The sequence below is a fragment of the Streptomonospora nanhaiensis genome (assembly GCF_013410565.1).
GTDB classification, from domain to species: domain Bacteria; phylum Actinomycetota; class Actinomycetes; order Streptosporangiales; family Streptosporangiaceae; genus Streptomonospora; species Streptomonospora nanhaiensis.
In genome coordinates this window covers 5,352,677-5,409,097 of the sequence record NZ_JACCFO010000001.1, presented here as the reverse complement: position 1 = coordinate 5,409,097, position 56,421 = coordinate 5,352,677, and the positions used below count along the sequence as shown (strand labels likewise).

Annotated in this window: 55 protein-coding genes, 3 tRNA genes and 4 pseudogenes (1 of these 62 running past the window's edge); 32 read left to right on the top strand and 30 right to left on the bottom strand. The window is 71.3% G+C overall.

What is annotated here, in order from left to right; genetic code table 11:
- Positions 1–483 precede the first annotated feature (483 nt).
- Entirely contained in the window at positions 484–1,338 is an 855-nt protein-coding gene (locus tag HNR12_RS24050) for a TatD family hydrolase (RefSeq protein WP_179769685.1), read from the bottom strand.
- 65 nt (positions 1,339–1,403) lie between these two features.
- Here HNR12_RS24050 and HNR12_RS24045 point away from each other — a divergent pair, with 65 nt between their 5' ends.
- Positions 1,404–2,384 (top strand): arsenic resistance protein, encoded by a 981-nt coding sequence (locus HNR12_RS24045; RefSeq protein ID WP_179769684.1) that lies wholly within the window; start codon positions 1,404–1,406, stop codon positions 2,382–2,384.
- Positions 2,385–2,418: 34 nt separating this feature from the next.
- Here the strand turns inward: HNR12_RS24045 and HNR12_RS24040 are convergent, their stop codons facing one another.
- A complete protein-coding gene (locus tag HNR12_RS24040; protein WP_179769683.1) occupies positions 2,419–3,420 on the bottom strand; it encodes a hypothetical protein in 1,002 nt (333 codons plus the stop codon).
- A gap of 64 nt (positions 3,421–3,484) precedes the next feature.
- Complete coding sequence (locus HNR12_RS24035) at positions 3,485–3,652, bottom strand: hypothetical protein (RefSeq protein ID WP_179769682.1); 168 nt, start codon at positions 3,650–3,652, stop codon at positions 3,485–3,487.
- Positions 3,653–3,806: 154 nt separating this feature from the next.
- On the opposite strand from HNR12_RS24035, the pseudogene HNR12_RS29845 reads away from it, so the two are divergent.
- Positions 3,807–3,941: pseudogene (locus HNR12_RS29845) on the top strand (hypothetical protein); the annotation flags it as partial.
- 192 nt (positions 3,942–4,133) lie between these two features.
- Here HNR12_RS29845 and HNR12_RS29840 read toward each other — a convergent pair.
- From HNR12_RS29840 to HNR12_RS24020, 3 genes and pseudogenes are all read right to left on the bottom strand, one after another.
- Positions 4,134–4,250: pseudogene (locus tag HNR12_RS29840) on the bottom strand (nitroreductase family protein); the annotation flags it as partial.
- A gap of 98 nt (positions 4,251–4,348) precedes the next feature.
- Complete coding sequence (locus HNR12_RS24025) at positions 4,349–5,137, bottom strand: nucleotidyltransferase domain-containing protein (protein WP_179769681.1); 789 nt, start codon at positions 5,135–5,137, stop codon at positions 4,349–4,351.
- 40 nt (positions 5,138–5,177) lie between these two features.
- A complete protein-coding gene (locus HNR12_RS24020; protein WP_308251253.1) occupies positions 5,178–6,653 on the bottom strand; it encodes an MFS transporter in 1,476 nt (491 codons plus the stop codon).
- A 110-nt stretch (positions 6,654–6,763) separates the two neighbouring features.
- On the opposite strand from HNR12_RS24020, the gene HNR12_RS24015 reads away from it, so the two are divergent.
- The 3 genes from HNR12_RS24015 to HNR12_RS29835 all read left to right on the top strand — a co-directional run bounded on the left by HNR12_RS24015 (position 6,764) and on the right by HNR12_RS29835 (position 8,351).
- Complete coding sequence (locus tag HNR12_RS24015) at positions 6,764–7,342, top strand: TetR/AcrR family transcriptional regulator (protein WP_179769679.1); 579 nt, start codon at positions 6,764–6,766, stop codon at positions 7,340–7,342.
- Positions 7,343–7,383: 41 nt separating this feature from the next.
- Positions 7,384–7,899 (top strand): dihydrofolate reductase family protein, encoded by a 516-nt coding sequence (locus HNR12_RS24010; protein WP_217781744.1) that lies wholly within the window; start codon positions 7,384–7,386, stop codon positions 7,897–7,899.
- A gap of 203 nt (positions 7,900–8,102) precedes the next feature.
- On the top strand, positions 8,103–8,351 hold the full coding sequence (locus HNR12_RS29835) for a helix-turn-helix domain-containing protein (RefSeq protein WP_217781761.1): 249 nt from the start codon (positions 8,103–8,105) through the stop codon (positions 8,349–8,351).
- A 54-nt stretch (positions 8,352–8,405) separates the two neighbouring features.
- Here HNR12_RS29835 and HNR12_RS29615 read toward each other — a convergent pair.
- Positions 8,406–9,517: pseudogene (locus HNR12_RS29615) on the bottom strand (MFS transporter).
- A gap of 68 nt (positions 9,518–9,585) precedes the next feature.
- Complete coding sequence (locus HNR12_RS23995; protein ID WP_179769677.1) at positions 9,586–9,921, bottom strand: ArsR/SmtB family transcription factor; 336 nt, start codon at positions 9,919–9,921, stop codon at positions 9,586–9,588.
- 388 nt (positions 9,922–10,309) lie between these two features.
- Here HNR12_RS23995 and HNR12_RS27970 point away from each other — a divergent pair, with 388 nt between their 5' ends.
- The 24 genes and pseudogenes from HNR12_RS27970 to HNR12_RS29830 all read left to right on the top strand — a co-directional run.
- Positions 10,310–10,564, top strand: a complete 255-nt coding sequence (locus tag HNR12_RS27970) for a DNA cytosine methyltransferase (RefSeq protein ID WP_217781742.1) — start codon at positions 10,310–10,312, stop codon at positions 10,562–10,564.
- Complete coding sequence (locus HNR12_RS27965) at positions 10,561–10,776, top strand: DNA cytosine methyltransferase (protein ID WP_217781741.1); 216 nt, start codon at positions 10,561–10,563, stop codon at positions 10,774–10,776. Before HNR12_RS27970 ends, HNR12_RS27965 begins: the two co-directional genes overlap by 4 nt.
- Before the next feature lie 178 nt (positions 10,777–10,954).
- Positions 10,955–12,094, top strand: a complete 1,140-nt coding sequence (locus HNR12_RS23985; protein WP_246425165.1) for an acyltransferase family protein — start codon at positions 10,955–10,957, stop codon at positions 12,092–12,094.
- Between the two features lie 237 nt (positions 12,095–12,331).
- Entirely contained in the window at positions 12,332–12,979 is a 648-nt protein-coding gene (locus HNR12_RS23980) for a TetR/AcrR family transcriptional regulator (RefSeq protein ID WP_179769675.1), read from the top strand.
- Positions 12,969–13,550, top strand: coding sequence for a hypothetical protein (locus HNR12_RS23975; RefSeq protein ID WP_179769674.1), 582 nt, complete (start codon positions 12,969–12,971; stop codon positions 13,548–13,550). Before HNR12_RS23980 ends, HNR12_RS23975 begins: the two co-directional genes overlap by 11 nt.
- Positions 13,551–13,765: 215 nt before the next feature.
- Positions 13,766–14,632, top strand: a complete 867-nt coding sequence (locus HNR12_RS23970; RefSeq protein WP_179769673.1) for a helix-turn-helix domain-containing protein — start codon at positions 13,766–13,768, stop codon at positions 14,630–14,632.
- 234 nt (positions 14,633–14,866) lie between these two features.
- Positions 14,867–15,946: an ArdC-like ssDNA-binding domain-containing protein gene (locus HNR12_RS23965; protein WP_179769672.1), complete on the top strand. Its 1,080-nt coding sequence runs from the start codon at positions 14,867–14,869 to the stop codon at positions 15,944–15,946.
- On the top strand, positions 15,946–16,878 hold the full coding sequence (locus tag HNR12_RS23960) for a bifunctional DNA primase/polymerase (RefSeq protein WP_179769671.1): 933 nt from the start codon (positions 15,946–15,948) through the stop codon (positions 16,876–16,878). The genes HNR12_RS23965 and HNR12_RS23960 overlap by 1 nt, the downstream gene beginning before the upstream one ends.
- Positions 16,878–17,657, top strand: a complete 780-nt coding sequence (locus tag HNR12_RS23955; protein WP_179769670.1) for a DUF2637 domain-containing protein — start codon at positions 16,878–16,880, stop codon at positions 17,655–17,657. The genes HNR12_RS23960 and HNR12_RS23955 overlap by 1 nt, the downstream gene beginning before the upstream one ends.
- Complete coding sequence (locus HNR12_RS23950; RefSeq protein WP_179769669.1) at positions 17,654–18,064, top strand: hypothetical protein; 411 nt, start codon at positions 17,654–17,656, stop codon at positions 18,062–18,064. Before HNR12_RS23955 ends, HNR12_RS23950 begins: the two co-directional genes overlap by 4 nt.
- 99 nt (positions 18,065–18,163) lie before the next feature.
- The gene (locus HNR12_RS23945) at positions 18,164–19,054 is read left to right on the top strand and encodes a hypothetical protein (protein WP_179769668.1); all 891 of its coding nucleotides are present in this window, start codon (positions 18,164–18,166) and stop codon (positions 19,052–19,054) included.
- On the top strand, positions 19,051–19,839 hold the full coding sequence (locus HNR12_RS23940) for a ParB N-terminal domain-containing protein (protein ID WP_218902035.1): 789 nt from the start codon (positions 19,051–19,053) through the stop codon (positions 19,837–19,839). Before HNR12_RS23945 ends, HNR12_RS23940 begins: the two co-directional genes overlap by 4 nt.
- Before the next feature lie 67 nt (positions 19,840–19,906).
- Complete coding sequence (locus HNR12_RS27960; RefSeq protein ID WP_218902034.1) at positions 19,907–20,074, top strand: hypothetical protein; 168 nt, start codon at positions 19,907–19,909, stop codon at positions 20,072–20,074.
- 119 nt (positions 20,075–20,193) lie between these two features.
- On the top strand, positions 20,194–20,823 hold the full coding sequence (locus HNR12_RS23935; protein WP_338119822.1) for a hypothetical protein: 630 nt from the start codon (positions 20,194–20,196) through the stop codon (positions 20,821–20,823).
- 19 nt (positions 20,824–20,842) lie between these two features.
- Positions 20,843–22,321 (top strand): M23 family metallopeptidase, encoded by a 1,479-nt coding sequence (locus HNR12_RS23930; RefSeq protein ID WP_218902033.1) that lies wholly within the window; start codon positions 20,843–20,845, stop codon positions 22,319–22,321.
- A complete protein-coding gene (locus HNR12_RS23925) occupies positions 22,315–22,503 on the top strand; it encodes a DUF6112 family protein (protein WP_218902032.1) in 189 nt (62 codons plus the stop codon). Before HNR12_RS23930 ends, HNR12_RS23925 begins: the two co-directional genes overlap by 7 nt.
- A gap of 146 nt (positions 22,504–22,649) precedes the next feature.
- Positions 22,650–22,919, top strand: a complete 270-nt coding sequence (locus tag HNR12_RS23920) for a DUF6112 family protein (RefSeq protein ID WP_119296660.1) — start codon at positions 22,650–22,652, stop codon at positions 22,917–22,919.
- 31 nt (positions 22,920–22,950) lie between these two features.
- Positions 22,951–24,294 (top strand): conjugal transfer protein TrbL, encoded by a 1,344-nt coding sequence (locus HNR12_RS23915; protein WP_179769665.1) that lies wholly within the window; start codon positions 22,951–22,953, stop codon positions 24,292–24,294.
- Positions 24,295–24,297: 3 nt separating this feature from the next.
- A complete protein-coding gene (locus HNR12_RS23910; protein WP_246425164.1) occupies positions 24,298–25,749 on the top strand; it encodes an SCO6880 family protein in 1,452 nt (483 codons plus the stop codon).
- Positions 25,746–27,266: a type IV secretory system conjugative DNA transfer family protein gene (locus HNR12_RS23905; protein ID WP_218902031.1), complete on the top strand. Its 1,521-nt coding sequence runs from the start codon at positions 25,746–25,748 to the stop codon at positions 27,264–27,266. The genes HNR12_RS23910 and HNR12_RS23905 overlap by 4 nt, the downstream gene beginning before the upstream one ends.
- Positions 27,267–27,359: 93 nt before the next feature.
- Positions 27,360–27,839, top strand: a complete 480-nt coding sequence (locus tag HNR12_RS23900; RefSeq protein WP_179769664.1) for a single-stranded DNA-binding protein — start codon at positions 27,360–27,362, stop codon at positions 27,837–27,839.
- A gap of 8 nt (positions 27,840–27,847) precedes the next feature.
- A complete protein-coding gene (locus HNR12_RS23895; RefSeq protein WP_179769663.1) occupies positions 27,848–28,492 on the top strand; it encodes a hypothetical protein in 645 nt (214 codons plus the stop codon).
- 3 nt (positions 28,493–28,495) lie between these two features.
- The gene (locus HNR12_RS23890; protein WP_218902030.1) at positions 28,496–28,699 is read left to right on the top strand and encodes a hypothetical protein; all 204 of its coding nucleotides are present in this window, start codon (positions 28,496–28,498) and stop codon (positions 28,697–28,699) included.
- A 166-nt stretch (positions 28,700–28,865) separates the two neighbouring features.
- Positions 28,866–29,738: pseudogene (locus tag HNR12_RS29830) on the top strand (recombinase family protein); the annotation flags it as partial.
- A 799-nt stretch (positions 29,739–30,537) separates the two neighbouring features.
- Here HNR12_RS29830 and HNR12_RS23880 read toward each other — a convergent pair.
- From HNR12_RS23880 to HNR12_RS23865, 4 genes are all read right to left on the bottom strand, one after another.
- A tRNA-Ala gene (locus HNR12_RS23880) sits at positions 30,538–30,610 on the bottom strand.
- A gap of 126 nt (positions 30,611–30,736) precedes the next feature.
- Complete coding sequence (locus tag HNR12_RS23875; protein ID WP_179769662.1) at positions 30,737–32,452, bottom strand: ABC transporter ATP-binding protein; 1,716 nt, start codon at positions 32,450–32,452, stop codon at positions 30,737–30,739.
- Positions 32,449–34,323: an ABC transporter ATP-binding protein gene (locus tag HNR12_RS23870; RefSeq protein ID WP_308118663.1), complete on the bottom strand. Its 1,875-nt coding sequence runs from the start codon at positions 34,321–34,323 to the stop codon at positions 32,449–32,451. Before HNR12_RS23870 ends, HNR12_RS23875 begins: the two co-directional genes overlap by 4 nt.
- Complete coding sequence (locus HNR12_RS23865; protein ID WP_179769661.1) at positions 34,320–35,351, bottom strand: alpha/beta hydrolase; 1,032 nt, start codon at positions 35,349–35,351, stop codon at positions 34,320–34,322. The genes HNR12_RS23870 and HNR12_RS23865 overlap by 4 nt, the downstream gene beginning before the upstream one ends.
- Positions 35,352–35,426: 75 nt before the next feature.
- On the opposite strand from HNR12_RS23865, the gene HNR12_RS23860 reads away from it, so the two are divergent.
- A complete protein-coding gene (locus tag HNR12_RS23860; RefSeq protein WP_179769660.1) occupies positions 35,427–36,002 on the top strand; it encodes a TetR/AcrR family transcriptional regulator in 576 nt (191 codons plus the stop codon).
- A 217-nt stretch (positions 36,003–36,219) separates the two neighbouring features.
- Here HNR12_RS23860 and HNR12_RS23855 read toward each other — a convergent pair.
- Positions 36,220–36,292 (bottom strand) — tRNA-Ala (locus HNR12_RS23855).
- Positions 36,293–36,420: 128 nt separating this feature from the next.
- Between HNR12_RS23855 and HNR12_RS23850 the strand changes: the two genes are divergently transcribed.
- Positions 36,421–36,714 carry a GroES family chaperonin gene (locus tag HNR12_RS23850; protein ID WP_179770865.1) on the top strand — a complete coding sequence of 98 codons (294 nt, stop codon included), beginning with the start codon at positions 36,421–36,423 and terminating at the stop codon, positions 36,712–36,714.
- Positions 36,715–36,926: 212 nt separating this feature from the next.
- Here HNR12_RS23850 and HNR12_RS23845 read toward each other — a convergent pair.
- The 4 genes from HNR12_RS23845 to nadD form a co-directional block, all read right to left on the bottom strand.
- A tRNA-Ala gene (locus tag HNR12_RS23845) sits at positions 36,927–36,999 on the bottom strand.
- A 124-nt stretch (positions 37,000–37,123) separates the two neighbouring features.
- Positions 37,124–37,756, bottom strand: a complete 633-nt coding sequence (locus HNR12_RS23840) for a histidine phosphatase family protein (RefSeq protein ID WP_308118664.1) — start codon at positions 37,754–37,756, stop codon at positions 37,124–37,126.
- 40 nt (positions 37,757–37,796) lie between these two features.
- On the bottom strand, positions 37,797–38,195 hold the full coding sequence (rsfS, locus tag HNR12_RS23835; RefSeq protein ID WP_179769659.1) for a ribosome silencing factor: 399 nt from the start codon (positions 38,193–38,195) through the stop codon (positions 37,797–37,799).
- A 27-nt stretch (positions 38,196–38,222) separates the two neighbouring features.
- A complete protein-coding gene (gene nadD / locus HNR12_RS23830; RefSeq protein ID WP_218903272.1) occupies positions 38,223–38,795 on the bottom strand; it encodes a nicotinate-nucleotide adenylyltransferase in 573 nt (190 codons plus the stop codon).
- A 341-nt stretch (positions 38,796–39,136) separates the two neighbouring features.
- On the opposite strand from nadD, the gene HNR12_RS23825 reads away from it, so the two are divergent.
- Positions 39,137–40,201, top strand: coding sequence for a M48 family metallopeptidase (locus HNR12_RS23825; protein ID WP_179769657.1), 1,065 nt, complete (start codon positions 39,137–39,139; stop codon positions 40,199–40,201).
- Between the two features lie 103 nt (positions 40,202–40,304).
- Here the strand turns inward: HNR12_RS23825 and HNR12_RS23820 are convergent, their stop codons facing one another.
- The 13 genes from HNR12_RS23820 to mreC form a co-directional block, all read right to left on the bottom strand.
- Positions 40,305–41,561 carry a glutamate-5-semialdehyde dehydrogenase gene (locus HNR12_RS23820; protein ID WP_179769656.1) on the bottom strand — a complete coding sequence of 419 codons (1,257 nt, stop codon included), beginning with the start codon at positions 41,559–41,561 and terminating at the stop codon, positions 40,305–40,307.
- Positions 41,562–41,925: 364 nt separating this feature from the next.
- Positions 41,926–42,195 (bottom strand): hypothetical protein, encoded by a 270-nt coding sequence (locus HNR12_RS23815; protein WP_179769655.1) that lies wholly within the window; start codon positions 42,193–42,195, stop codon positions 41,926–41,928.
- A gap of 113 nt (positions 42,196–42,308) precedes the next feature.
- Complete coding sequence (gene proB / locus HNR12_RS23810; RefSeq protein ID WP_246425741.1) at positions 42,309–43,505, bottom strand: glutamate 5-kinase; 1,197 nt, start codon at positions 43,503–43,505, stop codon at positions 42,309–42,311.
- Positions 43,506–43,574: 69 nt separating this feature from the next.
- On the bottom strand, positions 43,575–44,939 hold the full coding sequence (gene obgE / locus HNR12_RS23805) for a GTPase ObgE (protein WP_179769654.1): 1,365 nt from the start codon (positions 44,937–44,939) through the stop codon (positions 43,575–43,577).
- 157 nt (positions 44,940–45,096) lie between these two features.
- Positions 45,097–45,363: a 50S ribosomal protein L27 gene (gene rpmA / locus HNR12_RS23800; RefSeq protein WP_179769653.1), complete on the bottom strand. Its 267-nt coding sequence runs from the start codon at positions 45,361–45,363 to the stop codon at positions 45,097–45,099.
- A gap of 14 nt (positions 45,364–45,377) precedes the next feature.
- Positions 45,378–45,701 (bottom strand): 50S ribosomal protein L21, encoded by a 324-nt coding sequence (rplU, locus tag HNR12_RS23795; RefSeq protein ID WP_179769652.1) that lies wholly within the window; start codon positions 45,699–45,701, stop codon positions 45,378–45,380.
- 270 nt (positions 45,702–45,971) lie between these two features.
- On the bottom strand, positions 45,972–48,851 hold the full coding sequence (locus HNR12_RS23790) for an Rne/Rng family ribonuclease (RefSeq protein WP_179769651.1): 2,880 nt from the start codon (positions 48,849–48,851) through the stop codon (positions 45,972–45,974).
- A 152-nt stretch (positions 48,852–49,003) separates the two neighbouring features.
- Positions 49,004–49,744 carry a TIGR03936 family radical SAM-associated protein gene (locus tag HNR12_RS23785; protein ID WP_246425162.1) on the bottom strand — a complete coding sequence of 247 codons (741 nt, stop codon included), beginning with the start codon at positions 49,742–49,744 and terminating at the stop codon, positions 49,004–49,006.
- A 599-nt stretch (positions 49,745–50,343) separates the two neighbouring features.
- On the bottom strand, positions 50,344–52,278 hold the full coding sequence (locus tag HNR12_RS23780) for a TIGR03960 family B12-binding radical SAM protein (RefSeq protein WP_179769649.1): 1,935 nt from the start codon (positions 52,276–52,278) through the stop codon (positions 50,344–50,346).
- Positions 52,279–52,373: 95 nt separating this feature from the next.
- A complete protein-coding gene (gene rodA, locus HNR12_RS23775; RefSeq protein WP_179769648.1) occupies positions 52,374–53,558 on the bottom strand; it encodes a rod shape-determining protein RodA in 1,185 nt (394 codons plus the stop codon).
- Between the two features lie 53 nt (positions 53,559–53,611).
- Entirely contained in the window at positions 53,612–55,807 is a 2,196-nt protein-coding gene (mrdA, locus tag HNR12_RS23770; RefSeq protein ID WP_179769647.1) for a penicillin-binding protein 2, read from the bottom strand.
- Positions 55,804–56,349: a rod shape-determining protein MreD gene (mreD, locus tag HNR12_RS23765; protein ID WP_179769646.1), complete on the bottom strand. Its 546-nt coding sequence runs from the start codon at positions 56,347–56,349 to the stop codon at positions 55,804–55,806. The genes mrdA and mreD overlap by 4 nt, the downstream gene beginning before the upstream one ends.
- Positions 56,346–56,421 carry the final stretch of a rod shape-determining protein MreC gene (mreC, locus tag HNR12_RS23760; RefSeq protein WP_179769645.1) on the bottom strand. It continues 908 nt past the right edge of the window, so only the last 76 of its 984 coding nucleotides appear in the window; its start codon lies off the right edge, out of view; the stop codon is at positions 56,346–56,348. The genes mreD and mreC overlap by 4 nt, the downstream gene beginning before the upstream one ends.

Below are 56,421 nucleotides of genomic sequence, written 5' to 3'. Positions count from 1 at the left end.
GTCTTCGGTCTCTCGACGGTTGTGGAGGTAGCGCGACAGTGTTCGAACCTTGCCCCGGCGCTGACGCGGGCCGTGTCGTCGCATCACGCGATTCGGCGTCGGGACTCGTTGGTTCACCAGGAGTCTTTGCAGCAGTTGCCGCGTCGGGTGACGCGCTTGACGGAAACGATGCTGCTTGAGGCCGCGCGGAGGTATCGGGGTGGGGAGATCTTGCGGACCATCGCGAAGGATCTGGGCGTGAGTCGTGAACGCCTCTCAAGCCATTTGCGCGAGCGAGGGGTCCGGCTCCGTCGAGAGAAGCCCTCTCCTGCGCTGGTGCTTGAGATGTGCCGCCGTTACGAACAGGGTGAGTCGTTGGCGAGCGTGGGCGCGCGCCTTGGATTCAACCCCAGTTCCGTGCGTGTCGCGCTCCTCGCTGCGGGTGTGAAGCTTCGGGACACGCATGGGCGAGTGCGGTGAGTCTCGGCGCCCCTGTCGGGGGTGTTACTCAATAGCCCCGAGGATTGCTTCGACTCGGGGTGGCAGCAGAGGCTTCGTCCCAGTGGTGTTCACAAGCGTGGCGAGGTTGCGCCAGGCGTGGGCTCGGATCTGAGCGGTGGTGACTCCGCGCTGCTTGGCGAGAGCTGCTTCGACGTCGCTGACGTTGCCAGGTTGGTGCGGGCGGGCTCCGCTGCGGTTCCCATCGGGGTGGTCTGTTTCTAGGAGGAGACGGTCCGTGGGGATGAGGTCGATGGCGTCGCTTCGGCGCACGGTGGCGGTGTTGATCGAGAAGTAGGCTCCGAGTTCAACTGCGCGCCTTGTGGTGGATCGGTCGCCGAGCCACCAGTGCAGGATCGCGCCGGTGATCGGGGTGTGTTCGAGATGCTCCACGACTTGGTTGGTTGCCCGGTAGCTGTGGATCGACGTGAGGCGGGGCTTCGCTTGGAGTTGCGTGAGCAGCGCGGTCAACACGTCGTGCTGTTTGGCGAGGCGGGATGGGACTTTTGCGTCGAGTCCGATTTCGCCGACGTAGGGGGTGCGGGCGATGAGACGCTCGAACTCCTCGGGGTCGTAGCCGTCGAGTGCGGTCTTCACTCCTGGGTGAACGCCGACGCCCCAGATCGCGATGGCCGCGGTGAATGTGAATGCGAAGAACGAACAGCACGACGCCTCCCGCGCGGCCAGTTCGCGTGCGGTGTGTTCGGCGTCGGCGGCGAGCACGAAGTCGGCGCGCTCGGGGCTTGTCTGGGTGATGTCGCGCAGCGCGGTGCGGAACAGGTCGGTGAATTCGCGTTCCCGAACCGGGCGTTCGATGGTCGGGATAGTGCAAGTTTCGGGTGCCCATTGCAGATCGGTCATGACGGCGACGTTATGCGTTCAAGCCGCTTCAAGGTCAAGCCCGCGGATTCTCTAGGCTGGTGCGCATGCGCGTAGCGGTGGAGTGGTGGGATCGGCACCAGGTCGCGCTGTATGTCGCCGCGATTGCGGGGGGCAGCGCGGTCGGGCTGCTCTGGCCGGCGACGGCACCGGTGCTGTCCGGCGCGACCAACCCGGTGCTCGCGCTGCTGCTGTTCGCGACGTTCCTCGGCGTGCCGCTGGTCGAGGTCGGTCGGGCGTTCCGAGACATCCGATTCCTCGGGACCGTGCTGGTGGTCAACTTCGTGCTCGTCCCGCTGATCGCGTTCGGGCTGTCCCGGTTCGTCGCCGATGATCAGGGGCTGCTCGTCGGGGTGCTGCTGGTGCTGTTGACCCCGTGCGTGGATTACGTGATCGTGTTCACCGGTCTCGCCGGCGGTGCCCGCGCCCGTCTGCTCGCGGCGACCCCGCTGCTGATGCTGTTGCAGATCGTGCTGCTGCCCGGATACCTGTGGCTGTTCGCGGGCGGCGACGTCGTCGCCCATGTCGAGCTCGAGCCGTTCCTCGAGGCGTTCCTGATCCTTATCGTCATCCCGCTCACCGCGGCCGCAATCGTGCAGGCCATCGCCCGCCGTCACCGTGCCGGGCGGGCCATCGAGGACGTGTTCGCCGCAGCGATGGTGCCGCTGATGATGGCGACCCTCGCCGTCGTGGTCGGCTCGCAGATCGCCGGTGTCGGCAGCCAAGCGGTCACCCTGCTGCGGGTCGTGCCGCTGTATGCCGCGTTCCTCGGCATCATGCTGCTCGTCGGCCTCGGCGTAGGTCGAGCCGTCAGGCTGCCGGTTCCGGAGACTCGGGCCGTGATCTTCAGCGGCGCGACCCGCAACTCCCTCGTGGTGCTTCCGCTCGCTCTTGCCCTGCCGGCTCAGCTCGCGATCGCGCCGCTCGCAGTGGTCACCCAGACCCTCGTGGAACTGGTCGGCATGGTCGTGTTCATGCGGCTCGTCCCGGCCCTCACCCGCGCGCGGCAACCCGCGATCGACCGCTGAACCGACCACCGCAGGACGGGGCTTGGAGACCCGGCTAGTAGCTGGTCTTCTCCCAGAAGATGTATTCCTGGTCGTCGTCGGTGAGGCCCCAGTCGACGCCAACCGACCGCAGCCATGCGTTCATCAGCCGGCAGAGATCGGCCAGCACGGCGCCGAGCTCCTCGACGGTCATGGGCTCGTCGACGGGCCGCAGCCGGTGGAAGGTCAGACTCCAGGCGTCCCAGCTTTCTTCGACGTATTCGGTCCAGCCGGCAGGCAGCGGGTCGGGGCGACGGGGCTTGCCGCTCTCGTCGAGCCCGAGTTCGGGGGCAAGATAGGCCAGGACGCGGACCAGCCCGTTCGCGGCGTTGAGGGTCCGGTAGGCGGCCTCACCGATATCGGCGCGCCAGGTGCGCTTGGCCTCGTTGAGCTCGGCGCGCAAGTGCGCGATCGCATCCGTGAGGTTGTCGACATGGTGCAACGGCGAGGGCGCGTGGACGGTGGTGTATTGCTCGATGCGGTTGTCGTCGACGTGCGCGGCCAGCGGTTCGCGGCAAGCCGCGTCGCTGTTGCTCAGGCCTTCGACGTCCTGGTAAGCGTCCGCGTCCTCGCCACGCAGCCGCAGCGCGGCATGCCCGGCTTCGTGCCGGCTCAGGTGCTCGGCCGCGGCGATCACGTGCTCGATGAGCGCCTCGACGGACCCGACGTCTTCCCGGGTGGCGAACAGGACGTTCGCGGAGACCACGATGTCGTCGAACGTGCCGTCGTCGTGCGGGAGCGTGATCGCCCCGGCATGACCGGCGCCGCGGTCCGTGGTGTAGGGGTTGTCGTCGGTGCGTTCGGTGACCCGGTTCACGGTCGCGACCATGTCGCCGGTGAGCGTCAACCGCCAGAGCGACGTGTCCGGGAGCAGTTCGACGATCCCCGTCACCAGTGTCTGCAGCAGTCCCTGCTGCTCGATCATGAACGACAACGCGCCTGCGAGCTCCGGGTCGTCGTAGTCCTCGGAGAACCCGTCGAGCGAGATGCTGATCGGTGGGGTGGGAGTGTCGGCCATCACGGTCACCATAGACGACCCCGACGACACCACGGCCGGCGTGGCCCGGACGGGAGCTCGCGCGTCACTGCCCCCGCAGCGGATCGATGGTGCGTTCGATGAGGCCGTGGGAGGGGCAGAGCCAGACCAGCTGCAGCGAGTCGTCGATGTGACCGGGCTCGAGCGGCTCACCGCAGGCCGGGCAACTCCGGCCGGGTGGGACGCCGTCGACGTCGACGGGCTCGCCGGCCATCACAGCGATGCTGGCGGGTCCGCGGCGAGGGAGTCGGGCTCGTTGATGAACGCCAGGAACCGTCGCCCCTTCTCGGAGGTCCGCGGCGGCCTGGCCGACGGGACCGCGCCAGACGTTCTGCGGGACGCCGAGCGCGGTGCCCAATGGTCCGTCGATGCCGCCCAACAGGATCCTGCATCAGACGCAAAAGGGCGCGCTTATGACGATCACCGGTTCACTGGCCTCGACCAGTTACGGCGATCACGTCGCCGGCGAGCTCGCCCACGATGCGTCGCACGCGGAGCAGATCGTGGTCTCCGGCGGCGCGTACGGCATCGACGGTGCCGCCCAGGACGATCGTCTGCGTCACGCGCCCCACATCGAACTCCGTGTCGGCGAACCCGTTGTCCTCCGACGCGATCGCGAGGGCCACGGGCGCCCGCGCGAGGAACTGGGCGTAAGCGCCCAGATGCGACAGATGCTTAAGCATCCTCCGGTTGCGCACCTCGACGAAGCGCCACGGCTGCCGATTTCGCGCGGATCCGGTCCGACGGGCGATGTCGACGAGGTGCGCCACCGTCGACGAGGAGACGCTCCGCTGGGGATCGAATCGACGCACGGCCGGGCGGGCGACGAGCGCGGCCAGGCGCGCCGTGTCGCCATCAAGCGGCTCCTGACCGTCCCGCTCGGTCGGCGATCTTCGCTCGTCGCTCGCGGTCACGCAACGTCTATCCCGTCAGCGATGTGAGCCGTCGCGCTCTGCAGACGGGCGCGGGCAAGGGTGCCGGCCTGAGCCACGACATCTGCGAGTGTGCCATGGTCGGCCGCCGCTATCACCCCGTCGATCTCCTGCAGGCGGGCCGCATGCAGCAGCCTCTTGTCGTTCGTCGTCCACGTGCCCTCCGCGGCGAGGACGGCATGGGCGAACTGGCATGCGGCGACCGCTATCGACCCCACGCACTGGGTCACCATGCCGCGGGGGGCGTGATTGGCGGCGGCGTACGCCAAGGTGAGCTCCGCCATCTGAGACCACCGCGCCGACGCGGAACGGCGAAGCGCATCGGGGAACTCGTCGACGGCGGGCACCTCCCCACGCAGCGTCCGCCCCAGCGCCAGCTCCGCGACGACCAGGTAGGTCGGAATCCCGGCGAGGTGGAACATCAGGGGTTCGACATCGAACTCGCCGCGCCGAGCACGCGCAATCTCCGCTTCGACCACATCGAGGTCGCGGTAGTGCACGTCGACCCTGCGCCCCCCGATGGTGAGCCAGGCTCCCCCGTTGAACACACCTCCGCCCCACCCGCCGACGGCGGACACCTCGCCCTCCCATCCGACGGCGCGCAAATGCTCAGGATCGAACGCGCCACGGTAGTAGACCGCCAGATCCCAGTCACTGCCCTCTGCGGCGGTGCCCTGCGCGCGCGAGCCGCCGAGTGCGACGCCCTCCACGGTCGGCAGAGCCGCGAGAGCGTCGGCGATGCCGTTCAAGAATGTGTCGTCGGTCATCCTCATCTCCTTCCTCCGTTCGACCCGCTCGTCCTCTGTATCACGGCACAGCAGACGCTTTGGTGTCAGCCGAGGAGCCGGCGGAACGGTGCCGAAGGGCGACGGCCAGCACGACGCCAGCGAGCAGGCACACCCCGGCACCGATCAGCGAGGCGGTGACGACGCCGTCCCCATAGGCCGCGATCACCGCCTGCAACATCTCCGCGTCACCCCGGAAGACCTCCATGCCGCCGCCGACCGTCTCGAATGCTCGGGGCTCCGACGGCGCGAGCTCGTGCATGGCGCGGGTGTACACCGTGGCCGCCGCCGTCCCGAGAATCGCGATGCCCATCGCGCCGCCGAGTTCGGTGCTGCTCTCCGCCAGACCGGATGCGCTCCCCGTGCGCGCCGGCGGCGCCTCGGAGAGGATGAGCGCGCTCGCCGTCGGCGTGGCCAGACCGGCGCCCGTTGTGATCACGAGGTAGCCGAGCAGGAACGTCCACAGCGTGCCCGGCACACCCCACCACGCCACGACGCAGAACCCCGCTCCGGCGATCGCCACACCGATGACCAGGATCGCCGCGCGGGGGAAGCTGGCCGGGATGGCCGCGGCGACACCGGCACCCACGAGCGTGCCGGCGAATGCGGGCAGCGCCCACAGAGCCGCCTGCAGCGCGCTGAGCGCGTGGGTCGTCTGCACGAACGTGAAGGCGAGGGAGCCGAGGCCGGTGAGCGCCAATGCGACTGTCGCGTTGGCCGCCACCGCCGCGCTGAAGCGCCTGTTACGGAACAGCGATGCGTCGATCAGCGGGTAGGCGATGCGTCGATGGCGCAGGACGTACGCGGTGACCCCGATCGCAGCGAGCACGACCGCGACCGCGGATGCGGCATCGGGCCCCTCGGACACCGTATGCTTCACCGCGAACGCCGCCGCGATGATGCTCACGGTCACGAGCGCGGCTCCCGGAAGATCGTACGGATGCGGCGTGGTGCTGCGCGACTCCGGGAGCAACCAGGGTGCCGCCAGGACCAAGACCAGCATCACGGGAACGTTCACGAGGAAGACCGACCCCCACCAGAAGTGCTCCAGCAGCACCCCGCCCACGATGGGTCCCAGCACCGACCCACCGGCGAACGCCACCGTCCACGCCGACACCGCAACGCCTCGCTGTCGCTCCGACGCGAACATGTCTCGGATCAGGGCCAACGTGGAGGGGGCGAGCGTGGCTCCCCCGACAGCGAGGGCTGCTCTTGCCACGATCAGGATCTCCGCCGTCGGCGCGAAAGCCAGCAAGGCGGAGGCGATGCCGAACAAGACCGCGCCGATAATGAGCAGCCGCCGCCGACCGATCCGATCGCCGAGACCACCCATCGGCAGCAGCAGTCCCGCAATCACGAAGCCATAGATGTCCATCGCCCACACCATCTGCGAGGCGGTGGGCTCCAATGCGACGGAGATCTCCGGCGCGGCCACGAACAGGATTGAAATGTCCATGGAGACCAGAAGCGCTGGCAGAAGTAGCAGCAGGAGGCCCACCCACGTCCTAGCGGTGGCACGTGCGTGGGGCGGCGCTGTGGAGGACATGTTGTATGAGCCTTCCGTTCGTACGTACGTCAAATTATACGTACGTACGATAGCATGCCGTCGTGACTCAACGAGAAGATCTGCTCAAGGCTGCAAAGCGCTGCATCGTCGAGAAGGGGTACCACCGCACCACCGCGCGCGACATCGCAACGGCTGCGGGATCTCATCTCGCGTCGATTGGTTACCACTTCGGGTCCAAGGACGCCCTGATGAACCTCGCCGCACTCGAGGCCCAGAGCGAATGGGGTGACCTCATTACGGCTGCGGTGCAGAACGCGCAAGCGTCCAGCTCGTCGGAGCGGCTGACGATCGCTCTTCGTGCGCTGCTGTCGTCGATGCCGGAGCACCGGGAACTGCTAGTCGCGAGCGCCCAGGCCTTCGCACATGCCGCATTTGCCGAGGACATCCGAGAATCGCTCGCGTACGCGACGGGCGAGGCCCGGCGTGAGTTGGCCGGACTCGTACTGGACGACCCGCCAGCGGCAGGGGAACGAGGCGAAGCCGCGGGCAGCATTGTCCACGCGCTCATCGTCGGTCTCGCCATGCAGGCGCTCCTGGACCCGGATTCGCTTCCGTCCCCGGAGGAGATCACGGCGGCGCTCGTTGCTGTCGGCAACTCCACGACCCGAGAGGAGAGCTAATGACACTTGGTCGCACTTGGCGTGGTCGTTCTTTCCTCGCCATGAGCCTCGATGGCTTCATCGCCCGACCGGATGGTGACGTGCGGTGGCTCGAAAGTCTGCCGACGGACAGAGGCCACGTCACGACGAGCGCGGCGAACCCCGCCCTGGTATGGGAGACGTTCTTCCCGGACATGGACGCGCTGGTGATGGGGCGAAACACGTACGAGAAGGTGCTGACGTTCGGCGACTGGCCCTTCCCCGGTCTGACAACGCTGGTGCTCAGCAGTGCGCTCGACACCGACGACGACAACATCGAGCTGGTCCGCACCGTCGACGAGGCGGCCGAGCGGCTAGCCGCCCGTGGCGCCCGCGAGGTCTACGTCGACGGGGGCGTGACCATCCGCTCCTTCCTGCGTCGGGGACTGATCGACGAGCTGACGGTGTCGATCGCGCCGATGATCCTCGGTGAGGGCGTGCCGCTCTTCGGGGAGGGCACGCCAGAGCGCTCGCTGCGCGTGCGCGGATCGCACGTGACAGCCGAGGGCCTCGTCCGCATCACCTACGACCTAGTCTGAGACCGAGCGGGTTCGGGCGGAGTTGCCACGTCACCATCCAGCAGCTTCAGGCCGACGATGCCGAGGATCGTCGCGGCGAGACTCATCACGCGCTGCGGTGACGCCGGTTCGCCAGCGAGGATGCCCGCAACGGCGACTGCGACCGCACCGATGCCAGCCCAGACGCGGTACCTGGACGCTGATGGAACCGGCCAACCTCGTGCATCTCTCCCCGAACCAGCTCCCCTGCCTGTTCACGACCGCGTTTCGGTACGACCCCGACCGCCTACCTCGCAATGCTGCGAGTACAGGAAATGGCGCGTCTGCTCCGCGAAACACATCGCCGTTGCGGCAGCCGGGCGGCGGCTGGCTGGCGTAGCCGCTCGCGTGCGACTGAGGCCTTCCTCGCGCACACGGGGATCGCACCGAGCCGATATCGCGACATGCGACCCTTCGTAGCCGACGTGCCATGACGCATGGAACCGCGTGGTCGAGCGTAGCTGTTGTCTCTCCACATCACGTCGGGGTTATAGCGTGGCTGTGCGGTCCTCGCTCGTACTTGCTGAAGCCGTTGGGCGACGCGGTCCCGCGAAGGCGATCCAGGCGGTCAGCACCAATGCAAGCAGTGCCGGGAGGAGTGCCCAGGCTGCGAGGTCGGCAGCGCCGGCGCCGGCGGTAAGCAAGCTGCTGCCGATGGCCGCGCCGGCGGCGGAGCCGAGGTACATCGCGGCCATCTGGAGGGCGATGATCGGCATGGACTGTCGGCGCCGATCGGCGGTGAGCGCTTGTTGCAGGGTGGGCACGCTTGCCCAACCGGTCCCGCCCCAGACCGCGGCGGCGATCAGCCATACGATCGGCGAAGTGAATAGCCAGACTGCCGCGAAGCTCAACGCGAGCAGGACAGGGAGGAGGAGTAGGAGCGGTTTCGCACCGTAACGGTCCAGGGGCTTGCCGACGAGCGCGGAGCCGGTGACGCCTCCGATACCCCAGGCCCAGACGAGGGCGAAGCCCCAGTCGGCGAGTCCTCGCGCTTCGGCCATGGGCAGCAGGTAGGTGTAAAGGCCGAGACTCGCCACGCCGAGCAGGAACGCCGCGATGACCCCGACACTGGCCCTGCCCGACCGCAGTACACGGAACGCGGGTTCGCTCCCGGCAGCGGCGAGCCGCGGAAGGGTGTGCGCGCGGACGGCGAGGGCGGCCATGCTGAGCACACCGATGAGCACGACCAGACCCATAGTCCACCGCCACCCGGCGCTCTGCCCGATGAGCATCCGACCGGCACGCCAGCCACGGTCCCGGTGGAAAGACCGAACGTCACCATCGCCATCGCACGGCCGCGCTCCTCATCCGTGACAATCGCCGCAGCGGTTGCAGTCGCGACGGCGGTGAGAATGCCCGCACCGGCGCCCGCGACGATACGAGAGGCGAGGAAGACCTCGACGCTCGGTGCAATGGCGGTGATGAGGTTGCCGAGGTTGAACACACCGAGCGCAATCAGGAGTGCGCGAGCGGTGTTGCGGCGGGTCAGCGGCCCCGAGAGCAAAGGGCCGGCGATGGCGTAGGCGGCGGTGAATGCGGTGACGCCCAGACCGACCATCGCTACCGTGGTGGCGAGGGAGGTGGCGATCTGAGGGAGCACCCCGGCGAGCACGTAGGCGTCGATACCGAGTGCGATCGCTGCGACGACCAGCGGCCAGACCTTGCGGATCACGCACCCGCCTCGTCATTCCCGGCGCGCTCGTAGCCGATGAGCACGGTGCTCAGTAGCCCGGGGAACCGCTGTTCGAGATCGTCGTTGCGCAGCCGGATCATGCACTTGCGACCTTCGGCGCGCACGAACACCACCCCGGTCTCACGCAGCAAACTGGTGTGATGCGTGAGCGTGGAGCGCGGCAGGTCGGGGCCCAGCTCGATGCTGTCCACCTCGCCTCGATCGGCGAGCATCCGCACCATGTTCAACCGCAGCGGCTCACTCAACGCGAAGAGGACACGCGGGATTGCGATGTCACAGGTGTCGGGGTGCTCATAGGTGCGGGGAGGCATCCACCGCCTCCAATCGTTCGAGAAGAATCGCACACTTGATGGTGCGACAATTGTCGCACAGTTCGCAGATGGACTCCACCCGGCGCGTCGTCGTTCACCCGCTCGGGGGTCTCGCGGGCTCTAGCCTCTGGTGCGATTAAGCCGCTTTTACCTCTGTTGAAAGACGTGTGGCGGCTCGTTGGGGCGGCGAGAGCGACGGTCACGAAGGAGGTCGAGTCGCGCGCTGCCGCGGGTTCGAGGAGGCAGTCGGCCGAAGACGCTTCGGGTTGCGGTCATTCGATACGCGCCGGTCGTCTGGTGGCACACCTGGCAGGTGTTCAGCCCGGAGCGTCGGCGCCCGTTCAGTCGCGTCGAGATCCCGAGTTCACGAAGCCTGCGGAGCCACCTCATGCGCGACGACCATCCCCTTCGCGGCCGCCCTCTCCAGGTCGGGTCGCTGTCCTCCGGCTACGGCGGCCTCGACCTTGCCGTCAAGTACGCCACCGGCGGGGAGACGATCTGGTTCTCCGAGACCAACACCTCCATCCGCGTCTTCGCCCACCACTGGCCGGGCTTCCCAGACCTCGGCGACATCACATCCGTCGACTGGGCGACGGTGCTGCCGGTGGACGTGCTGATCGGACGGTTCCCTGCCAAGACGTGAGCACGGTCGGCAAAGGCGCCGGCCTCGCACCCGGCACGCGCTCCGGGCTCTGGTCGCACATGGCGGCCGCGATCGACGCGCTACAACCCGAGCTCGTCGTCATCGAGAACGTCCGCGGCCTGCTCTCCGCACCCGCAGTCCGCCCCACCCCGGAAGGAGCAACCCCCGATGCACGCAACCCCGACGATGCAACCATCGACTTCACACCCTGAACGATACAATTGTATCGTAGTGCTGTGACGCCCGGGGGTAAGCCCGCAGCCCCCAAACGGAGGTTAGGCCTCGGCGGGCAAAGCCCTGCAGGGTCTCTGCCCACGCCACAGCAATGCGAACCAACTCGGCTATGCCGCGACAGTTCACCGCCGAGAACAAAGACAGGATGCCAATCTGATGCATAGAGAGTCTCAACCGAACTTGCGGGGGCTGCACCGCGCCGAGGCCGCTGCTCGTCCTCGACTGCCGTGGATTGACACGGTCCGGGTGGCAGTTACCGTCCTGGTCATAGCGCACCACTGCGCGGTCACCTACGGGAACATCCCCGTCTGGTTCTACAACGAGCCCCCACAGGATCCGTCGGCCTATGCGCTAGACGCGCTGGTTGTGCTGAACCAGACCTGGTTCATGGGTTTATTCTTCCTCATCTCGGGCTACTTCGTTCCTGTGTCGGTCGACCGACACGGGCCGCGCACATTCGCCCAGGATCGGCTCATCCGTCTGGGTCTCCCATTGCTCAGCTTCGTGCTGATCGTGCGGCCACTTGCCAACTTCCACTCCTGGCTACTCGACTCGGACCGGCCGCCCTTCGCTCTGCACTACCTTCGCACTATCGATGCGGGACCGGCCTGGTTCCTCGAAGTGCTGCTGGTGTTCTCATTGATCTACGCCATCTACCGCACCGCACGCAGAACCCCTCCACCTGGCCGGGACACCGCCTCCGAACTTCGCCTCGGAGTTGCCGTCGTCCAACTCCTCGCGCTCATGGCCGTCATGGCGGCAACGGGGGCGGCCTGGCGGCTCATTGTTCCCGATGGCACTCATTGGCCGGTCGTGGGTCTGCCGACGCCGTCCTTTCTTCCGCAGTACGCGTTGATGTTTGCCGCTGGCGTGCTCGCGTCCCGGCATCGATGGCTGGAACGCGTGCCCACCTCAGTCGCCGCGATGACCGCAGCCCTGTCCGCAGTCACGCTTTCAGCGCTCGCGCCTGGGATGATGTCGCCCGACCCTCGCGTGTCTGCGGTCGCGGCGGGAGTTCTCACGGCCGCGCTCGGCGTCGGGCTCAGCGTGGTAGTGCTGGTGATATTCAGACGACTCGCGCCGGACACCGGACCGATCCGGAGGTTTCTGTCGGCGAACGCGTTCACCGTCTACGTCATTCATCCCGCAATCCTGGTCGGTCTTGCACTGATGCTTCGGGACGTCACGGCTCCGGCGATCGCGAAGTTCGGCGTCCTGCTCCTCCTGGCAGTACCGGCCTGCTGGCTGCTCGCTGCAGTCGTGCGCACGATCCCGGGAATCAAGAAGATTATGTGACAGCTTTCTCCGCTCCCCAATGCCCGGCACCCTTCGCGACCGGGGTTCAAGGCTCGGCCGTGGCCGAACCCTGACACCGCGCCTGGCGTCCGGTCGCTCCCACGGCTCTGAAATCGCCAAGTGACCGTAGAGCGCCAATGTCGGCCTGCCGCCGTCGCCCGCCTGCCAGAAGGGATGGACACCGCGTACTTACTTCGATACACTTGTATTACACTGCGGAAGGAAGGGAGATGGACTGTGGCGCGAGGGCGCGGACGCGATCACGATGTGGTCCGGCAAGCGATCATCGATGCAGCGGGCACCGCGGTCGAGCAGGGGGGCCTCGAGTCGCTGACGTTCCGTCGGGTCGCTGCTGCCGCGGATGTATCCCCGGGACGGGTCCAGCACTACTTCACCGACCGCGCCAGGCTGGTGCAGGCCTGCTTCGATGCTGTGCAGGATAGGGCGCGTTCTCGTGTGGAGGCGACGCTCGCGAAAGTCGAGCCGAGCCCTGCGGAGGTGGTCGCGGCGATTCTGCGCACGATGATCCCGCGGAGTCCCGAGGACTTCAGAGATCTCCGTGTGGTCACCATGTTTGAGACCTTGGCGCTCACCGAGCCGGCGTTGGGGCGGGCACTGCTGGAGGGTCACGCAGAGCTGCGCATGCTGCTGGTCGATCAGGTTGCGCTCGTCTTACGCAGACCCGGTTCCGCGCTGGAAGCAGCCGGCATCACGTCCCCGGAGATGATCTCTGATGGATTGCTTGCGACGGCCAGCGGGCTCGCGAGTGAAGTCCTGCACGGCCATCTCGGGGCCGACGAGGCACACCGGGTCCTAGACGCGGCGCTGGCCTGCGGGCTCGGCAAGAGCACGACTGACGACACGGAGGGCGGCCATGGCGAATGAGTCCGAGGTCCTGCGGCCGCTGCGGCGCGGGGAGGGGCTGGTCCGGGGCCGTTTCGAGACCGAGCACGACGGGGCGACCTACGTCGTCGACGCTCACTACCTCGACCTGGACGAGCGCATCCGCCTCTACCGGAACGGGCGACTCGTCGACACTGCTCGCGGGCGTGCCACGTTCCATCTCGGCGGTGGCGTACGGATCGAGGCCGCGGTCGCTAAGGCCGGCATGAAGTACGTTCGCCTGCGACAGGGCGAAACTGGCGGCACAGTGCAGCTTCCACCGGCCGAAGGAACGGCCGAGGCATGGCGGGCGCGGGTCGGTACCGCTCACCCTACCGCGAGCCGAGTCGTCGGTTGGGTCTCGCTCGTCGTCCTACTGGCTGTACTCGGGATCGAGCTTCCCCAGCTGATCAACCTCGCCGGGAACCTGACGCCGCTCGTCGGACTGCCGTCGTTCGAGGTCCCGGCACTGACGCTACCGGGCTGGACGAACGTGGCACTCATCATCCTGGCCGGAGCCGCCGGGCTCGAACGCAGCCTGAGTATGAAGTACAACCCTCTGCTCGACGACTGATCGGCTCGATGGGTCAGAACACTCATTCGCGGCGCTTCAAAGAAGATGATATCTGCGGCGTGGGCTCTGCTCTCCACGCCGAGCGCGGACAGCGTCGAGCCATTGCTCGCTCTGCGGATCAGCGCCGACCGGTGCGGATGGTAAAGGCCCCTGACCGCGGACGGTTTCTGCCAGTCCTGGCCCGCACCCGCTCAATCCGTCGTCCGGTCGGGCCGATGGTCTACGACTGTCTCAAGCTCGTGTTCGTCAGGTCGGGGTCGGCGATCGTGTTCAGCGAGTTCGGGCACCAGCCGGTCAGCTTCGGTGATGCGATCCTGATCGGCCCGAACGTGTTGTTCAGCGCCGAACCCGAAGACTACGTCACTCTCACCGCGATCCACGTCGATACCGACTTCGCACTCGATCAGTTCTTCTGGCAGCACTCGACCGTCCTGCACGATCGGCTCGACGCGCAAGGGTTTGCCGAGAAGGTCTACTCCGAGCCGGCACAGGTCCTGCGCCTGGGCAGGGACCGGGCGGGCATGGTGATGCCGTGGCTGGACGAGATGGTCGCCCTCAGTATTGAGGGCTGTTTCCCGCAGCGGTTCAACAGGTTGCAGGCGCTCTGGTTCGCGGTGATGGATGTCCTCGCCCCTCACATCCGTATCTCGCCGGTGCGGTTGACGCCGTTGCAGCGGGCGCGCTCGCGTCCCGTGTTGCCGCGTACCCGGCGGTTCGCGCCGCTGCGCCGTGAAGCGATGCTCGCGCGCGAAGCCCTCCACGAGAACGTCGCGCACCCGTGGACGCTCGGCGAACTGGCCGAGACCGTGCGGCTATCTCCGCAACAACTCACCCGGGTGTTCGCTGAGGCGTTCGGGAAGACCCCGATCGCCTACCTGACCATGCTGCGGGTGCAGGAGATGGCGCGGCTGCTGCGCGAGACCGACCTGCCCGTCGCTGCCGCTGGCCGACGCGTGGGCTGGTCGAGCCGATCGCGGGCGACGGAGGCGTTCATCGAGCACACCGGGCTCAGCCCGAGCCGCTACCGCGCCATGCACCCCGTCACCGCCGATCACCCCGAGAACGGCACCGTGGTCCGGTAAACCCTCACTTCGTCCGGCGTCCGACCGGACATCCCCGCTTCCCGCCCACCGTCGGCGGGAGCGCTGGTAGTCCGGTATGTCCTACGTCAGGCACGACCACAAGTTGTCCTGGCGGCCAACCTACCGATCCCGTAGTTCGCTGACCGTCTCGACTCGCCGGATGTGCCTGGCTCACCTCGCAGGTACAGGGCCAGCCGCCCCCCTGGTGGCTAGCCCTCCGGGAGGAGGGAGACGATGGCGACGAGGCAAGAGGAGGCCCGCCAGGCGCGGGAGGCGAAGCTCGACGAGCTCCACGACAAGCTCACCGGTGCGGTCGAGCGGCTCGTCACCGGGGATGACTGGGCCGACGCGCTCCGGTGCGCGGCCCGGTTCCGGTCGCGGTCGTTCAACAACGTCCTGTTGACCTGGGAGCAGCACCTGGCAGCGTTCGAGCAGGGCCGGGTCCCGGAGCCGTTCCCGACCTATGTCGCCGGGTACAAGCAGTGGCAGCAGCTCGGCCGCCAGGTCGGCAAAGGCCAGGCCGGATACCAGATCCTCGCCCCCGTGACCGGCAGGTTCGCATCGGCGAACCCGTCCGATCCGGCGTCGTGGCGGCGCCTGAACCGGGGCGAGAAGCCCAAGCCGGGCGAGACCGTGCGCTCGAAGATGGTCGGGGTGCGCCCGGCCTACGTCTGGGATGTCTCCCAGACCACCGGCGACCCGCTCCCGAAGAAGCCGGAGCCGCGGCTGCTGACCGGGGAGGCGCCGGAAGGCCTGCGCGAGGGACTGGCGAGGCGGATCGGGTCGGAGGGGTTCGAGCTGCTGTGGGTGCCGCACGAGGGCATGATCGGCGGCGCGATCGGGCTGACGAACTTCGAGACCCGCCAGGTCGCAGTGCGGGAGAACATGCCCGACGCCGCGCAGGTGAAGACCGAGGGCCACGAGCTCGCCCACGTCCTGATGCACGGGCCCGACCAGGAGGAAGCGAGGCAGCATCGCGGGATCGGGGAGGTCGAGGCCGAATCGGTGGCGCTGATGATCGGCGCCGCTCACGGGATGGACACCAGCGAGTACACGATCCCGTACGTGGCCGGGTGGGCGACGGCCGTGGATGGGAAGAACCCGGTCGAGGTGGTGCAGGCCGCCGGGGAGCGTATCCGCAAGACCGCGATCGACATCCTCGACCAGCTCGACACGATCCAGGTGAGCGACGGCACCCCGCCCGGCCTCGACCGCGACACCCAGCGTCAGCCGCCGGAACGTGGCGTCGCCCGGGCGGCGCCTGCCGTGGAGCCTGAGGAGGCGCGGCCCGAGCGAGCGGGGCGGGGGCTGTGATGACGGTCCGTGATCTGTCGGCGATCTTCCTCGACGCCACCGACCAGCCCCTCCCGCGGGCCGCGGCCAGGCTTGCGGCGTCGGGGGTGCCGGTGTTCCCGGTCGCGCCGCGCGACAAGGCACCGCTGATCCGCAACGGCCGCGGCTTCCGGGACGCAACAACTGACCTGCGGCAGGTCGAGGCGTGGTGGCGGCGCTTCCCACAGGCGAACATCGGCGTCCCCACCGGCGCTGCCTCCGGCCTGGTCGTGGTGGATGTGGACGTGCACGGCACGAACGGCTACGACGCCCTGAACCGCGCCGACCGCGCCGGCCTCGTCACAGGGTGGGAGTTCTTGGTGCGCTCGCCCACGGGCGGCCTGCACCTCTGCTACCCAGCCGCCGACGAGATGGAGCAGCGGTCGTGGCAGGCCGGGGATGCGGGGATCGACTTCCGCGGCGACGGCGGCTACATCGTCGCCCCACCCTCGCTCCGGGTGATCGACGGCGAGATGGTGCCCTACCGGATCACCGAGCTCGGCACCGCGCCCACACACCCGCTGGGCGCCGGCCGTCTGCGGCGTTTTCTCGACCCGCCCAGATCGCCGCGCCGATTCCCGCCCCGGATGCGCGGGCAGGGGCGGACTGATCCGCTGAAGCTCGCGAACTGGTTGGGCGGAGAGCGCATCGACCGGAACCGGAAGCTGTTCTGGGCCTCCTGCGTCCTCGCCGAGGAAGGCGTGCCCTATCGGGATGCGCTGGACGCGATGCTCGCGGTCGAGCAGCCCGACTTCGGGCAGCGGGAGATCACCCGGACCGTCGCCTCCGGTTACAAGCGCATCCACGGTGATCCGCCCTCAGTCCGTGGGAACAGAGCGCCCCTCGGAGGGCCTGCGCGCGCCACCGTCGGCGCATCTCAGGAGCAGCGGCTGACGCCGGCGAGGGGGCTGTGATGTCTCGGCGGCGTGGGTGGGCGGTGGTCACGGCCGCGTCGGGCACTGTGCTCATCGGTGCCGGCGCGTTCTGGTTGTCGTTCACGGCGCTGGCCGACCTCGCCGTGCGCTCCGGGATCGGGGGCGGGCAGGCGTGGATCTGGCCGCTGCTGGTCGATGGGCTGATCGTGGTCGCGACCGTCGCCGTGGTCGCTCTCGATGGGCACCGGGCGGCCTGGTATCCGTGGGCGCTGCTCATCGGCGGCGCACTTGTCTCGGTGATCGCGAACGCCGCGCACGCCCTGGTCACCGCCGAGGCGTCCGTGCCGGGCCTGCTCGCCGCGACCGTCGCCGCCGTCCCGCCCCTGGTGCTGCTGGCCTCCACCCATCTGACCGTCGTGCTCATCCGCTCCACCCGCACCACGACCACCCCGCCGCCGACCGAGGAGCCGCTGCCGGCTCTGCCGGCGGGCGGCACCGCACCCGAGACCCCAACCGAGAGCCCGGCGACGGAGCCCGACGATCCCTCACCGCAGCCCGAGGACGAGGGCGAAGTAGTCCCGTCCGTGCCCGAGGCCGGCGAGTCGGCTCCGACGGTGGTTGGTGCTGGTCGGCGGGAGTGGGCGGCGCGGCTGCGTGCGGAGGGTTGGTCGAACAAGCAGATCGCCCGCGAACTCGATGTGCACCCCTCGACCGTGGGCCGCTGGTTTCCCCGACGGCCCGAGGCCGAGGTGTCTGAGTCGTCCGGCCTGCAGGAGGCCGGCACCCCACCTGAACATTCCGAGGAGGAACTGTCATGAACACTGAACAGCACCCGCACGACCAGCAGTCGCCCGAGCAGCCGCCACCATCCGAGGCGGCAGGGCCGGAGCGGCCTGATCCGGCGGCGGGGATGGCGCCCGAGGCGATCCAGGCGGCCGACGTCGACCGCGAGCAGCAAAGCGCGGAGGGCGTGGACGTGGAGAGGCCGACCCGCGGGGTGGACTGGGTGCGCGCTTCCGACTTGCTCTCTCGTGGCAGCGGCTACGTGTCGCGGCGCGGCATCGACCTGGACGCCAGGCTCGCTCGTGGGACCCGGCACGGCATCGCGGTCAGCGCCAAGTATGCCGGTCGGCAGATCGCCGCGGGCGCGAGGCGGCTGCCGCCGGTCTCGGCGTTCGGCCGCGAGGAGCCCGCGCCGGAGGCGCCGGGTCTGGGCAGGAAGTGACCAGGGGTGAGCCGTCATGTCTACGATCCGACGTTCTTTCCCTGACCGCCCCGCTGCTCGTGGGAGCCGGTGTGCACCTGCTTGGCAGGAGGTGCCGAGATGATCCCGCACACGACGACTGCCGCCGGCCGGGGAGGCGGCGAGGACTACACGACTGGCGAGGGCCTGCGCGCTCTGCTGGCCCGGCTGCACGCGGAAGGGCCGGGCGCGTGGCGCACCGATCCGATCGCCGCGAAGCTCATGGAGTATGCGGCGGAGAAGTACGCTGCTCTGGCGCGTAAGCACGGTCTTGATCCGTGGGAGGCGGCGGCTGCGGCGTTCGATGTGATGCGCACCCGTTCCGCGCGCGGGGCCGATGACCCGTGGGGCGTGGTCACCCATGCGGTGCGGATCACCTGCATCGCCGAGGAACGCGCCCAAGGCCTGCTCTGTTCGACGCATCAGGCGCGCCGCCCGCACTACTCGGTCTTCCACGACGCCGAACGCCTTTCCGACCGTGAGAACCCGCTGGATGACTACCATCCCGCGTTCCACATCACCGACCCCCACCCCGACGACGAGCACGACGGCGAGAACGAGGGCGAGCGGGAGGTGGTGGAGCCTGCCGGGGTGGTCACGTCGGCCTCTGGTGCGGTGGAGGACGCGATCGCGTTCGTCACCGTCCTCGGCTGGCCGGCCCAGACCGCCCGCGCCGCAGTCGAGCATGTCTGCCACGCCCTCGCCCGCGCCGGATCGCGGCAGTCCGCGTTCGAGGTGCTGCGCCGCGACAAGCACTCCCGCGCCCTGCTCGACCTGCCCGGCTCCTCATGGACGGCGCTGCTGCGGGCACTGCTCGGCAACCCCGCCCCCGGGATCGCCGCAACCTCGGCGGGGCGGGGCATCCTGCTCAGGTTGTTGATCGGCGAGACGCTGCCGGTGCTGCTGCACGACGACGACCTCGTCCTCACCGTGTCACTCGCGGCACCACGCAAGGGTGGGGGTCGGCGATGAGTATCGAGCTGGAACGGGCCGTGTCCTCCATCAGGATCGGGAACCGGCACCGCACCGACCTGGGCGAGATCGACGCCCTGGCCGCGTCCATCGAGCGCGACGGGCTGCTCCAGCCCTCGACGATCACCCCGGACGGGGTGCTCGTCTGCGGGCGGCGCAGATTGGCAGCGATCCAGCAGCTCGGCTGGCGCACCGTGAACGTGTGGGTGCGGCAAGGGATCTCCGACCGTCTCGGGCATCTCCTTGCCGAGCAGGACGACAACCTGCTGCACAAGGACCTCACCCCGCTCGAAGCAGCTTCCCTCTACCGCGAGCTCAAGACCCTCCTCGCTGAGGATGCGGCCCGTCGTCAGGAAGCCTCCCGGTTCAGCACCGACCACCAACCCGCCGAGGGCGGTCAGGACGGTGGCGGAAAATTTCCGGCACCGTCACCAACACCTTCACCGACTGCGGCGGGTGAGGCGCGGCAGCAGGCGGCGGCGATGATCCCGGGCGCGGCGTCGTATCGGACGTTGGACAAGATCGAGGCGATCCAGCAGGCCGCCGACCGTGACGACCTCCCCGACGACACCCGCGCGGTCGTGGCGGATGCGTTGGCGCGGATCGAGGCGGGCGCGCCGGTGCATCCGATCTTCGAGGAGGTCCGCGCCCTCGTCGACGACCCCGCCCGGACCCGGGATGCGGAGCTGGACCGGCTCGCACAAGACGCCCTCGCCCGCGCCAAGAACCGGCCCCGCCGCACGAAGAACCCTGCCGTTCCCGCGGCGGCGGGGCTCACGGTGTAGGACGGCCCGCTCGTTCGTCGTGATTTGGGGTGAACTGGCCGACTGGTGGACGCATTACGACCCGGCCGTGCTCGCCGGCGAGCTCACCGAGGAGCAGATCGAGATGTTCCTGACGATCGCCGACGGCACCGCCGGCTTCGCCACCGCCCTCCGTGCCGCACGCAACCGCAACATCGACAACGACGAAGACCGTGAAGAGGGCGAGGGTGGGGTGCGGCATCTGCGCGCCCTCTGATCCTCACGTTGTTTCGCCGCCCCGGACCCTCATGAGGGGTGTCGGGGCGGATGTGCGTTCGGGTGCACCTGGTGGGTATGAACTCGACAGATGCTTCTCGTTCCCGCCGTCGACTGGTCGTGCTGATCTCGGCCGCGGTCGTCGTGCTGCTCCTGGTCGGCGTCGGTGTCTACGGCCTGGTCGCCGGCCCCCGCACCACGAGCGACCCGCCCCCCGCGCGCCCGTCACCGACCGCACCGAGTACCGCGGAGCAGGGGCCGCGTGAGCTGGCGCCGATCCCCGAGACCGACGACCCCGAGGAGTTCGCCCGCGCCGTTGCGGAGGCGCTGTTCGGTTGGGATACGACCAGCGGGCTGATGCCGCTGGACTACACCAGCGTGCTCCTGAAGGTTGCCGACCCCTCCGGTGTCGAGCAGGCGGGCCTGGCCTCGGATATCGCCGGCTACCTCCCGAACCGCGACACCTGGGTCGAGCTGCGCAAGTACAGCACGACCCAGCGCCTGGAGATCACCGATGTGTTCGTGCCCGATGCGTGGGCGGAGGCGGAAGCGCAGGCGCAGCCGGCGCAGCTGGCGCCCGGCACGACCGCGTACACGGTCGAGGGCGTCCGCCATCGGCAGGGCGTCTGGAACGACGAGGCCACGTCGAGTGCGCATGAGGTGGCGTTCACGATCTTCCTGACCTGCCCGCCGGGTGGCGACCCCTGTTATTTGCTGCGGCTGTCCGTCCTCGACCAGCCCCTGCGCTGACACCGGGGAGGAGACGCTGATGCTGCGCAAAGCGATCGCGGGGATCGCCGCCCTCGTCCTGCTCGGTCCGATGGTCGTCCTCGTCTCGGTCGGGCTGCTCGTCAACCCCTCCGCCGCCTACTGCGCCGCCCCCGGAGGCAGGGTGCAGGTCGGCGACGTGCCGGACGAACTGACCTCGACCACCCGCGACGGGGAACAGGTGACGCTTGGCAAGGCCGAGCTCACCCACGCGGCCACGATCATCGAGACCGGTTCGCGCACCGAGGGGGTGGGCCGGGATGGGATCGTGATCGCGTTGATGGCGGCGCTGACCGAGTCGCGGATGCGGATGCTCGCCAACACCTTCGCGTATCCGGAGAGCGGCGACTACCCGAACGACGGCGACGGCTCGGATAACGACTCCCTCGGCTTGTTTCAGATGCGGCCGGCCTCCGGGTGGGGCACCGTCGCTGAACTCATGGACCCCGACTATCAGACCGCCGCGTTCTACGGCGGCCCGGGCGGCCCCAACGCCGGCTCACCCAGGGGGCTGCTGGACATTCCCGGCTGGGAGCAGATGGGCAAAGGCGAGGCCGCCCAGTCGGTCGAAGTCAGCGCGTTCCCGGACCGCTACAACAACTACGAGCCCGTCGCCGAAGACATCCTCACCACCCTCACCGGCAGCGGCACTGGCAGTGGCGATCCCGGCCCGACCCGTGCCCCGGTCCTGGTGGGTGCGGAGCCGGTCGAGTCGGCGCGGGTGGTGTTCCCGCTGCCGGAGGGCACTTGGGTGCCGACGAGCCCGTTCGGGCCGAGGACGCATCCGATCACCGGCGAACTGGAGTCCTTCCACACCGCCTCGGATTTCTCCGCCCCGGACGGCACCCCGATCCTCGCCGCCGCCGACGGAACTGTCACGGTCGCGGAGTTCTCCGGCGGCTACGGGGGTCTCGTCGTCATCGAGCACCGCATCGACGGGAAGACCCTGGCGACCGCGTACGCGCATTCCTGGGAGCACGGCATCCACGTCGCGCCGGGTGACACGGTGCGGGCGGGGCAGCACATCGCCGACGTCGGCTCCTCGGGCATGTCGACGGGGCCGCATCTGCATTTCGAGGTCCGCGACGGCGGCACCGACGGCGAGTACATCGACCCCGCGAAGTGGCTCAACGACCACGACGCCGCCGACCTCGACGAGTCCGACGTCACCCCACCCGGACAGCACGAGGACTGCGATACCCAGCAGAGCACGCCGGGTGATCCGGCCCCGGTCGAGGGCGACCCGGACGAGCTGGTGGACGACCCCACGAGCGAAGGGCAGATCACGGTGCGGATGCGCAGCGTCTACGAACAGACCCTCGCCGCATTCCCAGAGTCGACGTGGGCGTGCTACTCGCCCCGCCCCGGCACCAAGTCCGAACACCCGATCGGCAGAGCGTGTGATGTGGCGTTCGGGAACGCGATCGGCCAGTACCCGACCCCGGCCCAGCTCGAGTACGGGTGGCAGGCTTCGTGCTGATCGTCGCGGTGCTGATGCTCATCGTCTCAGGCATCTGCTGGGCGATCGGTTCCAGCAACGGCAACTACCAGCTCGCTCACCGTGGCCGGGCCGGCGTGTTCGTGTCCTTCGCCGGCGCGATCCTCGCCGGCGCCGGCGTCGCCTGGCTGAACTGGCTCATCACGATCGGCAACCAGCTCTAACCCTGGTTGCTGCTCGTCGTCGGTTTTCTCTGGCCCGCCCCTCGGGTGCTTCGGCACCTCCGGGGGCGGGCTTCTTCGTGTGCTCCTGGGCGCGGGTGGTGCACCTGGCGGTCGGAACTGTCTCTCGTCTCGTGAAAGGGCACATCGTGATCGACATCGACCCCAACTCCAGCGGACTGCCGGGCATCGAGCAGCTGCGCACCATCGTCGGCGCCGTGATGACCGTCGGCCTCATCCTGTCCGTGCTGGCGCTGATCGTCTCCGCGATCGTGTGGGCCTACGGCTCCAACAGCAGCAACCCGCACCTGGCGGGGCGGGGGAAGACGGGGCTGCTGATCTCCTGCGGCGCGGCCGTGATCTGCGGCGCCGCCGTCGCGCTCGTGAACTTCGGCTGGTCGGTCGGCCAGCAGGTCTAACCCCTTCTGCGTGTGAAAGGAGGGGTGCGCCGTGAGCGTGTGCGATATCCCCGTCATCTCGAATGTGTGCGACGCCGTCGGTGAGGGCACCGCGTCCCTGATCGCCGCCCCGTTCGACTGGCTCGCCTCCTCGATGGCCGGGGCCGCAGCCTGGCTGATGGAGACGATGTGGACCGTCTTCGACACCACCACCCTGGTCGACCTGAACCAGGACGGATTCGTCTCGGTCTACAACATCGTCTTCGGAATCGCCCTGTTCATCATCGCGATCTTCTTCTTCCTCCAACTCATCACCGGGATGATCCAGCGCGACCCCGGCGCCCTCTCACGGGCGGCACTCGGGGCCGGCAAGTCGATCCTCGGATCGTTCGTGGTCATCACGTTGACGACGGTGCTGCTGGAGATCGTCGACCAGCTGTGCATCGGCCTCATCCAGGCCGCCGGGGAGACCACCGAATCAATGGGCAACCAACTCCTCCTCCTCGCGGGCGCCCTATCCGGGCTGAACATCGCCGCACCCGGCGTCGGCGCGATCGTCAGTATTTTTCTCGCCGGCCTGATGATCGCGGCCATCGGCATCGTCTGGTTCTCCCTGCTGATCCGCAAGGCCCTGATCCTCGTCACCGTGGTGCTGGCCCCGCTGGCGTTGTCGGGGGCGTCGTGGGATGTGACGAAGGGGTGGATCGGGAAATGGGTGACGTTCCTGATCGCCCTGATCGTCTCGAAGCTGGTGCTCGTCGTGGTGTTCCTGGTCGCGATCACGCAGGTCGCGACCCCCATCGACGCCGGCTTGACCGCGGTGACCGAGCCCATCGCCGGGATCGTGCTGCTCGGGATCGCGGCGTTTGCCCCCTACATGGTCTACCGGCTCCTGAGCTTCGTGGGCTTCGACCTCTACAACACCATGGGCGCCGAGCAGGACGCGAAGAACGCCATGAACCGGCCCCTCCCGATCCCCACCCGTGGCGGTGAGGGCCCGAAGAAGATCCTCGACGGCTCCAGCGGCGGCGGTGGTGGTGACGGGGATGGCGGTGGGAGCCCGCCCGCGGCGAAGCCGCCCGCCAGCACTGAGACCGCGGGGACGGAGGCCGCGACCGCCGAGGCGGGAACGGAGACGGCCGCGAGCAGCGGGCCTGCCGCCCCGGTCGTGGCCGGCGTGATCGTCGCCAAAGAAGCCGCCGAAGCCGGCCCGGCAGCGGGCAACGAGGTCGGCACGCAGGCCGACACCGCCGCCGCGGGAGCGCAGAACACCGGCAACACCACCACCCCCGGAGGCGATGTCGGTTCGGGCGGTACGCCGCCGGCTCCGTCGGCGCCGGTGCCCAACACCCCAACCGAACCGGCAGAACCCGGCCCGGCCGGCGGGAAGGAGTAGACGATGCCCCGCACCGACGACACCACGACTACCGGCGATCTGGTGCCGGTGAAGTTCTCCCTCCTCACCCGACGCGGCCTCATCCTGGGCCTGTCACTGTCGCAGATGATCGTCCTCGGCATCGGCGGCGCCTCCCTGATCGGAGCGCTCTACGCTGGCGGCGGCATCCTCATCGCCTACTCCGCCCCCATCTGGGCGGCCGCAATCGCCCTGACCTGGGTGAAGATCAGCGGCCGAGCTCTGGTCGAGTGGATACCCGTCTGCGCCTGGTGGGCCTGGCGCACCACCGGAGGCCAGCTTCTCTACCGCCGCCGGATCGTCACCCCGAGACCGGAGGGCACGCTCGCGCTGCCCGGCGACATGGCCAGGTTGCGCGAGTACACCGACCCCGAGACCGGGGCCGGGATGATCCACGACCCGACCGCGAACACGCTCACCGTGGTGGTGTCGGTGACGCATCCGGCGTTCGTGCTGCTGGACCCCTCCGAGCAGCACCGCCGCGTCACCGCCTGGGGCCGCGTGCTCGCCACGATCTGCCGCTCCGGCCGGGTCGCCACCCTCCAAGTCCTGGAGCGCACGCTGCCGGATTCCGGGCAGGGGCTCGCCGAATGGTGGGCCGAGCACGGCACCCACGACGGCTCCTGGGCCTCGACCACCTACAGTGAGCTGATCGACCGTGCCGGGCCCGCAGGGGAACGACACGCCACGACGCTGTCGCTGTCTCTGGATATGAAGGCGGCGGGCCGGCAGATCCGCACCGCCGGCGGCGGCCTCAAAAGGGCGGCGAACGTGCTCCGCCAGGAGATGACCACCCTCCTCTCCGCGCTCCGCGCCGCCGACCTCACCCCCTCCGGATGGCTCTCGACCGGGGAGATCGCGGTGATGCTGCGCACCGCCTACGACCCCGCCATCGGGCCGACCCTGGAACGCCACGGCCGGCTCGGACAGGACCTCGCCACCGCCGGCCCGGTCGCGGTCGCCGAGACGTGGGAGCGCCTGCGGACCGATTCCGGCTACCACGCCGTGCTCTGGATCTCTGAATGGCCCCGCGCGATGGTCTACCCGGGCTTCCTTGCCCCGGTGACGTTGTCGACGGGGATACAGCGGTCGATCTCGCTGATCTGCACCCCGCTCCGCACCGACCAAGCCGTCCGCGACATCCGCAAGAAGAAGGTGGAGTACATCAGCGACCGCGCCCAGCGGGCGAAGATCGGACAGATCCAGGACGCCTCCCAGACCGCCGAGTACGAGGACGTGCTGCGCCAGGAAGCCGACCTGACCGCCGGGCACGGGGTGCTGCGCTACACCGGCCTCATCGCCATCACCGCCCCCGCGACCCCGGACGGTCGGGCCCGCGCCCTCCTCGACCCGGCGGTCGTCGCCGCGGCGAAGGCGGGTGAGGTGGTGCTGGTCGGGCGGGTCTCGGGCACGATCGCCGTCCGGGGCGTGTCGTGACCGGCCCGCAGGGCCGCGCCGGCCAGCCGATGGGCGACGAACTCACCAACGTCCTGCTGATCGCGATCGGTGGGCTGCTCGGGGTCGCGTTCGTTCTCCGTGCCGCGGGCAGCGTCGCCGCGTTCCTCACCGGCACCGCGCAGCCGACCGCCGGGGCGACGGGCGGGGTCGCGGTGTTCTTCCACCCGGCGGACCCGGGCGGGCAGCTTGGCGCTGACGGTCTGAGCCCGGTCGTCTACTGGATCACCGCCGCCCTCATGCTCACCGCCCTGACCGCGGCAGGGCTCTGGGCCTGGAGTCTGATCCGCCGCACGATGCGGCAGGCCGCGGGCGATCCGCACCGGCAGGAGGGCACCGCCACCGGGCACGAGGTCGCGAAGGCCGCGTCGGCGAAGGCGCTCATGCGACGGGCCGGCACCCTGCGCCCCAGCTTGGAGAACCCTGGGCCGGGTGATGTGGGGTATCGGCTCGGCACCGCGCACCGGCGGGAGGTGTGGGCGTCGGTGGAGGACTCGATTCTGCTGATCGGCCCGCCTCGCTCCGGCAAAGGCCTGCACCTAATCATCCCGGCGATCCTCGACGCCCCCGGCGCCGTCGTCACCACCAGCACCCGCCCGGATAACGTCACCGCCTGCCTCCGCGCGAGACGGCGTGTCGGCCCGGTGGCGGTGTTCGACCCCCAGCGTCTCGCCGAGGGCCTGCCGGCGGGGATGCGGTGGTCACCGATCCGGGGCTGCGAGTCCCCGCAGACCGCGATGATCCGCGCCGCCGGCCTCGCCTCGGCCACCGGCCTGTCCGCGGGCGGGGTCGAAGGCGGCGACTTCTGGGAAGGCAAGACCAAAGCCGCCCTCCAAGCACTGCTGCACGCCGCCGCCCTCGACCGGCGCAGCCCTTCCGAGCTGTTCCGATGGACCCTCGACCCCACCAGCGCGGCGGACGCGGTCGCGATCCTCACCAACCACGCGCAGGCGGCGACCGGGTGGGCCGACTCGCTGGCGTCGATGATCGACGCCGACCCGCGCACGAGGGATTCGATCTGGCAGGGCGTCAGCCTCTCCCTGGCGGCGCTGGCCGATCCGCGGGTGCTCGATGCCGTCTCACCCGCAGAAGGCGAGGAGTTCGATCCCGAGGCGTTCATCCGGGAGCGGGGCACCCTGTTCCTCCTCGCCACCGGCGCCGGCGCTGGGAAGAGTGCCGCGATCATCCTCGGCGGCGCGTCCAACAGCCGCGACCTCCAGGACCTCTCCACGCTGATCGGGGAACGCGACGAGCTCACCGACACCACCACCGTCGGCGACTACGGCTCCCGCTCCAACCAACGCTCGGTGCGGCGGGTCGCGATCCTGCCGCCCGATCACATCCGACGCCTCCCGTTCGGCACTGCCGTCACCCTGCTGCGCTCAGCCCCACCGATCATCACCGACCTGCGCGCCTGGCCCGACCGACCCGACGGCAAGCAGCTCCAGTCGGATCGAGCCGAGGTCGAACAGCTCCTGCACGACGCCCACGGGCAGTAGCCCCTCGCTGGGTTCTGGGGTGGTCGGGTGCACCTGCCTGCCACGAGCAGCCCCGATGAGGAGCGAGCGGCATGAGCAGAGCAGGAGCACACGATGAGCGAGCAGAAACCAGGCGTCGACCCGGAGATCAGTGAAGCCTTCTACGGGTTCGTCGCCTCGAATCCGAAGCCGACCACGCACGACGGCAAGCCGCGCCTGTACTTCCGGGCCGGGCAGGAGCACTACCAGTTCGCACCCGACGGGTCCAGGATCAAGCTCCCCACCACGTTCCACGATGTCGTCGCGTTCCGCGAGGCGGCCGAAGCCGGCGATCGCAAGCTCGCCAAAGGCGACTGGTTCCTCGCGATCGGGCACACCGAGCCGAGCACGAACCCCAAGACCGGGGTCGAGGAGACCGAGTTCATCGCGAGCCGGTTCGGCCACGATCTCGCCCGCATGAACACCCACGTGGGCAGCCCGCGCCGGCTTTCCCAGATGGAGTCCCCGAACCGGCAGCAGCCGCAGCGGCAGGTCGGCTTCGAGCCGCCCGAGCACGACGGGCCCGGCCACGAGCAGCCCGCACGGGCCATGTGAGGAGCCCGATGATGAACGACGACACCACACGCCCGCCCGCCGACGAGACGACCCCCGACGACGAGGGTCAGCAGGACGAGTGGGAGGACGAAGAGTTCGGGCCGACAGGTCCCGACGATGATGCGCCGGGGCCACCGCGGCCGGTGAACTGGAACCTGCTGCTCGCGCACGATCTGGAGCAGGAATGGCTCGCCCTGAACCGGTGGGTCGAGTGGGTCAGGAGAAAGTACGCGCTGCCCGCCTCGGTGATCCCGCCGTTGTGGCACCGGCATCCGGCACTCAAATGGGAGCTATCCGCGCCGCACCTGCACTGGCTCGCCGCGTACGACCCGGAACAGGACGCCTCGGCCGCGATCGGATGGCACCGCGACTTCGCCGCCGCCCGGCAGCGGCTGCGCGACTGGGTCGCCGCCTCCGGCACCCGCCTGGATCGCGACCGACCCGACCGGCAGACCGCCTGGCCCGGCGAACCCCCGGCCCCGCCAGTCGAAGACATCCCGATCACGAACCGGCGCGAGGACTTCGTGGCCTTCGTGATCGAACAGGTCGCCCGCCGCAAAGCCGCCGAAGACGCCTTCTTCGCCCGCCTCGACGACGCCGACCTCGACATCGACGCCGACCCCGACGAGGGCGCCGACCCCGAAGGCGGGTGAGCGGTGATGGTGCGGAACTATCAGCGCAAGACCCAACGCCCATCATCGGACCGGCGGCTGCGGGTCACGTTCACGAGGCGGGAGCAGATCGACACCGAGAAGATCGCCGAAGTCCTCATCCGCGTCGCCCTGCGCGAAGCCGGCACCACAAGCCGGATCGGTCAGGCCGGAGACCAGCTCCGGGCGCTGCTGAGCAGCGAACGGTAGAATCCCTGTCGTACGTCCATCCCAGGGCGCTACCGGCTTACCCATCTGTTGCCCGAACCCGTCGCGGTTCGGCAGGCCTCCCCAATTTGTGTCGTGACCGCCCGTCGGCGCCCGCACCCACCCCCAATGCTGGGGCTGGGTGAGAGCCCGAAAGGCAGTCACGACCATGACGCTCCTCGATCTCCCCTCCGGCCTCGACCTCAGCGCGCTGCGCACCCTCGCCGCCGGCCCGAAGCAGACCAGCGAAGCAGCGGCCCTTCCTGATGGGAAGGTGCCCGCGATCTCGTATCTGCGGGTCTCCACCAAGGACCAGGCCACCCGCAACGGTCTCGAAGAAGGCCTCTCCATCCCCGCGCAGCGCGAAGCCGCGCAGCGCAAGGCCGACCAGCTGAACGCGGTCATCGTCGCGGAGTTCATCGAGCCCGGCGAGTCCGGGAAGACCGCCCGCCGCAAAGCGCTCCAGGAGATGCTGGACTACCTCGCCGAGCACCCGGTGCGGTACTGCATCATCAACAAGGTCGACCGCATCGCCCGCAACCGGCTCGATGACGCGATCATCCACGCCACCCTCCGCCAGGCCGGGGTCACGCTCGTGTCCGTCATGGAGAACATCGACGAGACCCCGTCCGGGATGCTGATGCACGGCATCATGGCCTCCATCGCCGAGTTCTACAGCCTGAACCTCGCCCAGGAGGTCACCAAGGGGCTCGTGCAGAAAGCCACGATCGGCGGCACCCCGCACCGGGCGCCCATCGGCTACCTCAACGTCCGCACCGTCGATGCGGGCGGGCGTGAGGTCCGCGAGGTGCGGCTCGATCCCGACCGGTGCGAGCTGATCCGGTTCGCGTTCACCGCCTACGCCACCGGCGACTGGTCGCTATCCAAGCTCGCCCGCGAGCTGGAGACCCGCGGCCTCACCACCCGGCCCACGCCGTCGTTCCCCGCGAAGCCGGTCACCACGACCGCGCTGCACAAGATCCTCACCAATCCCTACTACCAGGGCATCGTCACCTTCCGCGACGTGACCTACCCCGGCACGCACGATCCGCTCGTCACGCCGGAGACGTTCGAGCAGGTGCAGACGATCCTGCGACAGAACCACGTCGTCGGAGACAAGCCCCAGAAGTACGACCACTACCTCAAAGGCTCGATCTACTGCGCCTGCGGGAAACGGCTCATGTTCGAGCGGCCCCGCAACCACCAGGGCGTCGCCTACGACTACTTCACCTGCACCGGCCGCCGGTTCAAGCGCAACAACTGCCAGCGCACCGCCGTCCTCACCCACCGCGTCGAGCAGTCCATCGAGGCCGGCTACCAGGACATCTCCCTCAGCCCTGGCGAGGCCGCGCAGGTCCAGGGTGTGCTCGGGCAGGTGTTCGACACCCTCTCCGAGTCCACCAGCGATGAGAAGAAGCTCCTCGCCGGGCAGATGGCGAAGCTCGAAGCCGAACAGGTCAAGCTCCTCCAAGCCCACTACGCCGACGCGATCCCCATCGATCTGCTCAAGACAGAGCAAGACCGCCTCCGCGCGAGCCTTCAAGCGATCACCGGTCGGCTCGACACGTTGGAGACGACCTACGACAAGGCCAAGGTCGGGCTCGACGCGATCCTCGGACTCCTCACCGACATCGGCGACGTCTACGCCAAGGCCGAACCGTCCGAGCGGCGGATGCTCAACCGGGCGCTGTTCGACCGCATCACCATCGATGACGAGGACGACGCCACCCTCCAACCAACCGAAGCGATCCAGACCATCCTGGCCACCAGCCCCAGGCCACACAACGAAAGAACCTTGCCCCGCGATGACGCGGGGCAAGGTTCGAACGTTCAACTTTACGTGGAGCTATGGGGATTCGAACCCCAGACCTCCTCCATGCCATGGAGGCGCGCTACCAACTGCGCCATAGCCCCGTAGTGCGTTCAGTCTAACGGACCCGCGGAGTGCCCCGGTCCACCGGCCGCCGGTCGGCCGCCGCACGGTCCGCCCGGCGGCCGCCCGGTGGGCGGGCGCGGGCCGCCCCCGCGCCCGCCGACCCCTCAGCCGCCCGGCGCCGGCGCCGTGGACGCCGCCCAGAACCCGGCGTAGCGGCCGCCGCGGCGCAGCAGCTCGGCGTGGCCGCCGTCCTCCGCGATCCGGCCCCGGTCGAGGAAGACGACCCGGTCGGCACGTTGCACGGTCCGCAGCCGGTGCGCCACCATCACCACCGTCCGGCCCGCCATCAGCCGCTCCAGCCCCGCGTGCACGGCCGCCTCGTTGACCGGGTCGAGGGCGGAGGTCACCTCGTCCAGCAGCACGATGGGCGCGTCCTTCAGCAGCGCCCGCGCGATCGAGACCCGCTGGCGCTCACCGCCCGACAGCAGCGCGCCGCCCTCGCCCACGTTCGCCTCCCATCCGCCGGGCAGGCGTTCGACCACCTCGTCGAGCCGCGCCGCCGCGGCGGCGGCGCGCACCTCGGCGTCGGCGGCGCCGGGGCGGCCGAGCCGGACGTTCTCCTCGATCGTGCCCTCGAACAGGTAGACGTCCTGGAATACGACGGCGATCCGCGCCATCAGCGCGTCGGTTCCGATCTCCCGCACGTCGGCGCCGCCCACGCGCACCGCGCCCTCGTCCACGTCGTGGAAGCGCGCGAGCAGTCGCAGCAGTGTGGTCTTGCCCGCGCCGGAGGGGCCGACGACGGCGACGCGCCGCCCCTCCGGAACGGACAGGGACACGCCGTCGATCACCGTGCGGTCGCCGTGCCGGAAGACGACCGACTCCAGGTCCAGGCCCCGGTGGGCGGGGCGGACCGGCTCGCGGGGCTCGGGCAGCGGCTCAGTGCGCAGCACCGCGTCGAGCCGGGCCAGCTCGGCGCGCGCGGCGCGCAGCTTCCCGGCGGCCTCCGCCAGCGCCAGCAGCGGCTCCGCGCCCCGGGCGGCCAGGACGAGGGCGGCCACGACCTCCGCCGCGCCGATGTCCCCGCCGAGCGCGAGGACGGCCCCCAGGACCAGCAGCGCGGTGAACACCGCCTGCACCACCACCGCCAGGCCCACCACGCCGGGCAGCGCCGCGAGCACGCCCCGGCGGGAGGCGCGCCGCACGTCCCGCAGCGCGGTGTCGAGCGCCTCGAACCGCTCGCCGGTCCGGCCGCCGGCGCGCAGCACCGGCTGGGCCTGGAGGTATTCGAGCACCCGCGCGGCGGCCTCGTGGTCGCGCGCGTGGCGCTCGGCGTCGGCGGCGGCCGTCGAGCGCGCCGTCCACGCCTGGACCGCCGCGACGACCGGGACGGCGGCGAGCGCGGCCAGCCCCATGCGCCAGTCCACGGCCAGCAGCACCGCGACGATCGTCAGGGGTGTCACGCAGGCGTTGGCGAACGGCGCCAGGAGGTGCGCGATCACACTCATCGCCTGGAGCACGCCCCGGCCGGCCATGACCGAGACCTCGCCGACGCGGCCGGCGTCGTACCAGCCGACGGGCAGGCGGGCCAGGTGGTCGCCGAGCCGGTGGTACATCCCGCGCAGCAGCGTGGTGCCGACGCGGAAGCCGGACAGGTCGCTGACGTAGCGCAGCACCGCGCACGCCGCCACCGCGGCCCCGAAGGCCGCCAGCCAGGGCCAGGCGTCCCGGGGCGCCGGACCGAACAGCTCCCGCAGCACCGGGACCAGCAGCGCATAGGACAGGCCCTCGGCCGCGGCGGCCGCCGCCATCAGGGCCACGGTGCGGCGCACCGGCCGGGCGTACTCGTGCCCCAGCACGCGCAGCAGCATCCGGATCATCGGGGCGCGTCCTCTCCCGGCCCGCCGTGGCGGGCGCCGTCTCCGTCAGCGGCCGCCGACCGGTGCATGTTCCAGAACGCCGCGAACCGCCCGCCTCTGGCTATCAGTTCGGCGGGGCTGCCGCGCTCGACGACCGTTCCGTTGTCGAGCATCACCACGGTGTCGGCGTCGGCGATCGTCTCCAGGCGGTGGGCGACGACCAGCATCGTCCGGTCGCCCCGCAGTGTCGCCAGGGCCCGCCGCACCGCCTGCTCGGTCCGCGGGTCGGCGAACGCGGTCGCCTCGTCCAGGACGAGGACGGGGGTGTCGGCGAGCAGCGCGCGGGCGAGCGCGATCCGCTGCGCCTCGCCGCCCGACAGCCCCGTCTCCTCGCCGATCACCGTGTCGTATCCGCGCGGCAGCTCCAGGATCCGGTCGTGGACGTCGGCCAGCCGGGCGGCGCGGACGACCTCGTCGCGGCCGGCGCGCGGCACCGCCAGCGCGATGTTGTCGGCGACCGAGGCGCGCAGCAGGCGGACGTCCTGGAAGACGAAGGAGACCGTGCGGTAGAGCCGCCGGCTCCCCAGCGCGCGCAGGTCGACCCCGCCGAGGAGGACCGCGCCCTCGGTGGGGTCGAAGAACCGCGGCAGCAGCTGGACCATGGTGGACTTGCCGCTCCCCGACGGGCCGACGACCGCGGTGAGCGTCCCGGGCTCCAGCACCAGGTCGATTCCGCGCAGCACCTCGCGGTCGTCGTCGTAGCCGAAGCGCACACCGCGCAGCTCCACCCGGTGCCCCCGCGGCTCGACCGGGTGCGCGGGCTCGGGCAGCGGCGGGACCGCCAGCACCTCCCGCACACGCCCCAGGGCGCGCCGAGCGGCCTGGAGGTCGTCGAAGCCGTGGCCCAGCGCCGCCACCGGCGCGGTCAGCCCCAGCCCGAGCAGCAGGAACGGCAGCAGGTCGACCGGCTCCATGCCGCCGCCGGCGATGAGCCAGGCCCCGCCGGCCAGCACGACCAGCAGCACGAACGGGGCCGAGAGCGCCACCTGCATCCCGGCGGCGATCACCGACATGCCGCGCGCCCACCGCAGGAACGTGTCGGCGAAGTCGTCGACGGCGGTGCGGAACGCGCGGTGGGCGCGCCCGGACCCGCCGAACGCCTTGACCACCGCGATGCCCCGCACGAACTCCACGGCCGCCCCGGCGATCCGCCCCATGGCCGCGTCGAACTCCCGCTGCTCGCGCAGCCGGTCCGGGGCCGTCATCAGCGGGACCAGGCCCAGTGCGAGGGCCACGGGCGCCAGCGTGATGAGCGTCAGCCGCCAGTCGACGGAGAACAGGTACACCAGCGACACCAGCGGCACGACGAACGCCGACACCAGTTCGCCGGGGGCGTGGGCGATGAACGGGTGCACGGCGCTGACGTCCTCGCCGACGGTCTTCGCCAGCTCACCGGTCCGGCGGCGGGCGAGCCAGCCCATGGGCGCCCGCCCCAGCGCCTGGGCCAGGCTCCGCCGCAGCGCCAGCTGCACGTGGCCGTCGAGCAGGTGCCCGATTCCCGACGACGCGGCCGTGCAGAGCAGCCGCACGAGCAGGCCCGCCGCTCCCGCGGCCGCGGCGAGCCAGACGTGGCCGTGGTCGGCCGGGCCGGGCGCCAGCAGGGCACGGCCCAGTTCGACCACCGCCAGCAGCGGGGCCAGACCCGCGACCGCGCCGACGACCTGGAGGGCCACCACGGCCGCGAAGCCCGGCAGGTGCGGACGCAGCAGGGGCGCCACGCTCGGAGGCACCGGCGGGTGGCCGCCGCCCGCCGGCGCGGCGGCGTGCTCGGCCGGCGCCGAGGGCCCGGGTTCGGCGGGCCCCGCGGGCCCGGACAGGACGGCGCCGCTCACCGGTCCGCCGCTTCCGCCGCGCTCGACGCGGTCGCGGGGCGCAGATGGCCGCGCAGGAACGCCAGGATCTCCCGGCGCGCGGGCCGGGCGGCCGGGACCAGGGTCGGCATGCTGATGAACGCGTGCCCGGCCCGGCGGTACTCGGCGACCCGGGCCGGCGTGCCCGCCTCGCGCAGGCGGGCGGCGTAGGCGCGCCCGTGGTCGGCCAGCGGGTCGAGCGAGGGCACCACCACCAGGGCCGGGGCCAGTCCGCCCAGGTCCTCGGCGTACATCGGCGACACGGCGCGCGCGTCCGCGCCCTCGGGGACGGCCAGTCGGCGGAACAGCTCCAGCCGCGCCCGGGTGAGCGTGGGGCTGTCGGCGTACTCGGCCACCGACGGGTGGTCCAGGGCCGTCGGGGTCAGGTCGGTGCAGGGGTTGACCAGCACCTGGGCCCGCAGCGGCAGGCCGGACCGCGCCGCCCGGACCGCCGCCAGGGCCGCGACCGCGCCGCCGGCGCTCTCCCCCATGACGGCGACCCGGCCCGCGTCCACGTCCCACTGAGCGGCGTGCTCCACGACGTGCCGCAGCGCGTCCCAGCCGTCCTCGACGGCCGCCGCGAACGGGACGCCCGGGGTCCCCGGCGTGACCAGGCGGTGCTCGACCGACACGACGACCGCGGGCAGCCGCGCGGCGATGCGGCTGCTGACCCAGTCGCACTGCGCGGCCGTGCCCGCGAACCCGCCGCCGTGCACGTGGACCACCAGGGGAAGCCCGGCCCCCGGGCCGGCGGGCCCGCGCGCCGGGCGGTACACGCGGACCGGGAGCACCCGGTCGGGCAGTTCCAGCCGCCGCCACGCGATGGCCGCCCCGGGGTCGGGGCGGCCGGTCAGAACCCGTACGGGGCCGGAGACCACCGCGCGGTTCTGCGCGTCGCGGACGGCGATCAGCTCGTCGTCCGACAGCGCGTCCAGGTCCGGCTCCCGCATGAGGCCGTAGACCAGCCGCACGCCCAGCGGGGGGCGCCGCCTACGGGAGGCACCACTCATGTCCAGCCCTTCACTCCGCATTTCGCTCCTAAGAGTATCGATACTCAAAGTAGCATAATCCGCTAGGATGCGGCCATGGCCCCAGGCACCCCGTCCGGCCGCCCGCCCGGCCGCCCGCCCGGCCGCCCCCGCTCCAGCGTCGACGCCGAGGTCTTCGCGGCCACCCTGCGCACGGTCCATGAACTCGGCTACACCCGCGCCACCGTCGACCGCATCGCCGCGGCGGCCGGTGTCGCGAAGACGACGATCTACCGGCGCTGGCCGTCCAAGGGCGAACTGATCACCGCCTGCCTCATCGACACGTTCGGCCCGCTGCCGCTCACCGGCAGGGACAGGGACGAGGACCTGGCGGCGGCCATCCGCTGGGGCGTCGCCAAGATCGGCGAACCTGGCGTGGCCGCGGCCTTCGCGGGCGTGTTCACCGACGCCGTCAGCGATCCCGCCCTGCGCGAGGTCCTGACCACCCGGTTGCAGGACCCCTACCGGATCGCGCTCCAGGAGGCGCTGGGCGAATCGGAGCAGCGGGTGCTCTTCGTGGTGGACGTCGTGGTGGGCACCCTGCTGCACCGCATGGGCATCACCGGCGAGCCGATGGTGGAGTCCGACGTGGAACTGATGATCGACATGCTCCGCCACGCCCTGCGCACGTGAGTCGTGCGACCGTGGTAGCCCCGGAAACCGGGAGCGCGAAAGCCCGCACCCCGGGCAGCACGGAGGCCGCGGGCTGACATGGGCTGCCCCGAGGTGCTCGGGAAGGCGCGGCTCCGCCGGAGGGATCCGGGGGGTCGAGGGGGGTGGGGCACCCCCGAAAGGCGATAAGGCGACCCTGCTCGCAAGCGGAGCTTGCGAGCAGGGTCGCCCTGATATGTGGAGCTATGGGGATTCGAACCCCAGACCTCCTCCATGCCATGGAGGCGCGCTACCAACTGCGCCATAGCCCCGTGTTCACCAGCATATTACCGGAAGTTGAGGGCGGGTGCGCACGTGCGGGTGCGGGGCCCTGCGGGCTCCGGGTTCCGGTTGGGCGCAATAGAGTGGAATGGTGTCCCAGTCCAAGCTTGAGATCCAGATGCTGCACGACCGCCTGCTGGTCCGCGAGATCCCCGAGAAGGGCGAACGGCGCAGCAGCGCCGGTCTGGTCATCCCCGACACCGTGAAGATGGCGACCCGGCTCGTGTGGGGCGAGGTCTGCGGAGCGGGCACCGGCGCCCGGCACGTCAAGACCGGCGACCGGGTCCTGTTCAACCCCGAGGACCAGAGCGAGGTCGAACTGCACGCCGAGCGCTACCTGGTCCTGCGGGAGCGCGACATCCACGCGGTGGCCAACGAGGCGCCCGAGCGGGGCACCGGCCTCTACCTCTGATCACCTCTGCGACGCGGCCCGGCCGTCCCGCACCCCCGGGCGGCCGGCCGCCTGCCCCTGCCCGGGGCACGTCCCGCGCCGCCTCCAGGCCCTTGCGCCCTCCGCGGTCGAGGCGGCCCGCGGACCCCCCGGCGGCACGTACCCCGCCATGACGGACGCGGGCGCAGCGAAAAGGCCACCTGCGCGGCGGGTGGCCCTGTTCACGAATCGCGTGGAGCTATGGGGATTCGAACCCCAGACCTCCTCCATGCCATGGAGGCGCGCTACCAACTGCGCCATAGCCCCGAACAGGTGCCCCCGAGGCGGTTGTTGCCCCGGCAGCACCAGAACAATAGCGGAATCCGGCTCCCACGTCGAAACGAATAACCGGCGCGGCACCCGCCCCCGCCTCGGCCTCACCCCGCCCGTCTCAGCGGTCGTCGCTGAGGGGGTGGGTCTCCGGCAGGCTGGTGGCGTTGTGCTCCAGCAGGCGCCAGCCGCCCCCGTGGGGGCCCAGCACCGACCACGCGCAGTTGCCGATCGGGCCCAGCGCCTGGCGGATCTCCGGCGGCAGCCCGATCATCCGGTTGATGCCCGCGCGCAGCGCCGCGCCGTGGCCCACCACCACGAGCAGGCCGCCCTCGGGCACCCGCGGCAGCGCGCGCAGCACGGCCTCCTGCACCCGCTCCCCCACGGCCAGGATGTCCTCGCCGTCGGGGATCTCCATGCGGGCGTTCTCCTCGGGCCAGCGCTCGCGGATCTCGGGCGTGGTCAGCCCCTCCCAGCGGCCGCCGAACCGCTCACGCAGCCCCTTGTCCAGCTCCACCCGCAAGCCGGTGGCCCGGGCCAGGAACCCGGCCGTGGTGGCGGCCCGGCTGAGGTCGGAGGAGACGATGGCGTCGGGCCGCAGCCGCGCCAGGAGCCCGGCGGCGCGCTCGGCCTGGGCCAGCCCGCGCTCGTTGAGCGGGATGTCGGTCTGGCCCTGGAAGCGCTTCTCGGCGTTCCAGGCGGTCTGCCCGTGCCGCCAGCAGAGGATCCGGCGGGTCTCGGCGGTCTCGGTCACGGCCGCCCCTTCCCGCCCACCGCCGGCGCGGTCGCGGCGCTCACGCCCCGTTCGCCTCGGAGCGCTGCGCGCCCTGGGCGGACTCCGGCAGCGAGATCTGCGGGCAGTCCTTCCACAGCCGCTCCAGGCCGTAGTGGCCGCGCTCCTCCTCGTGCTGGATGTGCACGACGATGTCGGCGTAGTCGAGCAGCACCCAGCGGCCGTCGCGCTCCCCCTCGCGGCGGACCGGCTTGACGCCGCCCTCCTTGCGCAGCCGCTTTTCGACCTCGTCGACGATGGCGCGGACCTGGCGGTCGTTGGGCGCCGAGCACAGCACGAACGCGTCGGTGATGACGAGCTGGTCGCTGACGTCGTAGGCGATGATCTCCTGGGCGAGCTTGTCTGCCGCCGCCTCGGCGGCGATGTTCACGAGCCCGACGGCCCGTTCGGTGGCGGACACGATGTCGCAGCAGCCTCTCTTGGGCGGCTACCCCGCGTCGAGGTAGAGCCCGGTCTTGGTGATGTAGCGGACGATGCCGTCGGGCACCAGGTACCAGATCGGCTCGCCCTTGCGGACGCGCTCCCGGCACTCCGACGACGAGATGGCCAGGGCCGGAACCTCCACGAGGCTGACCTTGCCGTCGGGCAGCCCGGTGTCGGTGAGCCGGTGCCCGGGACGGTTACAGCCTACGAAATGCGCGAGATCGAAGAGTTCATCCACGTTGTGCCAGCTCAGAATAGCGCCCAGGGCGTCGGCGCCGGTGATGAAGAACAGCTCGATCTCGGGGCCGTAGTGCCGCCGCAGCTCACGCAGGGTGTCGATGGTGTAGGTGGGGCCCTCGCGGTCGATCTCGATGCGGCTGACGCTGAACTGGGGGTTCTCCGCCGTGGCGATGACCGTCATGAGGTAGCGGTCCTCGGCGGAGGTGACCTTGGCCAGGTCCTTCTGGTAGGGCCGGCCGGTCGGCACGAACACGACCTCGTCCAGGTGGAACAGGTGCGCCACCTCGCTGGCCGCCACGAGGTGCCCGTGGTGGATGGGGTCGAAGGTGCCGCCCATGATCCCCACGCGGCGCGGACTCCGGCGCCGGTGCTCCGCGCTGGAGAACGCGCCGGTCGCGCCGGTCGGTTCACTGGCCACGTGCCGCTCCGTTTCCTCGTCACCGCCGTGGTGCCGGCCGCTCCGCCCCTCGGCGGCTCCGCCGGCCGCGCGAATCGCGCGCGTTGGTCGGTTTTTGCTTGATTTGCGCCGTTTTTCCACGGGCTACGCCGAGACTAACCGACGCCGCCCACCCGCCCGACTTCCTACCCCGCCGGTACCCCGCCGGTGCCGAAAAATCGCGTCATATCTCGTTGGCCGGAACCGTGGCGTCGCGCACCCGCGCCGCATAGCATGCCGACATGGCCACCAACGCTCCGGACCGCGCACGCGTCCGACTCGAAAACATAAGCTCCCGGGCCTACGAGCACCCGGCCGACCGGGGCGCGCTGGTCGCGCTGCGGTCGCTGCGCGGGTTCGACGAGGTCTTCAAGCGCCTCTCGGGCCTGTTCAACGAGCGCGCCCTGCGGCTGATGTTCCTCTCCAGCTCCGTGCGGGTGAACGAGCAGCAGTTCCCCGAGGTGCACAACTACGTCCGCGACGCCGCCTACATCCTCGACCTCGACGAGGTCCCCGAACTCTACATCCAGATGAACCCCCGGCCCAACGCCATGGCGATCGGCAGCCACAAGCCGTTCATCGTCATGACCACCGGCCTGTTCGACCTGCTCGACGCCGAGGAGCAGCGGTTCGTCGTCGGCCACGAGGTCGGCCACATCCTCTCCGGCCACGCCGTCTACCGCACCATGCTGCTGGCGCTGATCCGGCTGGCCGCCCGCGTCGCCTGGATCCCGCTGGGCTACATCGGCATCCGCGCCATCGTCACCGCGCTGGAGGAGTGGTACCGCAAGTCCGAGCTGTCCTGCGACCGCGCCGGCGTGCTGGCCGGGCAGAACCCCGACGCCGCCAAGCGCGCCCTGATGAAGCTGGCCGGCGGCTCCCGCCTGGCCGAGATGAACCCCGACTCCTTCATGGAGCAGGCGCGCGAGTACGAGCGCGGCGGCGACGCCCGCGACAGCCTCATCAAGCTGCTCAGCCTGATGGGCCAGACCCACCCGTTCGCGGTCATGCGCATGGCCGAGCTGACCCGGTGGCTCGACAACGGCGACTACCAGCGCATCCTCAACGGCGACTACCCCCGCCGCGACACCGACCGCAGCGCCAACGTCGGCGAGGAGGCGCGCAACGCCGCCAACTCCTACCGTGAGGCGTGGGAGCGCAGCGAGGACCCGCTCCTGGGCACCCTGCGCGACGTCGCCGGCAGCGCCGCCAGCGCCGGCGGCCGGATCTTCGACACCGTCGCCGACCGCTGGAAGAACGCCGGCAACCGCCGCACCGACTCCAACGCCGGCTCCGCGTCCTCCTGACACCCGCGGCATACGGCCTCGCGCCCGGACCGCGTGCCCTTGACCCGACCGTTCCTGGCCACGCCCGGCCGCCGCACCGCGCGGCGGCCGGGCGCACACCGCCCTAGCGCAGGTGGCCCTCGCCGGTGACCACGTACTTGGTCGAGGTCATCTCGGGCAGGCCCATCGGCCCGCGCGCGTGCAGCTTCTGGTTGGAGATCCCGATCTCGGCCCCGAACCCGAACTCCCCGCCGTCGGTGAACCGCGTCGAGGCGTTCACCATGACGGCCGCGGAGTCCACCCGCGACACGAACCTGCGCGCCGCCGACTGGGAGTCGGTGACGATCGCCTCGGTGTGCGAGGTGGAGTAGCGCCGGATGTGCGCCACCGCGTCGTCCAGGGAGTCCACCACCTTCACGGCCAGGTCGGCCGACAGGTACTCGGTGCTCCAGTCCTCCTCGGTGGCCGGGACCACGGCGTCGTCGAACGCGCGCGCCCGGTCGTCGCCGTGCAGGGTCACGCCCAGCTCGCGCAGCGCCGCGATCGCGCGCGGCAGGAACGCCTCGGCCACATCGGCGTGCACCAGCAGGGTCTCGGCGGTGTTGCAGGTCGACAGCCGCTGGGTCTTGGAGTTGACCGTGATCGCCAGCGCCATGTCGAGGTCGGCGGCGGAGTCGACGTAGACGTGGCAGTTGCCCTCGCCGGTCTCGATCACCGGCACCGTGGACTCCCGCACCACCGTCTGGATCAGCGAGCCGCCCCCGCGCGGGATCAGCACGTCGACCAGGCCGCGGGCGCGCATCAGCGCCTGGGCGGAGTCGCGGCCCGACCCCGGTACCAGCTGCACCGCGTCCAGCGGCAGGCCGGCCTTGGCCAGCGCGCCCCGCAGCACCTCGACGATGCGGGTGTTGGAGGAGTAGGCCGACGACGACCCGCGCAGCAGTGCGGCGTTGCCGCTCTTCAGGCACAAGGCGGCGGCGTCGGCGGTGACGTTGGGCCGCCCCTCGTAGATGATGCCGACGACCCCCAGCGGCACCCGGATCTGGCGCAGCTCCAGCCCGTTGGGCAGCACCGTGCCGCGCACGACCTCGCCCACCGGGTCGGGCAGGTCGGCGATGGCGCGCACGGCGTCGGCGATCGCGCCGACGCGGTCGGCCGTCAGCGTGAGCCGGTCGATCATCGCCTCGCTGACGCCGCCGGCGCGGGCGCGCTCGACGTCCTCGGTGTTGGCGCGCACGATCGACTCCGCCTCGGCGGTCAGCGCGTCGGCCATGGCCAGCAGGGCCTCGTCCTTCACCGCGCGGCTCAGCGGCGCGAGGTCGGCCGCGGCGTCTTGGGCCCGCTCCGCGCAGGCGCGGACCTCGCGCTCGATGTCACTCATGGTGGTGTTTCGCTTTCCAGGTCGCATTAGGGGGATGGGCGCTGCTTGCGCCCAGCTTATGTCGTGCCGCGCCGGGGGCTCGGGCGCGAGGCCGGCGGGTGCCGCACCGGCCGGGCGGACGCGAGGAGCTTTCGCGATTTGCCAGACAGTCCGGGCACCCACCCGGTACGGTGACGGCGCCAGGTTGCTCGCCGAGAGCTTAGGTGGTGTGCATGTCCGCGTGTCCCAACGGAGGAGAGCACGACTGGGTCTTAGGCCAAGACCGCAAGTTCCACTGCTCCAAATGCGGCGCCGAGAGCGCCCGCCGCCTCTGAACCGCCGGCCGACGGCATAGTCAGGGCGGCACGGCCTCCGCGGGTGCCCCTCAGCGCGCCCGCGGAGCGCCGCCGCGCACGGCGGCGCGCGGCTCCGGAGGCACCGTGCCCTCCTCCACCACCTCGCCGTCAGCGCTGGCGCGCCAGGTCACCGGCCCGCCGAGCAGGTCGGCGAGGTCCTGCGCCCAGCGCCGCAGCGGCGCGAACCGGTCGGGTCCCGGCCGCAGCACCGTGCGGCCCCGGTAGGTCACGGCGCCCAGGGTCACCACACGGCCCTCGTACAGCAGCTCGGTGTCGAACTCGTGGGTCGAGGACATCATTCCGCCAGCCTAGTGGCGGCGGTCGGACCCTACCGGGCGGCGCGCGGGGCGCCTGCCCCGCGCGCGGCCGTGCCCACCTGGGCCGACCCGGTGCGCCGCGCCCTCGGCGATGGTTATGGCCGGCCCGGTGGCCCGGCCACCCGCTCGGGGTCTCGCACCAGCAGCACCAGGTCGTCGCGGTGCACGATCTCGCGCTCGTAGTCGGGCCCCAGCTCGCGGGCCAGCCACCGGGTCGAGCGGCCCATCAGGTCGGGGACCTCGGCCGCGTCGTAGTTGACCAGGCCGCGCGCCACCACCGTGCCGTCCTCGGCGCGCAGGTCCACGGGGTCGCCGGCCGAGAAGTCGCCCTCGACCTTGACCACGCCGGCCGGCAGCAGCGAGGCGTGCGAGCCGACCACCGCCCGCACCGCGCCGGGGTCGAGCACGATGCTGCCCCGCGCGGTGGTGGCGTGGGCCAGCCACAGCTGCCGGGTGGAGGGCCGCCGCCGGGCGCGGGCGGTGAACAGGGTGCCCACCGGCGCGCCCGCCAGCGCGGCGCGCGCGTTGGCCGCCGAGGTCAGCACCGTGGGCACGCCCGCCTCGGTGGCGATCCGCGCGGAGTCGACCTTGGTGACCATGCCGCCGGTGCCCACGCCGCGCCGCCCGGCGCTGCCGATGTCCACGCCGTCGAGGTCGGCGGCGTCCTCGACCCGGGCGATGCGCCGCGCGCCCGGCCGGGCGGGGTTGCCGTCGTAGAGGGCGTCGACGTCGGAGAGCAGCACCAGCGCGTCGGCCCGCAGCAGGTGGGCCACCAGCGCGGCCAGCCGGTCGTTGTCGCCGAAGCGGATCTCGTGGGTGGCCACCGTGTCGTTCTCGTTGACGATCGGCATGGCCCCGATGTCCAGCAGCCGCCGCAGCGTGCGCTGGGCGTTGCGGTGCTGCACCCGGCGGATCATGTCCTCGACGGTGAGCAGCACCTGGGCGGCGGTGAGCCCGTGCCGGGCGAACGCCGCGGTGTAGTGGGCGATCAGCAGGCCCTGGCCCACGCTCGCGGCGGCCTGCTGGGTGGCGAGGTCGCGGGGGCGGGCGGGCAGGCCCATGGGCGCCAGCCCCGCCGCCACCGCCCCCGACGACACCAGCACGACCTCGGCGCCGGCGGCGCGCCGCTCGGCGAGCACGTCGGCGAGTTCGCCGATGCGGTCGCGGTCGATGTCGCCGCCGGGCGTGGTCAGCGAGGACGACCCCACCTTGACGACGATCCGCCGCGCCCCGGCCAGCTCGGTCCGGCGGTCGGCGGTGTCCTCCCCTTCTTCCGTCTGCGGTCCTGACAGTGCTTCGCGCACGTCGCTTCCCTTTTCCGTGGTGTGGTTGGCGGCTGGCTGCCTACCGCCCCCGCGCGACTAGCCCAGCCGGGAGTCGGTGCCGCGCGGGCCGATCGGGGTGGCCTCGGCGTCGATCGAGGGGTCCCAGTCGAACACCACGGAGTCGTCCTCGTCGCCGATGTAGACCTCGGCGCCCTCGGTGGCGCCGGCCTTGGCCAGCGCGGACTCGATGCCGAGGCGGTTGAGCCGGTCGGCCAGGTAGCCCACGGCCTCCTCGTTGGCGAAGTCGGTCTGGCGCACCCAGCGGGCGGGCTTGTCGCCGCGGACCCGGAAGGTGTTGTCGCCCAGCGGAACCACCTCGAAGGGGGCCCCGCCGAGCTCGCGCGGGCGCAGCACGACGCGGCTGGGCTCGGCGGCGGGCCGGGCGGCGCGGGCGGCCTCGACCTGCTCGGCCATGGCGAAGGAGAGCTCGCGCAGGCCCTCGCGCGCCACCGCCGAGACCTCGATGACGCGGAAGCCGCGCTCGCGCAGCAGGGGCGCGACCATGTCGGCGAGGTCGCGGCCGTCGGGGACGTCGACCTTGTTCAGCGCCACGATGCGCGGCCGGTCGGAGAGGTCGACGTCGGTGGCCGCGCCGTAGGCGGCCAGCTCGGCCTCGATCGCGTCGAGGTCGCTGAGGGGGTCGCGGTCGGACTCGTAGGTGGCGCAGTCGAGCACGTGCACCAGGGTGGAGCAGCGCTCCACGTGGCGCAGGAAGGACAGCCCCAGCCCCTTGCCCTCGCTCGCGCCGGGAATCAGCCCGGGGACGTCGGCCACCACGAACTGGACGGTGCCGGCCTCGACCACGCCGAGGTTGGGGATCAGGGTGGTGAAGGGGTAGTCGGCGATCTTGGGCCGGGCCGCCGACAGCGCCGCGATCAGGGAGGACTTTCCGGCGCTGGGGAACCCGACCAGGCCGACGTCGGCGATGGTCTTGATCTCCAGGCGGACGTCCAGCTCCTCGCCGGGCTCGCCCTTGAGCGCGAACCCGGGGGCCTTGCGCTTGGGCGAGGCCAGCGCGGCGTTGCCGAGGCCGCCGCTGCCGCCCTGGGCGATGACCAGGCGGGTGCCGGCGCCGATCATGTCGGCGATGACCTCGCCGTCGGCGCCCAGCACCACGGTGCCGTCGGGCACGGGCAGCACGATGTCCTGGCCGTTGGCGCCGGAGCGGTGCCCGCCCTGCCCGGGCTGGCCGTTGCCGGCGCGGCGGTGCGGGCGGCGCTGGTACTCCAGCAGGGTGGTGGTGTTGCGGTCGACCTCCAGGACGACGTCGCCGCCCCGGCCGCCGTTGCCGCCGTCGGGCCCGCCCAGCGGCTTGAACTTCTCGCGGTGGACGGAGGCGCAGCCGTGCCCGCCGTCACCGGCCTTGATGTGCAAGACCGCTTCGTCGACGAAGTCAGGCATGTCTCTCTCCCCGTACCGATGCTTGCGTTGACCAGCGTATGCGGTCGCGCCCGCGGCGGGCGGGCGCCCCGGCGGCCCGCCCGGCCCGCGACACGCGTAGGGCGGGCCAGGAGGCCTGGCCCGCCCTACGCGCGAAAGGTGTCGCGTGCCGCCGGCCCTACTCCGCGGGAGCCGGGGCCGGGACGATGTTCACGGCCTTGCGGCCGCGCCGGTTGCCGAACTGCACCTGCCCGGCGACCAGCGCGAACAGGGTGTCGTCGCCACCGCGGCCGACGTTGTCGCCCGGGTGGAAGTGCGTGCCGCGCTGGCGGACGAGGATCTCGCCGGCCTTGACGGTCTGGCCGCCGAAGCGCTTGACACCAAGCCGCTTGGCGTTGGAGTCGCGGCCGTTGCGGCTGGACGAAGCGCCCTTCTTGTGTGCCATCTCGCGCCCCTCCCCTACTTCTTCGTCGACTTCGAAGCGATGTCGGTGACGCGCACCTGGGTGTACTTCTGCCGGTGGCCCATGCGCTTCTTGTAGCCGGTCTTGTTCTTGTACTTGATGATGTTGATCTTGGGGCCCTTGGCCTCGCCGATCACCTCGGCGGTGACGGAGTAGCCGCTCAGCTCGGAGGCTTCGCTGATGACCTTGCCGTCGTCGACGACAAGCAGCGGCTCCCACGTGAGGGTGGCGCCGGCCTCCTCGGAGACCTTGTCGATGTTGATGACGTCATCGACGGCAACCTTCTCCTGCCGGCCGCCCGCTCGCACGATCGCGTACACCGGGGAACTCTCTTCCTGCTCGTGTGGACATCCCCCACCGCCGCGGCGAGGGGAAATGCGCTCAAAATCGACCTTCGACCCGGGCGCTCGCCCGCGGCGGCGCGAGGTCGAGAAGTAGGTCTCGGGCGCGCGAACGTTTGGGGCGCGCCGACGCACCGTCCTTAAGGTTACCACCGGTGGGACGGCGTCCGGCACGCGCGCACGTCGCGCGGCCGCGGGGTCCGGGCCGTTCGCCGAACGGCCCGGACCCCGGCGGAGCACGGGGGCGTGCTACGTCGCTTCGGCCACCGCCGACTCCGTGGAGGCGGTGGTCTTGGTCCGCCGGGTGCGGCGCCGCCGGGGGCGCTGCTCGGCGGAGCTGTCGGGGTCGCCGGACTCGCCGGACTCCGCCGCCTCGGCGGACTCCGCGGGCTGGGCCTGCTCGGCGGCACCGGCCGGTGCGGCGCCTTCGGGGGCCGCCGCGGCGTCCTGCTCGGCGGCGGCGCCGTCGTCGGCGCTCTCGGCCGGCTCCTCCTGCTTGGCCTTGCGGGACCGCCGCGCGGTGGTCTTGCCGGCCTCCTTGGTCTTGGCGGCGGACTTCGCGGAGCGGGAGCGCTTGGCCTTGGGGGGCGCAGCCTCGGCCGGCTCCACCGCCTCGTCGGGCTCCTCCACGGCGTCCTCGGCCTCGACCGCGGCGGCCACCCCGGCCACCGGCTCGGGCTCGGTGCCGCCGAGCGGCTCGTCGAGGGCGGGTTCGGGCGACTCCTCGGCGGCGGGCTGCTCGGGCTGCTCGGCGCGGTCCTTGTCGGCCTTGCCCTTCTTCTTGCGGCCGCCGCCGCCCGATCCGTTGGCCTTGACGCCCACCGGCTCGGTGGAGATCACCAGGCCGCGGCCGTTGCAGTGCTCGCAGGAGTGGGAGAACGCCTCCAGCAGGCCCTGGCCCACCCGCTTGCGGGTCATCTGCACCAGGCCCAGCGAGGTGACCTCGGCGACCTGGTGCTTGGTGCGGTCGCGCGAGAGGCACTCCAGCATCCGCCGCAGCACGAGGTCGCGGTTGCTCTCCAGCACCATGTCGATGAAGTCGATCACGATGATGCCGCCGATGTCGCGCAGCCGCAGCTGGCGGACGATCTCCTCGGCGGCCTCCAGGTTGTTCTTGGTGACCGTCTCCTCGAGGTTGCCGCCCTGGCCGGTGAACTTGCCGGTGTTGACGTCGACCACGGTCATGGCCTCGGTCCGGTCGATCACCAGCGACCCGCCGCTGGGCAGCCACACCTTGCGCTCCAGCGCCTTGGCGATCTGCTCGTCGATGCGGTAGGCGTCGAAGACGTCGCGGTCCTCGGTCCAGTGCGACAGCCGCTCGGCCAGATGCGGGGCGACGTAGTCGACGTACTCGCGCACGGTGTCCCACGCCTCGTCGCCGGCCACCACCAGGCTGGAGAAGTCCTCGTTGAAGACGTCACGGACCACCCGCACCGTGAGGTCGGGCTCGCTGTTGAGCAGCGAGGGCGCGCTGGCCGAGCGGGACTTGCGCTTGATGGAGTCCCACTGGGCGGCCAGGCGCGAGATGTCGCGCTCCAGCTCCTCCTCGCTGGCGCCCTCGGCGGCCGTGCGCACGATCACGCCCGCGTTCTCGGGCATGACCTTCTTCAGGATCTGCTTGAGGCGCGCGCGCTCCTTGTCGGGGAGCTTGCGGCTGATGCCGGTCATGGAGCCGTCGGGCACGTAGACCAGGTAGCGGCCGGGCAGGCTGATCTGACTGGTCAGGCGGGCGCCCTTGTGGCCCATGGGGTCCTTGGTCACCTGCACCAGGACCGACTGGCCCGACTTGAGCACCGACTCGATGCGCTTGGGCTGGCCCTCCAGGCCCGAGGCGTCCCAGTTGACCTCGCCGGCGTAGAGCACGGCGTTGCGGCCCTTGCCGATGTCGACGAACGCGGCCTCCATGGACGGCAGCACGTTCTGCACGCGGCCCAGGTAGACGTTGCCCACCAGGGACTTGTGCGCGGCGCGGTCGACGTAGTGCTCGACCAGGACGTTGTCCTCCAGCACCGCGATCTGGGTGCGCTCGCCCAGGCGGCGGATGACCAGGTCGCGCTTGACGGACTCGCGGCGGGCCAGGAACTCCGACTCGGTGATGATGGGCGCGCGGCGGCGGCCCTGCTCGCGGCCCTCGCGGCGGCGCTGCTTCTTGGCCTCCAGGCGCGTGGAGCCCTTGACCGACTGGACCTCGTCCTCGATCGGCTTGCCCACGCGCGGCTCGCGGACGCGCACGACGGTGTTGGGGGGGTCGTCCTGGCCGGGTGCCTCGTCGCCCTCGCCGCTGGTGCGGCGGCGACGGCGGCGGCGGCGCCGGCGGCTGCCGGTCTCCGAGGCGGGCTCGCCGCCGTCCTCGGCCGGGGCGGTGGCGGCGGGGGCCTCGGTGTCGGGCTCGGCGGTCTCGGCGGCCTCGCCCGCGCGCTCGGGCTCGCCCTCGTCCTCGCCGGTGCGGGAGCGGCCCCGGCCCCGGCCACCGCGGCGGCGGCGCCGGCGCGAGGGGCGGTCGTCGTCGCCGAAGTCGTCGTCGGCCTCGGCGTCCTCGTCGGGCTCCTCCTCGGGCTCCTCGGTGGGAGCGGCGGCCGAGGAGCCGTTGCTCTCGGCGCGCGCGGGCTCGGCGGGCGCGACCGGGGGCTGGAACAGCACCATCGGCGGCTGGAAGGCGGCGCCGGCGGCCTCGGGCGCTACGCGGGAGTCGTCGGCGGAGGCCGCGGGGTCGACGGCGGCCTCGGCCGGCTCCTCGGCGGCGGCGCCGGCGCCCTCGGCGGCGCGGGTGCGCGCGCCGGTGCCCGCGCGGGCGGTGCGCGCGGTGCGGGTGCGGCGCCGGGGCGCGCGCTCGGCCTCGGCGGCACCGGTGTCGGGCGCAGTCTGGGTGGGGTCGGTGTCCTCCAGCGCCGGCTGGCCGGCGACGGTGGTCAGCGGGCCGGTGCCCGCGGGGACCACGGGTTCGGGCTCGGGCGGCGGCCCCGCCGAGCGCAGCGCCCCCCTGCGCCGGCTCGGTCCGCTCACCTTGACCTCGGCCTCCTGGGGTGGGGCGAAGGTCGCGGTGCGGGCGGCCGGTGCCGCTTCAGCCACTGTGGTTTCAATTGTACCCGCGGTGCCTTCGGCACCGCTGTTGGGCTCGTTTTCGAGCATCCGGGCGGTCTCCCGTCAAGTCCTCGGGCGCGGCGTCGGCGTTCGCCGCCTCGGCCGCTGCGCGCGCGGACTGTTGTCGCTATGTCGGCGCCGGCAGCCCGTGGGCCACCGGGGCAAAGTCGTCTTGGGTCGCCCGCGTCCCCCGAGTGAGTTCACGCATCGGACGCACTCCGCGCGGGCGAGGACGGCGGTGGTGCGGGCTGCGCGCGTCCGACCGGATCGGCCTGGGCATCCGCTGCTGCGAGCGGATCGGCGATCGTGTCGGACGTGTCGTCGAGCGGCCCCTGCGCCAGCCGGGTCATCACAGGCGATGACAGCGGCGCGAGGTCGGCCACCTGGCGAAGGCCGTTCACCACGTCGTCCGGTCGAACGGCAGGTGTCGTGTGCCGAACGACCATCCGAAGTATGGCATATGTCTCGTGTCGGACCCCTGTGGCGCGCCCGTCCACCCGCAGGTAGCGGACCGCCGCACGGGCGTCGAAGCGGCGGCGGCCCTTTTTGGTGAGCCGCTCCACCTCAACCGTATCGGCCGCCATGAAGGCGGCCACCGCCTCCGCGGCGTCGTCGGGGGCGACGCCGGGCAGTTCCACCGTCCACTCCGATGCCTCAAGGCGGTCGGCCAGACCGCCCGGCATCGCCTCCACGACCTCGACCACGTCGAGCCCGTCGGGCAGCGCGGAGTCGAGGCGGACGCGGACCGCGTCGGGTTCGGCGGGTTCGGCCAGCGTGATCTCGAAGTACTCCGCCTCACTGGCCACCCCGGTGGGGGCGGCGTTGACGTAGGAGATCTTCGGGTGCGGCGTGAACCCCGCGGAGAACGCGACGGGGACCTCGGCGCGGCGCAGGGCCCGCTCCAGCGCGCGGGCGATGTCGCGATGGCTCGCGAACCGCATCCTGCCGCGCTTGGCGTAGCGGACTCGCAGCCGCGCGCCAGTGCGTCCGGTGGAGGGCTCGGTGGTGCCCTCATGTGCGGGGGGCAGTGCTGCTCCTTTCCTCGGTAACTCCCGGTGGGACGGGCCGAATTCCTCCCCGACCCACCCACCTGGGAGATTCACGTCTTACTTCAGCGTACGGTGCGCGCCGGGGAGCGCGCGCCACCGGCGCCGGGGTAGGCCCGGCGGCCGCCCGAAACGGCCCGCACACCGGATGACCGGATGCCGCGCCGCGCCGCTTCGGATCGCCCACGTATGTGCTGTTCCCGGTGGCACCCCGGTTGAAAAGCGATCTTCGGGGCGGATCCCCCGGCCCCGCGCGTGGCCGCATCAGGCCACACACCCTGCTGACCTGCGTGAAGACACATGATCAAAAAATCTTTGAGCAATCCCGCCGGGCGTGCAAACCATCGGCACCCCCTACCCGTCTTACTTTGCGTATGGCCCGGCGCGAGCGGGGCGCCGGGCCATACCTGGTCTTCGAAAGCCGTTCGCGGCTCATCGGGGCGCCGCGGCCACCTGGCCGCGGCGCCCCGATCGCGTTGCGGGGCGCCCGCGCCTCAGACCACGCTGAGCGGCAGCACCCGGCTGGGGTCGCTGGGACCGATCTGGATCTCGGTGCCCATGCTGGGGCAGACCCCGCAGTCGTAGCAGGGGCTCCACCGGCAGTCGTCGACCTCCACCGACTCCTCGCCGTGCAGCGCGTCCTGCCAGTCCTGCCACAGCCAGTCGCGGTCGAGCCCGGCGTCGAGGTGGTCCCAGGGCAGGACCTCGTCGCGGTCGCGCTCGCGCACGGTGTACCAGTCCAGGTCCACCGGCTCGCCGACCAGCGCCCGTTCGGCGCAGGCCACCCAGCGCTCGTAGGAGAAGTGCTCGCTCCAGCCGTCGAACCGGCCGCCGTCGCGCCACACCTCCTCGATGACCCGGCCCACCCGGCGGTCGCCGCGCGAGAGCAGGCCCTCGACGATGGAAGGGCTGCCCTCGTGGTAGCGCAGGCCGATCGACTTGCCGTAGCGGCGGTCGGAGCGGAGTTCGGCCCGCAGCTTGGCCAGGCGGGAGTCGACCACCTCGGCCGGGGTCTGCCCGGCCCACTGGAAGGGTGTCTGCGGCTTGGGCACGAACCCGCCGATGGAGACCGTGCAGCGGATGTCGGAGCGGCCGGTGACCTCGCGGCCGGTGCGGATGACCGCCTTGGCGAGGTCGGCGATCGCCAGGACGTCGGCGTCCTCCTCGGTGGGCAGGCCGCACATGAAGTACAGCTTGACCTGGCGCCATCCGGCGGCGTAGGCGGCGGTCACCGTGCGGATGAGGTCCTCTTCGGTGACCATCTTGTTGATGACGCGGCGCATGCGCTCGCTGCCGCCCTCGGGCGCGAAGGTCAGGCCCGAGCGCCGCCCGTTGCGGGTGAGCTCGTTGGCCAGGTCGATGTTGAAGGCGTCCACCCGGGTGGAGGGCAGTGACAGGCCGGTGTTGGTGCCCTCGTAGCGGTCGGCCAGGCCCTTGGCGATCTCGGCGATCTCGCTGTGGTCGGCGCTGGACAGCGACAGCAGCCCGACCTCCTGGAAGCCCGAGGAGCGCACGCCCTGCTCCACCATGCGCTCCACGGTGTCCTTGGAGCGCTCGCGCACGGGCCGGGTGATCATGCCGGCCTGGCAGAACCGGCAGCCGCGGGTGCAGCCGCGGAAGATCTCGACGCTGTAGCGCTCGTGCACCGACTCCGCCAGCGGCACGATGGGGTTCTTGGGGTAGGGCCAGTTGTCGAGGTCCATGACGGTGTGCTTGGCCACCGTCCACGGCACGCCCGGGCGGTTGGGCCGGTAGCCCTCGATCCGGCCGTCGGGCAGGTAGCTGACGTCGTAGAAGCGCGGCACGTAGACCCCGCCGCCGGCGGCCAGGCGCAGCAGCAGGCCGTCGCGGCCTCCGGGGCGGCCCTCGCGCTTCCACTCGCGGATGACCTCGGTGATGGCCAGCGCGATCTCCTCGCCGTCGCCCAGCACCACGGCGTCGAGGAAGTCGGCCACCGGTTCGGGGTTGAACGCCGAGTGCCCGCCGGCCAGCACGATCGGGTGGTCGCCGGTGCGGTCGGCGGCGTGCAGCGGGATGCGGGCCAGGTCCAGCGCGGTGAGCATGTTGGTGTAGCCCATCTCGCTGGCGAAGCTGATGCCCAGGACGTCGAAGGCGCCCACCGGCCGGTGGGCGTCGACGGTGAACTGCGGCACGCCGTGCTCGCGCATCAGCCGCTCCAGGTCCGCCCACACCGCGTAGGTGCGCTCGGCCAGCACGCCCTCGCGCTCGTTGAGGATCTCGTAGAGGATCTGCACGCCCTGGTTGGGGACGCCCACCTCGTAGGCGTCGGGGTACATCAGCGCCCAGCGGACCTCGGCCGCGTCCCAGTCGCGCACGACGGAGTTCAGCTCGCCCCCGACGTACTGCACGGGTTTCTGCACCTGCGGAAGCAGCGCCTCCAGTTGGGAAAACACGCTTTCGACGGGCATGGTCCACCTCTAGGTCGGCTGGTGCCGTATGGTCGGTCGGTCTCCCCAGCTTAGCCACCGCGCCCCCCGCACCGGCCCGTGCGCGCCCGGCCCCGCTAGTCCACGCGCCGGTCGCGGGCGTAGATGTTGAGCACCAGCCCCAGGATGGCCAGGTGCGCGATGGTGGCGGTGCCGCCGTAGGAGACGAACGGCAGCGGCACACCGGTGATGGGGCTGATCCCCAGGGTCATGCCGATGTTGATGAAGCTCTGGAAGCACAGCCAGGCCGCCGCGCCCAGGCACACCATGCGGGCGTAGGGCTGCTCGCACAGGGCGGCGATGCGCAGGACGCGCCACAGCACGAACGCCAGCAGCCCGATGATCAGCACCCCGCCGAAGAACCCCAGCTCCTCGCCTGCCACGGTGAAGATGAAGTCGGTGTGCTGCTCGGGCACGAACCGGCCGCGGGTGTGCTCGCCTTGGAACAGGCCGGTGCCGTTGAGGCCGCCCGAGCCGACCGCGATCATCGACTGGTTGGCGTTGTAGCCGGCGCCGCGCGGATCGGCCCCGGGGTCGATGAACGTGGTGAAGCGCTGGAGCTGGTACTCCTCCAGCAGCCCGAACCACACCACGCCGAAGGCCGACGCCAGCCCGGCGCCCACCAGGCCCGCCACCCACAGCACCGGCGCCCCCGACAGCGCCAGCATGCCCAGGTAGGTGGCCATGAGCACCAGTCCGGTGCCCAGGTCGGGCTGGGCGAGGATGAGCCCCAGCGGCACCGCCAGCACCACCAGGCTGACCAGCACGTCGCGGCTGGTGGGCGCGAACTCGCCGTCGCGCGGCTCGCCCAGCAGCATCGCCACCGCCAGGATCAGCCCGATCTTGGCGATCTCGCCCGGCTGCATCTGCAGCCCGCCGATGACCAGCCAGGACCGCGAGCCGTTGATGGTCTCGCCCAGCGGGGTGAGCACCAGCACCAGCCCCAGCACCGCGGCGGCGTAGAGGAACGGCGCGTAGGCGCGGGAGACCCGGTAGTCCACGGCGGCGGCCACCACGAACGCCGCCGCGCCCACCCCCAGGTGCAGGATCTGCCGCTCGGCGTGGCCCAGGGCGGTGCCGGGGTCGGCGGGGTCGTAGGTGGCCGAGGCCACCAGCAGCACGCCCAGCAGCGACAGCGCGGCCACGGCGCTGATCAGCGGCCAGTCCATGCGGTGCGGCAGGGTCGAGGCGAACAGCCGCCCGGCGCGGCCGCGCAGGCCGCGGCCGCCGGGCTGCGGGCTGGTAGTGGAGTAGGTGGTCATGGCACTCCTGCCGGACTCGCGGCGGGCAATGGCGGGTGCGGCCGGGCCGCGCGTCAGTCGCCGGTGTCGGGCGGCGGCGCGACGGTGCCGTCGGAGCGCACCCGGGGCAGCTCCTCGGGCGGGGCGGCGCCGGGCATGGCGGGCTCGCCGACCTTGGGCTTGGCGTCGCCGCCCGCGCCGGGCTCGGCACCGGAGATCCCGTAGATGCCCTCGTAGATCTCGCGGACCACCGGGGCCGCGGCCACACCGCCGGTGCCGGCCTCGGGCAGCATCGCCACGACCGCGAACTGCGGGTCGTCGGCCGGGGCGTAGGAGGCGAACCAGGCGGAGTCCTCGCTGCCGGTCATGGTGGCGGTACCGGTCTTGCCCGCGATGGAGACCTTGTCCTGGGGGAAGCCGTCGAAGGCCCCCCGCGCGGTGCCCTCCTTGGGCACCTGGGTCAGCGCCCGCTGGAGGTACTCCAGGGTGCGGTCGTCGATGGGCAGGGTGCCCGCCTTGACCGGCTCCAGCTCCTCGACCCGGGTGCCGTCGGCCGAGAGGAACCCGCGCGCCACGCGGGGCTCGTACAGCGTGCCGCCGTTGGCGATGGCGGCGTAGGCGCGGGCCAGCTGCAGCGGGGTCACCAGGACGTCGCCCTGGCCGATGGCGAAGTTGATGGCGTCGCCGGCCCGCCAGCGGTTGCCGTCCAGGCAGTGCTCGTGGGCGGCGCGCTTGAGGTAGGCGGCGTGGCCGGGGTCCTCCTCGGCGACCTCGGGGTAGCCCTTCTCGGCGCGGCGGCAGGACTGCTCGCGGGTGTCCTCCCAGTACTGCTGCTTCCACTGGCGGTCGGGGATGCGCCCGCTGGACTCGTGGGGCAGGTCGATGCCGGTGGGCTGCCCGAAGCCGAACCCGCGGGCGGTGTCGGCCATGATCTCCTTGGGGTCGTCCTTGGGCGAGGTGCCGCCGTCCTGCAGCCAGGTGTCGTAGCCGAACTGGTAGAAGACGGTGTTGCACGAGACGACGATGGCCTTGTGCAGGCTGACGCTGCCGTGGCCGCCGCCCTCGAAGTTCTGCCAGGAGCGGTTGCCCAGGTGGACCGACCCCGGGCAGCTGTAGGTGCCGTCGAGGTCGGCGCCGTTGCGCACGGCGGCCGACAGCGAGGACACCTTGAACGTGGAGCCGGGCGGGAACTGCCCCTGCAGGGCGCGGGAGATCAGCGGCTCGCCGGCGTCCTCGCTGAGCAGCTGGTCGTAGGTGGCCTGGTCGATCCCGCCCTGCCAGACCGAGGGGTCGTAGGTGGGCAGGCTGGCCATGGCGATGACGTTGCCGGTGCGCACGTCCAGCACCACGGCGGCCCCGGAGTCGGTGGGCCGGCCCTCGGAGCGGGCGCGCTCCACGCCCGCCTTGAGCGCGTCCTCGGTGATGCGCTGCACCTTCTGGTCGATGCTGGTGACCAGGTGCATGCCGGGCTTGGGCGGGGTCTCCTCGACGACGCCGTTGACCCCGCCCTGGCTGGTGACCGCCAGGGTGCGGGTTCCGGCGGTGCCGCGCAGCCGGTCGTCGTAGACGTACTCCAGGCCGTCGCGGCCGACCTGGTCGACACCGGAGAACTGGGCGCGCAGCTCCTCGCGGGCCTCGAACTCCTCCTGGGTGATGGGCTGGAGGTAGCCGAGCATCTGGGCGGCCATGTCGCCGTTGGGGTAGTCGCGCACCGCCATCTGCTGGGCGGAGATGCCGGGGAACTCGGTCTTGCGCTCCATGATCTGCAGCGCGACGCGGGGGTCGATGTCCTCGGCCAGCGGGATGGGCTGGTAGGGCGATCCCGGCCAGCACGGGCGGCCGGTGTCGGGGCCGCACAGCCGCACGCGGTCGCGCAGCCGGGCGAAAGGGACGTCGAGGACCTCGGCCACCCGGCGCAGCACGGCCGCGCCGTCGTCGGGCTGGTTGAGCAGGGTGTGGAAATCGGCGGTGACGGTCAGCTCGGTGCGGTTGCGCACCAGCGGGCGGCCCTGGGAGTCGAGGATCTTGCCGCGCACCGCCGGCACGATGAGCTTCTGGGTGTGGCTGGCCAGCGCCAGCTCGTGGTAGTGGCCGGCCTGGGGCACCTGCATGTACCACATGCGCGCGGTCAGCGTGGCGAACAGCACCAGCACCAGCACCTGGGCCAGCAGCACGCCGCGCCGCTTGTGCGCGCCGCGCACCCCGGGCACGCCGGCCTCGCGCCGGGCGCGCCGGCTGGCCAGCCGGTAGCGCTTGCGCAGCGGGCTCATCGTCCCAGCCCCCTCGCGGTCTCCCAGGGCGCGGGCAGGTCGGAGTGGCCCTCGCCGGTGAGCCGCCGCATGGCCGCACCCAGCGGGACGAGCACCAGCGGGCTGACCAGGACGGTGGCGGCGGTGCCGCCCAGCACGGCGGCGGCGCCGGTGGCCCAGCCGACCCGGGGGTCGCCCAGGACCAGGCCGAGCAGCGCGTAGCCCAGGGAGACGCCCAGGGCGGCCAGGGCCGCGGCGATGTAGGGGCCGGCGCCGGCGCGCACCCCGGTGTCGCGGATGGAGGCCACCAGGAAAGCGGCCAGGCACAGCAGCAGCGCCTGGCGGCCGATCTCGTGGTCGGCGGGCGGCAGGATGTCGGCGGCCAGCCCGGCGGCGAACCCGGTGGCGGCGGCGGCCGTGGGCGGGGACCACAGGGCGACGCCCACGACCACCAGCAGCACGAGGTCGGGCACCAGGCCCCACGGCAGCGGGAGGCGGTTGAGGACGGCGGCCTGGACCAGGACGGCGGCGGCCACCAGCAGCACGGCGGCGGCGGTCTTCATCGTCGGCCCTCCTGGGGGTCGCCGGATCCGCCGGTGTCGGAGGCCGACTCCGAATCCTGGGAGTCGGCCTCG

Coding starts and splice junctions, on each gene's coding strand:
- HNR12_RS24050 (WP_179769685.1), bottom strand. CDS start 1,338: ATGACCGATCTGCAATGGGCACCCGAAACTTGCACTATCCCGACCATC.
- HNR12_RS24045 (WP_179769684.1), top strand. CDS start 1,404: ATGCGCGTAGCGGTGGAGTGGTGGGATCGGCACCAGGTCGCGCTGTAT.
- HNR12_RS24040 (WP_179769683.1), bottom strand. CDS start 3,420: ATGGCCGACACTCCCACCCCACCGATCAGCATCTCGCTCGACGGGTTC.
- HNR12_RS24035 (WP_179769682.1), bottom strand. CDS start 3,652: ATGGCCGGCGAGCCCGTCGACGTCGACGGCGTCCCACCCGGCCGGAGT.
- HNR12_RS24025 (WP_179769681.1), bottom strand. CDS start 5,137: ATGACCGACGACACATTCTTGAACGGCATCGCCGACGCTCTCGCGGCT.
- HNR12_RS24010 (WP_217781744.1), top strand. CDS start 7,384: ATGAGCCTCGATGGCTTCATCGCCCGACCGGATGGTGACGTGCGGTGG.
- HNR12_RS23995 (WP_179769677.1), bottom strand. CDS start 9,921: ATGCCTCCCCGCACCTATGAGCACCCCGACACCTGTGACATCGCAATC.
- HNR12_RS27970 (WP_217781742.1), top strand. CDS start 10,310: ATGCGCGACGACCATCCCCTTCGCGGCCGCCCTCTCCAGGTCGGGTCG.
- HNR12_RS23985 (WP_246425165.1), top strand. CDS start 10,955: ATGCATAGAGAGTCTCAACCGAACTTGCGGGGGCTGCACCGCGCCGAG.
- HNR12_RS23975 (WP_179769674.1), top strand. CDS start 12,969: ATGGCGAATGAGTCCGAGGTCCTGCGGCCGCTGCGGCGCGGGGAGGGG.
- HNR12_RS23970 (WP_179769673.1), top strand. CDS start 13,766: ATGGTCTACGACTGTCTCAAGCTCGTGTTCGTCAGGTCGGGGTCGGCG.
- HNR12_RS23965 (WP_179769672.1), top strand. CDS start 14,867: ATGGCGACGAGGCAAGAGGAGGCCCGCCAGGCGCGGGAGGCGAAGCTC.
- HNR12_RS23960 (WP_179769671.1), top strand. CDS start 15,946: ATGACGGTCCGTGATCTGTCGGCGATCTTCCTCGACGCCACCGACCAG.
- HNR12_RS23955 (WP_179769670.1), top strand. CDS start 16,878: ATGTCTCGGCGGCGTGGGTGGGCGGTGGTCACGGCCGCGTCGGGCACT.
- HNR12_RS23950 (WP_179769669.1), top strand. CDS start 17,654: ATGAACACTGAACAGCACCCGCACGACCAGCAGTCGCCCGAGCAGCCG.
- HNR12_RS23945 (WP_179769668.1), top strand. CDS start 18,164: ATGATCCCGCACACGACGACTGCCGCCGGCCGGGGAGGCGGCGAGGAC.
- HNR12_RS23940 (WP_218902035.1), top strand. CDS start 19,051: ATGAGTATCGAGCTGGAACGGGCCGTGTCCTCCATCAGGATCGGGAAC.
- HNR12_RS23930 (WP_218902033.1), top strand. CDS start 20,843: ATGCTGCGCAAAGCGATCGCGGGGATCGCCGCCCTCGTCCTGCTCGGT.
- HNR12_RS23910 (WP_246425164.1), top strand. CDS start 24,298: ATGCCCCGCACCGACGACACCACGACTACCGGCGATCTGGTGCCGGTG.
- HNR12_RS23900 (WP_179769664.1), top strand. CDS start 27,360: ATGAGCGAGCAGAAACCAGGCGTCGACCCGGAGATCAGTGAAGCCTTC.
- HNR12_RS23895 (WP_179769663.1), top strand. CDS start 27,848: ATGATGAACGACGACACCACACGCCCGCCCGCCGACGAGACGACCCCC.
- HNR12_RS23875 (WP_179769662.1), bottom strand. CDS start 32,452: ATGATCCGGATGCTGCTGCGCGTGCTGGGGCACGAGTACGCCCGGCCG.
- HNR12_RS23865 (WP_179769661.1), bottom strand. CDS start 35,351: ATGAGTGGTGCCTCCCGTAGGCGGCGCCCCCCGCTGGGCGTGCGGCTG.
- HNR12_RS23860 (WP_179769660.1), top strand. CDS start 35,427: ATGGCCCCAGGCACCCCGTCCGGCCGCCCGCCCGGCCGCCCGCCCGGC.
- HNR12_RS23850 (WP_179770865.1), top strand. CDS start 36,421: ATGCTGCACGACCGCCTGCTGGTCCGCGAGATCCCCGAGAAGGGCGAA.
- nadD (WP_218903272.1), bottom strand. CDS start 38,795: ATGGGCGGCACCTTCGACCCCATCCACCACGGGCACCTCGTGGCGGCC.
- HNR12_RS23825 (WP_179769657.1), top strand. CDS start 39,137: ATGGCCACCAACGCTCCGGACCGCGCACGCGTCCGACTCGAAAACATA.
- HNR12_RS23820 (WP_179769656.1), bottom strand. CDS start 41,561: ATGAGTGACATCGAGCGCGAGGTCCGCGCCTGCGCGGAGCGGGCCCAA.
- HNR12_RS23815 (WP_179769655.1), bottom strand. CDS start 42,195: ATGATGTCCTCGACCCACGAGTTCGACACCGAGCTGCTGTACGAGGGC.
- obgE (WP_179769654.1), bottom strand. CDS start 44,939: ATGCCTGACTTCGTCGACGAAGCGGTCTTGCACATCAAGGCCGGTGAC.
- rpmA (WP_179769653.1), bottom strand. CDS start 45,363: ATGGCACACAAGAAGGGCGCTTCGTCCAGCCGCAACGGCCGCGACTCC.
- HNR12_RS23790 (WP_179769651.1), bottom strand. CDS start 48,851: ATGCTCGAAAACGAGCCCAACAGCGGTGCCGAAGGCACCGCGGGTACA.
- HNR12_RS23785 (WP_246425162.1), bottom strand. CDS start 49,744: ATGCGGTTCGCGAGCCATCGCGACATCGCCCGCGCGCTGGAGCGGGCC.
- HNR12_RS23780 (WP_179769649.1), bottom strand. CDS start 52,278: ATGCCCGTCGAAAGCGTGTTTTCCCAACTGGAGGCGCTGCTTCCGCAG.
- rodA (WP_179769648.1), bottom strand. CDS start 53,558: ATGACCACCTACTCCACTACCAGCCCGCAGCCCGGCGGCCGCGGCCTG.
- mrdA (WP_179769647.1), bottom strand. CDS start 55,807: ATGAGCCCGCTGCGCAAGCGCTACCGGCTGGCCAGCCGGCGCGCCCGG.
- mreD (WP_179769646.1), bottom strand. CDS start 56,349: ATGAAGACCGCCGCCGCCGTGCTGCTGGTGGCCGCCGCCGTCCTGGTC.